The organism is uncultured Roseovarius sp. (assembly GCF_963972555.1).
In the GTDB taxonomy this organism is placed as follows: Bacteria; Pseudomonadota; Alphaproteobacteria; order Rhodobacterales; family Rhodobacteraceae; genus Roseovarius; species Roseovarius mucosus.
In genome coordinates, this window is the sequence record NZ_CAXAUM010000004.1 from 115,344 (window position 1) to 170,376 (window position 55,033).

Sequence of the window (55,033 nt, forward strand, 5' to 3'; positions counted from 1 at the left end):
AGCGCAAAATGGCTGAAGGCGCGGCGATGATCGGTCCAGCCCACGGCCTGTGCGATGCGCACCGCGTCTGCGGCGGCGGCGCGCCGCTCTAACGGGCGGGCACCCGGCCCGAGCGCGGTCTGAACGGCGTCGATCCAGGCCCGAGGGGTAGAGCCGGCAAAGCGGGGGGCAAGGCCATCCCCGGCGGGGTTGAGGCGCGAGAGGATGGCGGGCAGGCGCTCTTCCACCTCGCGGCGGGTCATGCCGGCGCGCAGTTCGGGGGCGTAGAAGACCCTGAGCACCAGCATGTCGAAGCCGGTCAGCACGGCATGCACATTGTCGTCGTTAAAGACGCTGTCGGAGAGGCGGTAGAGATCGTTGAGAGGCCCGAGCGCCTGCGCCAATTCCTCGTGCAGGCAATCGCGCACCTCTTGCGGACTGGTGTCATTGGGCACGAAAATGGCGATCTTCTCGCGTTGGCGAAGCTGGCTCCAATCCGTCGCGCGGGAATTGCGGGCGGCGCGGTATTGCGACAGGCGCGAGATATTGGGCACAACGAAACAGGCGGCCTTGGGCAGGCTGCGCTGGATGGCGTCGCGGCTGACGGCCTCGATGGTGATATTGGCGGGGCCGTCGGAGACGCGGGTGATATTGATCCCCGCCTCGGTTTGCAGACGGTGCAGCAGGCGGTTGAGGTCCGAAATGAGGGTGATCGGCGGCTCGCCGGTCACGCGCAGGGTAATCGGCCCCTCGAAGCGCGAGAAATGTTGTAACATGCGACCCGATTCAAGCTGAAAGCCAAGATCGAGGATGTCGCGCTGAATATCGCGGTTTGAGCGTTGCGGGGGCAGGGGACGGGGGACCGAAAACGCCTTCATCGGCGGCATGCCCGCCTCTTGCGGCATGGCGGCGCGGGTGGCCGGTTCGTGATAGCTATAATTGCCGGGCACACAGGCCCCCAGCATCAGGCAGATTGGAAGGATGACACGACGCATAAGACCCCCGTAACCTAAATCTAAACCAAGGAGCCCGCCGCCGCTGTGGCGCGGGTCCAGTCGCCGACGGGGGCGGGCCGGGGGCGCACAAGACCCATCGGCCCTGCGCAGCGTATCCCTGCCACGGCCTTTGCCGGGTCGGGGGTAGAATTCAATTTCATCCTGTCCCGCGTAAGGAGCATTTGCGGCAAAATTGTGGCAAATGCATCTTAGCACGGAACAGGGCGCATGCCATGGTTGAAATACGTTTTAAAACAATGACGTAAGCCTTGGTTAATTTATCTCTGACGGCGCGCCATGAAGGCGAGACGCTCAAAGAGGTGCACATCCTGCTCGTTCTTGAGCAAGGCACCATGCAGTTTCGGCAGGGCATCGGCCCCGTCGCGGCGCAGATCCTCGGGGGTCAGATCCTCGGCCAGGATCAATTTGAGCCAGTCCAGCACCTCTGAGGTGGAGGGCTTTTTCTTGAGGCCGGGTTGTTCGCGGATCTCGAAGAACTGGGTGAGAGCGGTCGAAAGGAGCGCGTCCTTGATGCCCGGATGGTGCACTTCGACGATGCGCCGCAGAGTTTCGGGATCGGGAAAGCGGATGTAGTGAAAGAAGCAGCGGCGCAGAAAGGCGTCGGGCAGCTCCTTTTCGTTATTCGAGGTGATGATGATGACGGGGCGGTGGCGCGCGCGAATGGTCTCGCCGGTTTCGTAGACATGGAATTCCATGCGGTCGAGTTCTTGCAGCAAATCGTTGGGAAACTCGATGTCGGCCTTGTCGATCTCGTCTATCAGCAGCACGACCTTTTCCTCGGACGCGAACGCCTCCCACAGCTTGCCGCGTTTGATGTAATTGGCCACGTCATGCACCCGCGCCTCGCCCAACTGGCTGTCGCGCAGACGGCTGACGGCATCGTATTCATAGAGGCCCTGTTGGGCCTTTGTTGTGGATTTGATGTTCCATTCAATGAGGCGCAGCCCGAGCGCGCCCGCCACCTGCCGGGCCAGTTCGGTTTTGCCGGTGCCCGGCTCGCCCTTGACCAGCAGGGGACGTTCCAGCGTGACGGCGGCATTGACGGCAACGGTCAGGTCTTCGGTGGCGACATAGGCCTCGGTGCCTTGGAATTTCATCGGTTTTTCAATCCTGTCAGGGGTCAGCGGCGCTGTGTTCGCGGGCAACCTAGACCGTTCGACAATTCACATCAATGCCGCGTGATTGGCTAGTGACAATCCCGGAAGTGCCGTGTAGATCACCGCGCATGGGGCGCCGAATGTCTGAGGAGTTCATTATGCCAGACACTGGCCTTGATGAGGGGATCGAGATGAAAGCGGAAGTGTTTCTGCCCGAAGACTACCAACCTGCCGAGGATGAGCCGTTCATGAACGAGCGGCAGCTGGAGTATTTCCGGCGCAAGCTGATTGCCTGGCGGTTGGAGTTGCTGGAGGGCAGCCGGGAGACGATTGAAGGGTTGCAGGATGGCACGCGGGCCATTCCCGACGTGGCCGATCGGGCCAGCGAAGAGACCGACCGCGCGCTGGAGCTGCGCACGCGTGACCGTCAGCGCAAGCTGGTGGGCAAGATTGATGCCGCGTTGCGGCGGATCGAAGATGGCGAATTCGGTTATTGCGAGATGACCGGCGAGCCGATCAGCCTCAAGCGGTTGGACGCGCGGCCCATTGCGACCATGACGCTGGAGGCGCAGGAGCGCCACGAGCGGCGCGAAAAGGTGCATCGCGACGATTGAGGTCGCGGCCCAAGACTGAAATTTACACGACAGCGCGCGCCGGGACTTTCCTCCCGGCGCGTTTCGTATCAAGAGGGGTGCCATGACACTGGATGGGCTGAACATCGCGGTCATCGGGGCCGGAATTGGCGGGCTGGCTGTGGCGCGCGCGCTCTGCCTGCGCGGTGCGGATGTGACGCTGTTGGAGCAGGCCCCCGAGATTTCCGAAGTGGGCGCGGGGTTGCAGATCAGCCCCAATGGCTTTGCCGTGTTGCGCGCGCTTGGGCTGGGGGACGCGCTGGCGGCGCGGTCGGTGCAGGCCCAGGCCGTCAGCCTGCGCGATTACCGGCGCGGCGAGGTGCTGCGGCTGGACCTGACCGGATTGGCCGACCGGGACTATCATTTCATCCACCGGGCGGACCTGATCGAGGTGCTGGCCGAGGGCGCGCGCGATGCGGGCGTCAAGCTGCGCCTGATGCAGAAGGTGAGCGCGGTCGAGAGCGGCGCGCGCCCTTGTGTGCGGATGGCCAATGACTCGCGGTTTGATGCGGATCTCGTGATCGGGGCGGATGGGCTGCATTCGGTGGTGCGGCGCGCGCTCAACGGCACGCTGGCACCGTTCTTTACCCGGCAGGTGGCGTGGCGGGCGGTGGTGCCCAATCTCTGGGCGCGTGGCCCCGAGGCGCAGGTGCATATGGGGCCGATGCGCCATGTGGTCAGCTATCCGTTGCGCGGCGGGGCGCTGCTCAATCTGGTGGCGGTGCAGGAGCGCGCCGCCTGGACCGAGGAAAGCTGGAGCCAGAGGGATGATCCGCTGGCACTGCGTGCGGCCTTTGGCGATTTCGGGCCGGAGGTGCAGGCGATGCTGGCGGCGGTCGAGGAGGTGCATCTCTGGGGGCTCTTCCGGCATCCGGTGGCGCGCGTCTGGCAGCGCGATGGGCTGGCGCTCTTGGGGGATGCGGCGCATCCCACCTTGCCCTTCATGGCGCAGGGGGCGTCGATGGCGCTGGAGGATGCCTGGGTGCTGGTCGATGCGCTGAGTGCTTCAGGCGGGTTCGCCGAGGGGCTGGCGGCCTATCAGGGGCGGCGCGAGGCTCGGGTGCGGCGGGTGGTCGAGGCGGCCAATCGCAATGCGTGGAAATACCACCTGAGTTTTCCGCCGCTTCGCTGGGCTGCGCATGGTGTGCTGCGGGCTGGGGGGGCGTTGGCCCCGGACCGGATGCTGCGGCAGTTTGATTGGCTCTATGGCCATGACGTGACGCGACAGGCGGGGTGAGGGCGGCTGCCCCCGCTTTGGCACGCTTATTTGAAGTTGCGGCTTTCCTTGATCTGCTCCCAAGCCCAGACGACCTGTTGCAGTTGCTCTTCCTGGCTGCGGTCGCCGCCGTTGATGTCGGGGTGCAGCACCTTGATCAGCGATTTATACGCCTTGCGCAATTCGGCCTTGGTCCAGGTATCCTCGGCCTCGAGAATTTCGATGGCGCGGCGTTCGGTGGGGGGCAGTTTGCGGGTGCCGCCCTTTTTCTTGCCGGGGTTCTGGGTGGCGTTGACGCCCAGCACCTGATGCGGGTCCTCGATGCCCAGACGTGCCCAGGCGCGTGCCTCGGGGTCGGTGATGCGGCGGGTTTCACGCTCCCACACCTTGTCCTTGGACATTTGCGCGTTCAATTCGGCCTCGGTGGTGCCGTCAAAGAAATTCCATTTCAGGTTATAGTCGCGCACATGCTGCTGGCAGAACCAGAAGTAATCGTCGAGCACATCGGGGGCCTTGGGCGCGCGGAATTTGCCAGCCTCTTCGCAGCCTTCGTGATCGCAGACGCGGGTCGATGTTTCGGAGGCGCCCGACATGCCCCTCCGACCGCGCGGATTCTTCTTCTTGGCCGAGGAGACGGACATATCGAAACCGAAGGGATCTGATTTGGACATGGGGCTAACCTTTGCGAGTCGGAGACGAGAGTGTATGCCAAAACGCGGGAAATTGAAGGGGCGGGGGGTAAAATATTCCCGGTCGAGACGCGCATTCGGGGCTTGACAGAGGGGCTCTGCGCGCGGCGGCGGTGGTTAGTCGATCTCGATCATATCGGATGATCGCGGCGGTTGGGGTGCCGCATCGGGGGTTGTATCGGCGGCGGCGGTCTGTTCCGTGCCGGGGACCATGACTTCGCGGCGAAAGACCGCGACAGAACGATAGACGGTATGAGTGGAGGTCAGACCCTGCCGCTCTTCGCTGGGTAAGATATCGGTGCGCAGATATTCCCAACCGGCGCGCGCCATGTCGTTGAGCAAATCCTCGACACCGAGGGCAAAGCGCGCCTCGGGGGTCTTGACGCCGGGGGCCTTGCGGCCACGGGTGGGGGCGGGCAGAACCTTGTATTCGTAAAGGGGCATGGTGGCTCCGGTCTGATGCAGGCGCCATACCTTACGCGACTGGTCCGGGGGCGCAAGCGAAACACGAAACCCCGGACCGATGGTCCGGGGTTGAGTATCGGGGCAGAACGGGAGCCGTTACTTGGGGCCCGGTCCGATCACCATGATCATCTGGCGGCCTTCCATCTTGGGCATGTTCTCGACCCGGCCCACATCCTTGATGTCTTCGGCAATCCGTTCGAGAAGCTGGCGACCCAGATCCTGATGCGCCATTTCGCGGCCACGAAAGCGCAGGGTGATCTTGACCTTGTCACCGCCTTGCAGGAATTTCACCACGCTGCGCATCTTGACGTCGTAGTCATGGGTGTCGGTGCCGGGCCGGAACTTGATTTCCTTGACCTCGATCACCTTCTGCTTTTTGCGGGCCTCTGCCTCGCGCTTTTGTTGTTCGTACTTGTACTTGCCGAAATCCATGATCTTGCAGACCGGCGGCGTGGCGCTTGGCGAGATTTCGACCAGATCAAGCCCTGCCTCTTCGGCCATTTCGAGCGCGCGTTGCGGGCTGATGAGCCCCACGTTTTCGCCGTCTGCGCCAATCAGGCGAATTTCATCACAGCGAATGCGGTCATTGATACGGGGGCCGGTTTCGCGCGTAGGGGGCGCGTTGTGGGGTCTGCGGGCTATGGCTTTGTTCCTTCGATCGTTGTTAGGGTAGGTTTAATTCGACGCTGCAAGGTAAACGCGGCGCGGCGCGCTTTCAAGCTGCAAATCGGCTGATCTGAGCCGAAAGCTGGTCAATTCCCCCTTGCGCCTTTCCTTTTATGCCCACATCTGGAAGGGAGATGGCAAGGGGCCGTGTGGCAATCGCGCGGTCCAGACAGTTTTGAGGAGATGAGTATGAAAAACCTGATTTGGATTCTCGTGGCGGCGGTTGTGCTGGGGGGTGGGTATCTGCTCTTTTCCGGCAAATCGGTGGATGAGGTGGTCGAGAGCATAAGCCCTGGTGCGACCGAGGTCGAGGCACCGGCGGCACTGGAAGATGCGGCTGCAGCGGTGGGTGATGCAGCAGAGGCGGCGGCAGATACCGCAGCCGAGGCGGTGGAAGCTGCGACCGAAGCGGCAAGCGATGCGGCCGAGGCCGTGAGCGAAACGGCGTCAGAGGCGGTCGAGGCGGCGACCGAGGTCGCAACCGGCGCGGCTGACACCGCGACCGAGGCGGCAAGCGATGCGGCCGAGGCTGTAAGCGACACGGCGTCAGAGGCGGTTGAGGCCGCAACCGAGACTGCAACCGGGGCCGCGGATACGGCGACTGAGGCGGCCCAAGCCACGCAAGAGAGCGCGGCAGAGACGGTTGAGGCTGCGCAAGAGGCTGTGAACGAGGCTGCGAGCGAGGCCACGGAGACCGGCACAGCGGCGGTCGAGGCTGCATCGGATGCTGCCGAGGGTGTCAGCGAGACGGTGAGCGACGCAGCAACTGCCGCAGAGGAAAGCGCTGCAGAAGCGGTTGAGAACGCGCAGGATACCGCCACAGAGGCCGCGGCGGATGCGGTTTCGGCCGCGGTCGATCAGCCCGCCACGGCGGCGGAAGTGGCCCCCGAGGCGCTGACGGTCGAAGGTTTTGATCTGACGCAGGTTCAGACGCTGATTGAGGGGTCCGATGTGAGCCCCCTGCAAAAGACGATGTTGGTGGAAGGCGTCAAGGCGGCGCAGGACAATCCCGAGTTGCTGAAGGCGGCGCTGGAAGCGGCGCGTGCGGCGCTTGGATACTGATCCATAGAGTGACATTAAGAAGCCCGCGCAAGGTATTGTCCTTGCGCGGGTTTTTCATGTTTGATGTGTCGTGACCTCAGTCGAGGAACGCTTTTTCCACGACATATTCCTTGGGGTCGGAATTGGCCCCTTCACGCAGCCCGTAACCTTCGAGCATGTCCTTGATTTCAAGGTTGAAGGCGAGATTGCCGCAGACCATGGCACGATCGGTTTCGGGGCTGAGGGGGGCCACGCCCAAATCGGCAAAGACCTCACCCGAGCGCATGAGGTCGGTGATGCGGCCCATCTTGGGGCTCGCCTCGCGTGTGGTGGTCGGGTAATATCGCAGCTTGTCGGCAAAGCCTTCGCCGATGAGTTCGGCCAGCATCTCGTCTTTGCGGATGTTCTCGATCAGATCCGCGCCATATTGCAATTCGCCCACTTCGCGGCAGGTATGGGTGATGATCACCTCGTCATAATCGCTATAGGTCTGCGGATCGCGCAGCAGCGAGGCAAAGGGCGCAAAGCCGGTGCCGGTTGCAAAGAACCAGATCCGCTTGCCGGGCAGGAGCGCGTCATGCACCAGCGTGCCCACGGGTTTGGGGCGCAGGATGATTTCATCCCCCACTTCGATATGTTGCAGGCGGCTGGTGAGCGGGCCGTCCTGCACCTTGATCGAGTAGAATTCCAGTTCGTCATCCCAAGAGGGCGAGGCGATGGAATAGGCGCGCAGGAGCGGCTTTTCCTTGCCGGTTTTCTCATCGGTCTGCATGAGGCCGATCATCACGAACTCGCCGGAGCGAAAGCGCAAAGAGGCGGGGCGCGTCACGCGGAAGGAAAACAGCCGGTCGGTCCAGTGTTTCACCTCTGTGACGGTCTGCGCATCGGGAATCGCAAGGGTTTTTGGCGCTTTGGCGCTCGCTTGGGTCACGGCGGTCATCTCGTTCATAGTGTGCTCTGCCGGTCGTTTAAACCGACATCCTCTTCTAATCTTTGATTCAGGTCAGGTGAAGGCGATAATCAGCCGCGCAGCCGCGCCTGATAGTCATGCGCCTGCCAATCGGCCCGGAAAAGCCAATCCGCCTCGGGCTGACGGGTGGCGAGGGCGTCAGAGATTTCCACCTCGTCAAAGCCCGAACGCCGGGCCATCGCGTATTGATCGGCAATGACATGGCCGCGGGCGCGCAGCCGTCCGGTATAGCCCATCAGCCGCAATTGCCGCGCGATGGAATAGCCGCGCCCATCGGCGGCAGAGGGGAAATCCACGCGAATGAAGGTGACAGCATCCAGCCGCCCAGCCAGAGTGGCGGGGTTGGTATCATTGGGCAGATCGAGGGCGGTCGCCTCGGGGCCCGCCTCGGCCAAGGGGGTGATGGGGGCGGTCCAGTCGTCGGGGCCAAAGCCCCGGTCGGTGACGAGTACGGTCATGCGGAAACTCCTCTTCGCACCATTTTGCCGTTCACAAAATGGATGCCACATTCGGTTTTGTCCTGATCGCGCCAGCGGCCCGATCGGGGGTCTTCGCCCGGTTTGACGGGCGTGGTGCAGGGCATGCAGCCTATGGAGGGATAGCCGCGCGCCACCAGCGGATGCCGGGGCAGGCGGTTTTCGTCCATATAGGTGCGGATATCCTCGGGCGCCCAATGCGCCAGCGGATTGACCTTGATCCGGCTTGTTTCCTCCTCGACCTCGAAGAAATCGAGCGTGGCGCGGGTGCCGGACTGATAGCGTTTGCGTCCGGTGATCCAGCCGTCAAAGCCCGCGAGCGCCTCTTGCAGGGGCACGGTCTTGCGCAGGGCGCAGCAGGCATCGGTATCGCGTTGATGCAGGGTTGCGTCAGGGTCCTGGGCCCTCAGGTCGGCCTGATCCGCACGGATGATGCGCAGATCGCTCAGATTGAGCCGCTCGGCCAGCTCCTGTTGATAGACCAGCGTTTCGGCAAAGAGCATCGCCGTGTCGATGAAGATCACCGGCGTATCGCGACGGGTGACAGAGACCATGTGCAAGAGCACGACGGATTCCGCGCCAAAGCTCGAGACAAGCGCAAGCTTGCCCGCCTGTGGATCGCGCAGCGCGTGTTCAAGCACCGACACCGCCGAGTGATGGCGGTACCGGTCGTTGAGCGCGTGAACCCGTGTGATCAGGTCACTCTGCGGCATGGGCGCGGGCCTCTTGATCGTAGAGCGCGGATTTGAAGGGGGCCATCCCGAGGCGGTTGTAGGCTTCGAGGAAGGTCTCTTCCGGTCCTTCGCGCAGGTCGAGATAGGCGAAGATCACACGCTCGATGGCGGGCACAATCTCGTCATAGGCAAAGCCCGGCCCGGTGCGGGTGCCGATGGCGGTGGTTTCGGACGGATCGCCGCCGAGGGTGATCTGATAGTTCTCCACCCCGGCACGGTCGAGGCCAAGGATGCCGATATGACCCACGTGGTGATGACCGCAGGCGTTGATGCAGCCTGAAATCTTGATCTGGAGATGGCCCACCTCATGCTCGATCTTGAGCTCTTCGAGCCGGGTGGCGATGCCTTGGGCCACGGGGATCGAGCGGGCAGTGGCGAGCGCGCAGTAATCCATGCCGGGGCAGGCGATGATATCCGAGGCGAGGCCGATGTTGCCGGTCGCCAGCCCAAGGGTTTTCAGGGCGGCATGCACGGTGGGAATGTCGGCCAAGGCCACATGCGGCAGCACGAGATTTTGCGCATGGGTGGCGCGGATGTCGTTGTGGCCATACCGCTCGGCCAGATCGGCGACGAGGCGCATTTGATCGGCAGAGGCGTCGCCCGGTGTTTCGCCATGCGCCTTGAGGCTGATGGTGACGATGCCGTGATCGGCGTGTTTGTGCGCTGTCACGTTGGTATCGGCCCAGGCGCGGAACACCGGATCGGCGTCGCGGGCGGCGTAATAGGGGGCTGCGTCGCGCTCGGACAAGGTGGGTGTGACAAAGGCCGCGTTGATGCGCGCGAGCCACTCCTGATCGACGCCCGAGAAGGCCGCGCGGCGGCGGGGGAATTCCTCCTCGACCAGCGCGCGGATTTCATCGAGGCCGTTCTCATGCACGGTGATCTTGATGCGCGCCTTGTACTTGTTGTCGCGCCGTCCGATGCGGTTGTAGGTGGCGAGCACCGCCTCGAGGTAGGGCAGAAGATCGGCACGGGGCAGGAAATCGCGCAAGAGTTTGGCCACCATCGGCGTGCGGCCCATGCCGCCGCCGACCCAGACCTCGAAGCCGCGCGCGCCGTCGCGCTCGACGATCTTGAGGCCGATGTCATGGCTCTTCATCACCGCGCGGTCGGAGTCAGAAGCGATCACGGCGATCTTGAACTTGCGCGGCAGGAACTGGAATTCGGGGTGGTCGGTGGACCATTGCCGCACCAGTTCGGCCACCTGGCGGGGGTCCTCGATTTCATCCGCGGCGGCGCCGGCGAAATGATCGGAGGTGACGTTGCGGATGGTGTTGCCGGAGGTCTGGATGGCGTGCATCCCCACCTCTGCCAGCGCGTCGAGCATATCCGGCACATCGCGCAGTTGCGGCCAGTTGTACTGGATATTGGTGCGCGTGGTGAAATGGCCATAGCCCTTGTCCCACCGCTCGGCCAGATAGGCCAGTTGGCGCAGCTTGGCGGGATCGAGCGAGCCATAGGGAATGGCCACGCGCAGCATGTAGGCGTGCAGTTGCAGGTAAAGCCCGTTCATCAGGCGCAGGGGGCGAAACTCATCCTCGGTCAGGTTGCCGGCGATGCGGCGCTCGACCTGCGCGCGGAACTGGCGGTTGCGTTCCGCGATGAACGCGGTGTCGAAATCGTTGTATTGATACATTGGTGTCTCCTGCGCGTGTCGCGTGGGTCAGGCGTGGTTCAGGCTGTCGGCCTGTTTGCCGTGAAAGAGGTTCGAGGGGCCCTTGCGGCGGAAATCCTCGCGGAAATGGGTGGGCTCGGGGCCGTTCACGCCAGGGCGCACATCGGCGAGATAGGCCCCGACGATTTCGCCCACACGGGCCTGGGCCTGAAGCAGGCGATAATCGGCATCCGCCTCGTCGGTCAGCACCTCGGCCTCGGCCAGATCGCGCGACCATGCGTCGGCGGCGGTAAGATAGACGACATCGCCCTCGATCAGGGCGTTGGCGGTGACGACCTTGGGGGTGAATTCTTGGGCCATGTCAGGCAAGCTCCTGTTTCGAATGGGTCAACTGGGCCTCGGCGGCGCGGGGCGCCAGACCGAGAAAGGTGAGCGCGGGACCGGTGATCGCGGCCTCGGCCAGATCGGCGGGCAAACGGTCGAGCGTGGTGGCCAGGATGCGTTGATCGGGGCGGCTGGCGTTTTCGATCACGGTGACGGGGGTGGCGCGGTCGGCCCCGTGCATGATCAACCGGCCCTGGATGAAGCGCGCAGATTTCTTGCCCATGTAGATCGCGGCCACCTCTCCGGGACGGGCAAGCGTGGACCAGTCGTGATCGGCAAAGCCCTTCATGTCATGGCCGGTCAGGAACCGCACCGAGGCGTTGCGGCCGCGTTGCGTGAGGCTCTGACCGATGCTGGCGACCGAGGCCGAGGCTGCGGTGATGCCCGGCACCACATGCCACGAAATCCCGGCGGCGGTCACAGCCTCGATTTCCTCGTCCAGGCGGCCAAAGACCGTGGGATCGCCCCCCTTGAGGCGCACGACCTGCGCGCCACTGGCGGCATGTTCGACGATCAGGGCGTTGATCGCCTCTTGTGACATGGATTTTCCAAAGCCTTCTTTGCCGGCGTCGATAAGGATCGCCTCGCGGCGAGCGAGTTCGAGGATTTCGGGCGTTACAAGCCGGTCGTGGATCACCACATCGGCGGTATCGAGCGCCTTGCGGGCCTTGAGGGTCAAAAGCTCGGGATCGCCTGGACCGGCGCCGACAAAGGCCACGTGACCCTCGCGCGCGTCCGCGTTCCTGTGTTTTTCAAGAATGGCGTGCAAGGCGGCCTTGACGTGCTCCTCACCGCCCTGATCCATCGCGCGGGGGCCGGCGTTGAAATAGTAATCGGCCCAGAAATCACGACGGCGGCGGCCCATGGGCAGCACATCGGCCGCCTTGCGAAAGGCCTTGCCAAGACGTGCGAGGGGGCCAAGCGTGGCGGGCAGGCGCGCCTCGAGATCGGCCTTGATGGCGCGGGCCAGAACCGGGGCCGCGCCTTCGGTCCCGATGGCCACGGTCACCGGATCACGGTCGACGATGGCGGGGGTGATGAATTGGCTGTCCTCGAGATTGTCCACGATGTTCACAAGCGCCCCGTCCGCCCGTGCGATGGCCGATGTGCGGGCATCCTCGGCGGCATCCTCGTCGGCGGCGTAGAAGAGCACGGCGCAGAGGGCGTCGCCGGGCTGCATGGCGCGACGAATGAGGTGCAGCCGACCCTCGGAAGCCCAATGCGCGATCTCGGGGGCAGGTTCGGGGGCGAAAACGGTCAGATGTGCCTCGGTCTTGAGCAACAGACGCAGTTTGGCCAAGGCAGCCTCACCGCCGCCCGAAAGAACGATGCGGCGTCCCTCGACGGCGAGAAAGATCGGGAAATGTTTCATCGGGCGGGCCTCGGGGAACGGTTTGACTCTGCCCCTAATATAGGAAATATTCCCGGTTAAGCGCCATACGTCGGCGGGAATAAGGAAGTTTGTTCCAAACTGCGTCGTGTCTGGTTGGAATGTTTCGACAAAAGGAAGAAATTGGAATGGCTGTTCGCCTCGACGATCTGGATCGGAAAATCCTTGTGCAGTTGCAGGAGGATGGGGGGCAATCTCTGGACGATATTGCCAAGAACGTGGGCAGTTCCAAGACGCCGGTGTGGAACCGGATTCGCAAGATGCGCGAGGCGGGGGTGATCCGGCAGCAGACCTATCTGCTGGACCCGGAGTCGTTGGGCTTCGAGGCGTGTTTTTTCGTGCTGATCCGCACGTCAGAGCATGACGCAGGCTGGCAGGCGGCGTTTCTGAAGGCGCTCAAGGCGCGCCCCGAAGTGCAGGAGGCGCACCGTCTGGCGGGGGATATCGACTATATCCTCAAGGTGCGGGTGGCCAATGCGCGGGCCTATGACGTGTTCTACCAAGCCCTGATTTCAGAGGTGAAGGTGCATAACGTGACGGCGCTCTTGTCGATGGAAGAGATCAAGTCGACCACGATGTTGCCGCTCTGAGATGTTTGGGGGCGCTGCCCCCGTCCCGGACCCTGTCCGGGACTCCCCCGGAGTATTTTTACTAAAAATAAGCGGGATCAGGCGTTCTCAAGCGCGGTGATGATCGGCGAAAATTCGGCGGCGGTCAGGCTTGCGCCGCCAACGAGCGCGCCATCGACATCGTCCAGCGCGAAAATCTCGGGGGCGTTGGCGGGTTTGACGGAGCCGCCGTAAAGCAGGCGAAAGCCCGTCGCAGCCTCTGAGCCGAAGCGCGCGCGCAGCTCGCTGCGCAAGAAACGATGCACCTCGGAGATTTGCGCGGGGCTGGGGGTGAGGCCGGTGCCGATGGCCCAGATGGGTTCGTAGGCGATCACGGTATTTGCGCCGGTCGCGGTATCGGGCAGGGAATGGCGCAGTTGGTCCGCGATGACATCGAGGGTTTGGGCCGCCTCGCGCTCGGCCAGGGATTCGCCCAGGCAGAGGATAGCGGTAAGATGAGCGGCATGGGCGGCGCTGATCTTGGCCGCAACAAGCGCGCTCTCTTCGCCGTGGTCCTGACGCCGTTCGGAATGGCCCAGAATGACCGCCACAGCCCCGGCATCGGCCAGCATCGGGGCGGAAATGTCGCCGGTATGCGCCCCGGACGCGGCGGAATGGCAATCCTGCGCGCCGATCATCACGGGGCTGTCGGCGCTAAGGCCAGCGGCCTGAACAAGGAGCGTTGCAGGTGGGCAGATCAGAATATCAACACCCGGCGCGGGGTGGGTGGCGATGAGGGATTGCAGCTCTGTCAGGCTGGCATTGGTGCCGTTCATTTTCCAATTGCCAGCGGCAAGCTTGCGTCTCATGCGTATAATGTCCATTTATTAGAAATACTTGCGAGGCAAAGCTCACATATTGGCGAATTTAATCGACTCGCCGCAGCCGCAGGCCTCGGTCACGTTGGGATTGTTGAAGACAAAGCCGGACTCAAGGAGCGATGTCTTGTAATCAATCTCGGTGCCAAAGAGGAACATCTGGGCCATCGGGGCAATGAGAACGCGCGCCCCGTCCTGTTCGATCACCTCGTCATGGGGGTCGATCTCGGTCACGTAGTCCATGGTGTATTCCATACCCGCGCAGCCGCCTTTCTTGACGCCGATCCTGAGGCCTTGATGACCGTCGCGCTGCATCAGCCGGGTGATCTGGGCCACGGCGGCCGGGGTCATCGAAACGGGCGGTTTGCCGGGTATGCCAAACATAAGGTCAGCCTCTCAATCCGTTGATTTCGTTACATGAACCCAAGTTCAAGGCGGGCTTCGTCGCTCATCATGTCCATCCCCCAGGGCGGTTCCCAGACGAGGTTGACATCGACCTGCTTGATGCCGGCCAGAGGCTCGATCGCGTCGGCGACCCAGCCGGGCATTTCACCTGCCACGGGGCAGCCGGGAGCGGTCAGCGTCATGGTGATCGAGACCACGTTTTCGGCGCTGATATCAATGGTGTAGATCAGGCCGAGATCGTAGATGTTGACCGGAATTTCCGGGTCATAGACGGTGCGGCAGGCCTCGACCACCTGATCGAAGAGCGGATGGTCGGTGCTCGAGGGGGCAATCAGCGGTGCCCCTTCGAGCGGCTCGGAGCTGTTCATCATGATCGTGTCCTGCGTTTATCCTGAGCAAACATATAGGGTTTATCGACGCCCGCGTCCAGAGGTTGACGATGGGCGACGTCACGCGCCTTAGTCGGCGCCGGATTTGCGGCGCCGCACGGGAACGGGGCGCACGCGGGTTTCGATCATCTCGTAGAGCGCGCCGGTGATGTTCTTGCCGCTGGCCCCTTCGATCCCCTCGAAACCGGGGGAGGAGTTGACCTCGAGCACTTTGGGGCCGGTGTCGGAGCGCAGAAGGTCCACACCCGCCATGTTGAGGTCAAAGACGCGGGCAGCGCGGATTGCGGTGTCGCGCTCGGCCTTGGTGATGCGGATCGTCTTGGCGGTCCCCCCGCGATGCAGGTTGGAGCGGAAATCGCCTTCGGCCCCGGTGCGTTTCATCGAGGCTACCACCTTGCCGCCGACCACGAGACAGCGGATGTCTTCGCCCGCCGCTTCCTTGACGAAATCCTGCACGAGGAAATTGGCCTTGAGCCCGCGAAAGGCGTCGATCACAGATTCGGCGGCCTTCTTGGTTTCGGCCAGAACGACGCCCTTGCCTTGGGTCGATTCGAGCAGTTTGACGATCAGGGGGGCTGTGCCGACAAGGCCCATGAGGTTGCCGGTGTCCTTGGGCGAAGCGGCAAAGGCGGTGTTGGGCATGCCCACCTGCGCGCGCGCCATCAGTTGATGGGCATAAAGCTTGTCCCGGCTGGAAATGATGCCAGCTGACGGGTTGACGCAAAAGGTGCCGATGGTTTCGAACTGGCGGATCACGGCGGCACCGTAGGCGGTGATCGAGGCCCCGATGCGGGGGATCACCGCGTCATAGCGGGGCAGGCGCTTGCCGTCGTAATGTACCTCGGGGGCGAGCGCGTTGATCGCCATGTAACAGCGGGTGGTGTCGATCACCTCGACGGTGTGACCGCGCGCCTCGCCTTCCTCGACGATGCGGCGGGGGGAATAGTTATCCTCGCGGCTGAGCACGGCAATGCGCAGGGCGCGCTTTGGCTGGGCGGTGCGGACGCGGGCGGTGTGATAGACGTCATAGCTGAGTTCGGGTTGCAAAAACCGGTCTGTGGCGACAATCGAGATATGATCCTTGAGCGCCTGACGGCCCAAGAGCATGCGGCTGGTCATGCTGGAGCGGTTGGTGAGGGTGATCTCGATGGGCCATGTATCGCCGCCCACCGAGAGTTTAGAGGCGATGACATAGCGCAATTCCCGCTCGCCATTCGACGAGGTCACATCGCGCCGGTCGATGATCGGGGCGGAGCAGGGGATGATCAGGTCATCGCGGCCAGGAATAGGATGTACGGTAAAGCGAACCTTGGGGCGAGAAGCGGGACCAAAGGTTTCGATATCGAAGGCATGCAGCGCCGAAGTGCGCGCGCCGGTGTCGACCTTGGCCTTTATTGCGGGCACGCCGAGATCGGGCAAGCTGACCCATTCCTCCCAGCCGAATTGCAGGGGCTGGGGGCTGTCGGGGGTATCGGTCATCGGGCGTATCCTGTTGCGTTTTGCGTGGCAAGGGTGGCGCGTGGCGCCTCTCTACTTGGGATGGCCGTGAGGATGCAAGGAAAGCGCGGTGCGTTCCTTTGCGTTACTTGTTGATATCTTCGCGGATCACGCGGCTCTGATCGTCGGGGGCGCGAAAGAGCCGCCGCAAGATCACCCAAGCCGCCAGAGAGAAGAGCGCGAAGAGGGCGAGCAGCGCCGTCAGGCCAAGGTTGAGCGGCAGGAGCACCAAGAGCGCCACGAGCGCAGCGCCGACCGCGAAACCGAGGAAAATGAAGCCCGGCACGAGAATTTCCAAGATTGCCAGCCCAAGGGCCGCCGCGAGCCAGACCCACCAGAGATGCCAGAGGACCGTTTCCATCAGCCGCGCCCCCTGAGCATGTTGAAGGCGTTGCCAAAGGCCTCGAGCGCGTTGGCGGGAACCAGGATGGTGTTGGAGGAGGGGCTGTTGCCAAGGGCATTGAGCGCCTCGACCTGTTTCAGCGCGACCTGATATTGCGCGGCCTCGAGCCCGTTGGCGGCGATGGCGGCTGCGACGACGCCGGTGGCATAGGCCTCGGCGTCGGCCTCGATGCGGCGGGCCTTGGCGGCCTGTTCGGCGGCGTAAAGCTCGGCGTCGGCCTGAAGTTCCACGGCGCGTTTATGCCCCTCGGCCTCTGTCACCTGCGCGCGGCGGGCGCGCTCGGCGTTGAGCTGTTGCAGCATCGCGGCGCGGGTGGCCTGATCGAGATTGACGTCGAGAATCTCGGCGCGGGTCACTTCGATGCCCCAGTCATCCACGGCATCCTCGACCAGCGATTTGATCGTGGTGATCAGCTGCGAGCGGTTGGATTGCACCTCGTCGAGGTCCATCTTGCCGATTTCTGCGCGCACGATGCCGGCCACGGTGGTGGCAATCGCGCCATCGACCTCGCGGATGCGGTAGACGGTCTTTTCCGGATATAGAATGCGGTAGAAGACCGAGGTTTCCACCTGCAACAGCACGTTGTCGCGGGTGATGGCATCCTGGCTTGCGTTGGGCAACTGGCGTTCGAGGATCGAAATCTTGTGCCGCACCACATCGAGAAAAGGCACGATCAGGTTGATGCCGGGGCCAAGCACCTTGTGCAGCTTGCCAAAGCGCTCGACCACATATTGCTCTGATTGGGGCACGATCTTGACCCCGCGAAAGATCACGATGATCACGAGGAGCGTGATCAGAAGCCAGACGATATTTGCAGAAATCAGTTGCAGGATGATGTCTTCGGTCATGGGAACTCTCGCAAAGGGGCGGCCAAGACGGCGTTTTACAAGGCAGGGTAAACCGCTTTAAAGGGGGGCAAAAGGGCTAATGCGATGGGACATGAAGGCATGCGGTTCGGCTTTGAGAAACTGGCACAGGATGGCGCGGCGCGGGCAGGGGTGATCCACACGCCGCGCGGTGACATCCGCACGCCTGCCTTCATGCCGGTGGGCACGGCGGCGACGGTCAAGGCGATGATGCCCGAAAGCGTGCGCGCCACCGGGGCGGATATTCTTCTGGGCAATACCTATCACCTGATGCTGCGACCCGGAGCCGAACGCATCGACCGTTTAGGCGGTTTGCACCGCTTCATGAACTGGGAGCGGCCGATCCTGACGGATTCGGGCGGTTTTCAGGTGATGAGCCTTGCCGGGTTGCGCAAGCTGACCGAGCAGGGTGTGACCTTCAAAAGCCATATCGACGGCTCCAAGCACGAGCTGACACCGGAGCGGTCGATGGAGATTCAGCGGCTGCTCGGGTCGGACATCGTGATGTGTTTCGACGAATGCCCCGCCTTGCCCGCGAGTGACAAGGCGGTGGCCGAGAGTATGCGGCTGAGCATGCGGTGGGCCGCGCGCTCGAAGGAGGCGTTTGGCGACCGGCCGGGTCATGCGCTCTTTGGCATCATGCAGGGCGGGGTGACGCCCGAATTGCGCGAAGAGAGTGCCGAGGCGCTCAAGGCGATCGGGTTTGATGGCTATGCCGTGGGCGGCCTCGCGGTGGGCGAGGGGCAGGAGGCGATGTTCGGCGTGCTGGATTATGCCACCGGATTCCTGCCCGAGGATCGTCCGCGATACCTGATGGGGGTGGGCAAGCCGGATGACATCGTGGGTGCCGTGAAGCGTGGCATCGACATGATGGATTGCGTGCTACCCAGCCGGTCGGGGCGCACGGGGCAGGTGTTTACGCGGCATGGCGTGGTCAACATCAAGAACGCGCGCCATCAGGATGATCCGCGCCCGCTGGATGAGGCCTGTACCTGTCCGGCCTGTCGGAGCTACAGCCGGGCCTATCTGCATCATGTGTTCCGGTCGCAGGAAATCATCAGCTCCATGCTGCTGACATGGCACAACCTGCATTATTTTCAGCAGATCATGGGCGAGATGCGCGCGGCGATTGCCGAGGCGCGATTTGACGCCTGGGAGGCGGCGTTTCATGCAGGCCGCGCCGAGGGCGATATCGAACCGCTCTGAGCGTGGATATGTCAATGGCCTGCGACTGTGCGGTGGTGCGGGGGCGGCTGTGGGATAGGGCGCAGGCGGCGGGCTTGTGCGGCGTCAGCGGCTGCATAGCTTATGTTCAAGCGCAATCCCCATGCACAAGGAGCATTCCCCATGAGCCACAAGTTGTTTTCCCCCACCAAGGCCGGTGATCTCGAACTCGCCAATCGGGTCGTCATGGCCCCGTTGACGCGCAACCGCGCCGATAATGAAACGGGCGAAGTCGGGGCGCTGCATGTTGATTACTATGCGCAGCGTGCCGGGGCCGGATTGATCATCACAGAGGCCGCGCAGATCAGCCCCGAGGGCAAAGGCTATGTCGGCACGCCGGGCATTTACAGCCCCGAACAGGTGGCTGCGTGGAAGAAGGTCACGGATGCGGTGCACGCCAAGGGCGGCAAGATCGTGATCCAACTCTGGCATGTGGGGCGGATCAGCCATACGTCGTTGCAGCCCGATGGGCAGGCCCCGGTCGCCCCGGTGGCGGTGGCGGCCAAGGCGCAGACCTTTACGCCCGCCGGGTTCGAGGACACGTCCACCCCGCGCGCCCTGCGCGAGGATGAGATGCCGCGCGTGGTTTCGGATTATGTCCATGCCGCCAAAGCGGCCAAGGAGGCCGGGTTTGACGGGATCGAACTGCACGCCGCCAATGGTTATCTGCTGGACCAGTTCCTGAAGGATGGGCCGAACACCCGCGAGGATGCCTATGGCGGCTCGGTGGGCAATCGGGCGCGGTTGCTCTTTGAGGTGTTGGATGGGCTGGAAACGGTCTGGGCACCGGGGCAGATTGGTATTCGCCTCTCGCCGTGGTCTGGATTCAACGATGCGACCGACAGTGATCCCGATGCCAGCTTTGGTTGGGTGGTGGAGCAACTGAACCGGCGCGGTCTTGCCTATCTGCACCTGATCGAGGGCAGCACCGGCGGCGCGCGCGAGGGCGCGTTTGATGTGCTGCGGGCCAAGTGGACGGGCGTTTATATGGCCAACAATGGCTATGATCGCGAATTGGCGCTGACGCGGGTGGCGACGGGCAAGGTCGATCTGGTGGCCTTTGGTCGACCCTATATCGCAAATCCCGATCTTGCCGAGCGGTTGGAGCAGAATGCACCTCTGAATGAGGGTGATCAGGCCACCTATTATGGCGGCGGGGCTGAAGGGTATACCGATTACCCGAAGCTTGAGACCGTCTGACATGCGTCCTGCGCGCGGTCGCTTGGATCGCGCGCGGGGTTGGCCTGATAAATGCACTCGAGTGGCATGTCGCTTGGGACAAGGGGCGTGGGGGCGCGTCAGATTATACGCCCGCTAAGCCCTAAAGTTGTAAGACGCATGACCGTTGATACGAAAGCGCAGGCCGTGATGTCTGAGCTTTCAGACCATGAAACGATGCTGCTCGAGGTGGATATGCACGCAAGCGTCCCCAAATCCGGTCTGCGGACCGATGCGATTTTGGTAGATCAAGAAGTTCCCTTTGGAATTGGTGAGTTGTTCTTTTCGCGCACCGACACGCGCGGGGTGATCCGGGCGTTCAACCCCGTGTTTCTGCGCGTTGCGGGCTATGGGGCCGAGGATATGGCCGGGGCACCACATAAGATGGTGCGCCATCCCGACATGCCCAAGGGTGTGTTCTGGTTGATGTGGGACGGGTTGAAGCGGGGTCACTCGGTCGGGGCCTATGTCAAGAATAGGGCCAGGGACGGGCGCTTTTACTGGGTCTTTGCCGTGGTTTCGCCGGTTGACGGCGGGTATCTGTCGGTGCGGCTGAAACCGTCGAGCCCGCTTTTTGCCACGGTGAAAGAGGTTTACGCCCGCGCGCTCGAGCGTGAGCGGGGGCAGGCGATGACACCTGAGCAGAGCGCCCATGCCATCGAGGGCGATCTGGTCGCCGCCGGCTTTGCCAATTACGGCGCGTTTCAGATCGAGGCATTGCGCCGGGAACATGCATCGCGGGATGCGGCGCGCAATCGGGCTGTGACGCCTGCGCTGGTCGCGTCGGGGCATCTTCTTGATGTAAAGTCCGAGATCGAGCAGGAATTGCGCGTGCTCTGCGACAATCTCAAAGAGGCCGAGCTGATCACCACGAACATGAAGATCCAGGCCTGCAAGCTGCGATCCGACCGTGGGCCGATCAACGAGATTGCCAAGAATTACGAACTGATGATGCGCGATATCCGCAATCATCCCCGCGTGGTCCAGACCCTGCGCAGTGATCAGGGAACCTGGGACGTGAACGACGAGGCCAGATCGGTGTTCATGATCGCGGTGGCCGATCTTATGCAGGAGATGGTTGCGTTCTTTCGCGAGGAAGTGGCGCGCGGCGACCATGAAGGCGCCAGCGCTGAAATGGAGGTGGTAGCCGCATTGCGGGATCGCTATCGGGAGGAGGCGGATCGTGCCATGGAGGATGGCTATCGCGCCGTGCGGCAGTTGTCTGCGGATGCCGAGATGATCCGACGCATGGTCACGGGCCTGGCGATGGTGCGGGTCGTGCTGCGTGTCGAGGCGGGCATCCTGCGCGAGCGTCTTTCGGGGCTGCAATCTATCCTTGGTCAGCTCGACCGTTTCCATGACGAGGTGAGTGCCGCGCTCGAGCGTGTGCAGGACGCGGTGACGTCGCTTTTGCGCGATCGCGGTCTGGCCGGCTGAAGGGGGCTGGAAAGGGAGCATGGGGATGCAGTGTCCTCTTGTGCCCGGTCGGATCTGCGGGCAATGTTCGCCGAATCTGTTGAAACCTGACCGGGTGCGCCCCAAGTTAGGGCTAACGTAACGGAGAGGGCCGTGGTTGCCGCCGCGCGGGACCGGTGCCCTTTTGCCAAGAACAGGAAAACGAGCATGCAAGACACCCTCAACGCCTCTTATCCGGTCCTGCCGCTGCGGGATATCGTGGTGTTCCCGCACATGATCGTGCCGCTCTTTGTGGGGCGCGAGAAATCGGTGCGCGCGCTGGAAGAGGTCATGGCCGATGACAAGCAGATCCTGCTGTCGAGCCAGATTGATCCTGCCGATGACGATCCCGCCGAATCCGGCATTTACCGTGTGGGCGTGCTGGCGAATGTGCTGCAACTGCTGAAACTGCCCGATGGCACCGTAAAGGTGCTGGTCGAGGGTGTGGCGCGGGTGCGGATTACCGACTACTTGCCCAACTCCGAGTTTTTCGAGGCCAAGGCCGAATATCTGAGCGAAATCCCCGGCGATGCCACCACCATTGCGGCGCTGTTGCGCACTGTGGGGGATGAATTTGCGCGCTATGCCAAGGTCAAGAAGAACATCCCCGATGAGGCGATGGCCGCTGTGACCGAGTCCGAGGAACCGGCCAAGCTGGCCGATCTGGTGGCGGGTCATCTGGGGCTTGATGTCGGTCGCAAGCAGGAACTGCTTGAGACACTCAGCGTAAGCGAACGTCTGGAGAAGGTTTATGGCCTGATGCAGGGTGAAATGAGCGTTCTTCAGGTCGAGAAAAAGATCAAGACGCGCGTCAAATCCCAGATGGAGCGTACGCAACGCGAATATTATCTGAATGAGCAGATGAAGGCCATTCAGAAGGAATTGGGCGATGGTGAGGATGGCGCGGGCGAGATTGCCGAGCTGGAAGAGCGCATCGCCAAGACCAAGCTGAGCAAGGAAGCCGCAGAAAAGGCCGAAGCCGAGCTGAAAAAGCTCAAGAACATGAGCCCGATGAGTGCTGAGGCAACGGTGGTGCGCAACTATCTCGACTGGATGCTGAGCATTCCGTGGGGTGTGAAAAGCCGGACCAAGAAGGACCTGCACAAGGCGCAAGAGGTGCTGGATGCCGATCACTATGGTCTGGACAAGGTCAAGGAGCGGATCGTCGAGTATCTCGCGGTACAGCAGCGCAGCCAAAAGCTGAAAGGCCCGATCATGTGCCTTGTCGGCCCTCCGGGCGTGGGTAAGACGTCGTTGGGTAAATCCGTGGCACGGGCGACGGGGCGAGAGTTCATCCGAATTTCGCTGGGCGGTGTGCGCGATGAGAGCGAAATTCGCGGCCATCGCCGGACCTATATCGGGTCGATGCCCGGCAAGATCATTCAGGCGTTGAAGAAGGCCAAGACGACCAATCCGCTGATCCTGCTGGATGAGATCGACAAGATGGGTCAGGATTTCCGGGGTGATCCGGCGTCGGCGATGCTTGAGGTGCTCGATCCCGAGCAGAACTCGACCTTTGTCGATCACTATCTTGAGGTGGAATATGACCTCTCGAACGTGATGTTCCTGACCACGGCCAACAGCTATAACATGCCGGGGCCGCTATTGGACCGGATGGAGATCATTCCGCTTGCGGGCTACACCGAGGATGAAAAGCGCGAGATCGCGAAACAGCATCTGGTGGACAAGCAGGTCAAGAACAATGGTCTCAAGAAGGGCGAGTTTGCCCTGACCGATGCGGCGCTGACCGATGTGATCCGGTATTACACCCGCGAGGCGGGGGTGCGGAACCTTGAGCGCGAGATTGCCAAGCTGGCCCGCAAGGCGGTGACGCGGATCATCAAGGGAGCGGACAAGGCGATCACGGTCACGCCGGAGAACCTCGACGATTTCCTTGGGGTACGCAAATACAAGTTCGGCCTGGCGGAAGAGAGCGATCAGGTCGGCGTTGTTACCGGGCTGGCCTATACATCCGTGGGCGGTGAATTGCTCAACATCGAAGCCCTCCGCCTGCCGGGCAAGGGCCGGATGAAGACCACCGGCAAGCTGGGCGATGTGATGAAGGAGTCGATTGATGCGGCGTCAAGCTACGTCCGCTCGGTCGCGCCGGAATTGGGGATCAAGCCGCCCAAGTTCGAGAAATGGGACATTCACGTCCACGTTCCCGAAGGGGCAACGCCCAAGGACGGCCCGTCGGCCGGCCTTGCGATGGTGACCTCCATCGTGTCGGTGCTGACCGGCATCCCCATTCGCAAGGATATCGCCATGACCGGCGAGGTGACGCTGCGCGGCAATGCGCTGCCCATCGGTGGCCTCAAGGAAAAGCTGCTGGCGGCGCTGCGGGGCGGGATCAAGACCGTGCTCATTCCGCGTGAGAACGAAAAGGATCTGGCCGAGATTCCGTACAATGTGAAAGAGGGGTTGGATATTATCCCCGTCGATCACGTGCGTGACGTCCTGAAACTGGCGCTGGTGCGGGCCCCGGAGCCTGTGGAATGGGACGAAGAGGCGGAAGAGGCCGCCGCTGCCGAGGCCGCGTTGAAATCCGGCGAAGAGGGCCGGGGGGCCGTGGCGCACTGAGAAAGCTGTAAAAAAATGCCCCGGAGATGATCCGGGGCATTTTCTTGATGGGGTATCGGTATGAGTGAAGAGCGAGTTTTTCCGGTACGGCGTCGGTTGTTGCTGTGGTTTGGTTGATTCTGGCTGATACTGATTCCGGTCTACGTTGCGGTCTCGCTTGCCGAAGGGCCGCCCTATGAACGCAAAATCCTGATCGTTGCCATTTTGGGGCTGGCCATTGGACTATTCAGTCTCAAGTCCGCTTGGAACGTGCGCGAAATCCGCATCGACGCACAGCGCCTGCTGTTTCTGCCGGTCGGGGCGGAGCTGCGCTTTGCCGATATCGACGGGATGGAGGTGCCAAGCTGGATGGACCGGCATGACACGCCGCCCCGGTCTCTTGGCGGACTGCGGCTAAAGATGGTGAAGAAAGAGCGACGTATCGTTACGGGGGCGTTCTGGTGTTGGGACGAGGTCGGTAGTCTTTATTTATATGGGTGTGACAGCGATGCCATTCTTGAAATATTGAAAGACCGAATTCCGCGTGTCTGAGGTGAGCGTGCGTATCCGGAAAAGGCGGCCGAGAGGAAACCGGCCCCGCTGTTGAACGGGGCCGGTGAAATTTTTGCATAGACCAGTATTTACCCGAAGAGGAAGTTATCTGCGGTGAGGTCTGCCGCCAGAACTGCCTCGAAGGTGATGGTCTGGCCGTCCACCGAGACAACCGCGCCAGCGACCGTGTCGGTGATGTCGAGCGCGTCGAAATTGGCCACGCTGCGCAGGATCACGGTTTCGGTGGCTGCATCAAAATCGGTGATGATGTCGGCCTCGCCGCTGGTGAGCCTGTTGAAGACGAAGGTATCCACGCCCTCGCCGCCGGTCATCAGGTCATTGCCCTCACCGCCGTTGAGCGTGTCGTTGCCCCTGCCGCCATCCAGCAGGTCATCGCGACCGCCGCCTGCGAGGAAGTCATCGCCGTCGCCGCCAAACACATCGTCGTCGCCCAAGCCGCCGCCGATGGTATCATTCCCTGCGCCGCCTTCGATGAGGTCGGTCCCGAAACCGCCGCCGATGAAGTCATTGCCTTCGCCGCCGTCGATCGCGTCGGCACCTTGACCGCCGCCAAGGCGGTCGTCGCCATCTTCGCCGAGCACCCGGTCGTTCCCAGCACCGCCGTTCGCCACATCGTTGCCAGCACCGCCGTTGACGATGTCGTCACCCAAGCCAGCCCCGATGGTGTCGTTGCCAAGTCCGCCGTTCACGGTATCGTTGCCAAAGCCGCCGCCGAGGTTGTCATTGCCTGCGCCGCCGCTCACGAGGTCGTCGCCTGCGCCCGCGCCGAACCTATCGTCACCGTCGGTCCCAGCAAGCGTGTCATCGCCATCGCTGCGCCCGGTTGGGGAGCTGTCCACGCCGAGGTTGTCGAGGTTGTAGATGACCGTGTTGCCGTCGCCCTCGTAAGCGATGGCGATCTGGGCAAAGCCCGTCGCACTCTGGTCAGCCGGGATGAAAGCGATGGTTTCGGGGCTGATATTGCCGTTGGCCTCGCTGTCGATATAGCGGTCGAACACCGGGTTTGCGGGGTCGGAGATGTCGAACACCATGATGCCGCTGTCGCGCTCGAGGCCGATAAAGACATAGGGTTTGCCTTCGACAACGCCCACGGCGATGGCCTCGGGCTCGACGCCTTTGTCGTCTGAACGGTTGTCAAACTCGCCCTCGTCCTGATTGAACAGCTCGGGCCGGATTTCGGCGATGAGCTGCGAGAACTGCGACCCGCTGTCAAAGACGATCTCGCCGGCGGTGTTGTAGATGGTGAAGGAGCGCGAGCCGTAGTGGAACAGCTGGTCGTAATCGCCATCCCCATCGGTGTCGCCCAGATCGGTGCGCACGTTGAGGCGGCCAAGGTTTTCGTTCAGTTGCAGGATATCGGCATTCGGGAAGGCGGTCGGATCGAGATCGAGGCTGCCAATCCGCGCCTCTGTCGCATCGCGCGCGTCGCCCTCGTTGGCGGTGAAGATATAGGTCTCGCCGCCGATTTCGATCGAGGTGATCCCGTCGGGCTGGCGCATGCCGAAGAGGTTGTCATAGGTTTGCAGGTTGATCGCATTGTCGCGGTTCGACGCGTCGATCTCGTTGCCCGGAAGCGAGCGGTCCACGAGGCCGAAGCTGCGAATGTCGGTCACGGTGTTGGTGGTGAGGTCGATGACCGCGTAGGCATTGGCCTCTTGCAGGGAAACCCATGCAGTGACGCCATCCGGCAGGACCGTGATATATTCCGGCTCAAGGTCCTGAGAGGCGGAGTTGCCCGGCTGGATCAGAACGCCCGCCTCGCGCAAGCTGTCCTCTTGACCGTCGAAGGCCGAGAAATCGAGCGTGACGGCGGTGGCATTGGCCGCGCCACCGCTCACGTCGATGATGGACACGCCGCCCAAAGGATCGGTTCCGTCCAGTGGCTCGCCCTCATTGGCCACGAGGATGCGCGTGCCATCGGGGGTGAAGGTCAGCATGTCGGGCAGGTTGCCCACCTCGACGGTGTTGAGCAGGTTGCCGTCCAGATCGAAGATCGCGACGACGCCATTGGCCTCGGCGGGTGTGAGTGAGAGTGCTGCGGCCACAAGGCCGTTCTTGGCCGCGACCGACTGCACGCTGGCAAAGCCCGTGACCTGACCGAGGTCGAATTCGCCCAGTTTCTCGCCGGTGGCCGCGTCGAACGCGTCGATGCGGTTCTGCGCGCCGTTGGTGACATAGGCGCGGCCTGCGTCCACCGAGACCACTTCAGACCCGCCGGTGAACAGCTCGGTTTCGCCGCTCAGAAGCTCTGCCGCGATGGAGGTGCCGAGGGTCGGCGTGTTTTCGTCGAGCAGGATACGGTCGACACCGCCATTGCGCGCCAGTTGCACGATGCGCAGGTCGTTGGTGACATCCGTCTCGGCATTGGCAAAGGCGTTGTCCGCGTCCGGGAAGTTCTCGGTCATGAAATCGCCCAGGGCTTGCTGTTCGCCAAGGCGGTTCGCCTCTGCGTCACTGGTGATGGACCCCTCGGGCGTCAGGAACTGCACATCCGAGATCAGTTCCTGGAACGGATAGCCGTCGCCATTGGTGAGCATCAGGAAGTCGAGCGTGACCATGCGGATCGTCTCGGGGGCTTCGGCAGTGAAGGCACCATCGCGGAAGATCACGATGTCATCGCCGGTTTCCGGGTCGATCAGGGCTACGGTCTTGATCCGGTCGCCAGCCACGGCCACCTGCGGGCGGTCGGTGGCCGGATCGACCACATAATCGCCATTCTCATCGGTGACGAGTTCCTGAGCGGTGCCGCTTTCATCAAAGCTGACGCGGAAGCCGCCGATCTGGAAGAACCGGCCGGGGGTGTTCCCCGCCTCGGTGTCGGTATCGGCCACGCCATGCTCGAGCAGCATGAGAAAGCCTTCCTTGGTCACGGTGGCAACGGCAAGACCATTGTTGAAGCGCAGCGAATTTTGCAGGTCAAGTTGCGAGAGCACGCCGTCGCCCGCATCGGTGCCGGTGTTGGTGGAAGAGCCGATTTCGGCACGGATGCCGCCGCCGTTCTTGAACGAGACATTGACCGTGGTATCAGCATCGCGGGCAGCTGAGAGATTGGCATCGGCGGTCAGATTGCCGAGATTGCTCTCTTCTGTGCGTACGGTTTCGCGGCGACCGTCAAGGAAGACATCATGGTTACCGAATGCAATGGCATCGGCCTCGTCCACGATGACTTGGACCGCGTCGGTCAGGTCTTGCACGATGCTGGCCTTGGCCGAGCTGTCGAGCGCCTCTTGCAGGTTGGCGGCGCCTGTCACGTCCAGCACGCCCTGATCGTCGGTGGCAAAGGTGCCCGAGACATCGGCGTCGATGGACGAGGCGACGAGCACGCCATTGTCATCGAATTCCACGACCAGGCGACCCAGGTAGCTGTATTCGCCATCGGTCGAGACGATGGCCACCGGATTGCCATTCGCATCCACGGTCAAGAAGGGATAGCCTTCGGCGGCCTCGTCACCGTCGCGCAGGCGGTCATTAGCATCGGCCTGAAGCGTGTTGGAGCCGCCGGCGATGATGATGTCGACCCCGTCGAGCAGGCCCGCCAGTTCCTTTTCCAGCGAAATCTGCTGGAGATGCGAGGTGAGGATGATCTTGTTTGCACCCGCCGCGATCAGAGCGTCGATTTGCGGCTGGATGACAGCGGCGAGGGCCGCCATGTCGGTGGCCCCGCCGGTGATCTCGTTGGTGCCGCCCGTGGACGAAATGCTCTCGATGATCTGGGTGGTGGCACCGACCACGCCGATCAGCTCACCACCTTCTTCAATCAGGGTGGCGGGCGCGATGGCTGGGCCGAAATTGCCGGCGGCCTGGTCGGCCAAGGATTCCGCGAAGGCATCAGAGGTGAGAAGCTGGGTCGTGAAAAGATCGCCGAGATTGGCGTCTTCGGAAAAGTCGATGTTGGAGGTCAGGTACGGAAAGAGCGCCCCGACCCAGTTGATCGTGCCATTGCCGCCGGCCCCGTCGATCACCGCTGCAAAGGCGCTGGTCCCGGGATCGAATTCATGGTTGCCCACCGCAGAGGCATCAAAGCCCAGCACGTTCATGATCGTGATGTCGACACGACCGGGTGCCTCGCGCAGATCCAGGGTCACATCGGTCAGGTCCTGCCCGAGCACCTCGGTGTAGAACCGTTCATAAGCGTTGGTCAGGGTGGCGCGAAACGAGCGGTCCGCTGCGGTCGAGAAGAACGGGCCGGGAATGTAGTTGTCACCGGCAGAGAGCAGGATCGTGTTCTCGAACGTATCTTCGAGCGTGTCGACGATCGCGGCAAAATTCGGTGCGTTGTCCAGAGCGGCGACACCGCCCTCGAGGTCGTTGGCATGCAGAAGTTGAAGCGTATAGGCCATCCGTTGGTCCACCCAGATTGAGAAATGTTACCGGGCACGGATAGGGTCAGTTTGTGACGTGGGTTTGAGAGATTTGTAACGTCTGCGTAACGCGGTATGGCCGCATCGCGGACGTGAGCGATGATCCGTCTGATAGCTGAGGCGCATGGGTTTCGCGCTTAGTCGGCCTCTGACGCATCCGGTCTAATGCGGCTGCGCAGGCGTTGCGCCCGCGCGATTCTGTCCATCTGGTTCATTGCCCCGAGGATGTTTCCCGTCGCCGCCGTAAAAAGCGCCTCGCGCTGCGCAAAATAGGGATCTGCAAATGTCTCGAAGGCGCGGCGCGCGATGGCGGCACCTGTTTCAAGATGATGATGCCGTGCCAATGCTTGCAGCATTTCCTTGTGATATTTGGGCAATGTTCTGCGGGCGCGCATAGCGGCGTAGAACCAGGCGCTCTCCAACGTTCCGGTGCTGGCTTTGCGAAAGATATCCTTCAAGAGACCCATCGCGTCAAAGGCTTCGGGTAGGCCGTGCCCAAGCAGGGGGCTGCGTAGGTGCCGCACATTTTCCCCGGTGAAGCGCGCCGCATGACGGCGATCCTCGCTATGGAAGGGATCGTAGAACAGATAGACCTCGGAGGCCTGTCGCGATTCCGCAGCGGCATCGGTGAACAGGCCATCCCAGCTCTGCTGACGCCCTTTGCGGTGGTTGGTTTCCCACGGCACAAGATCGTCGCGCAGGGTGCTTTGCGGCGTGTAGCTGATCACACGACAACCGGGGGCCAGCGATGCGAAGGCTGCCGCGCCAAAACCGCCCATCGAAGTGCCGGTCATGACGACCAGCGCGAATTGTTGGAAAAAGCCGCGGTCACGCAGCGCCAACAACTCTTTGTGCAAGGCAGGGCACCTGAACCAGTCGGAATCACCGGCGATCACCCCCAGAAGCGAATGTCCCTCATCCGCAAAAAAACCGTGCCCCCACGCGCGCCGATCAGGCGCCTTGCGCTGCGCGGCGACGGCATTGTCAAAGGAGACGACCAACGTTGGACCTGCTGCCGTAAAGGACAGGCGGTTCTTTGGTAGCACAGTCTCGAAATCCGCGAGAAAAGCCATGGTGTTTTTATCTCTGCTCTTGGCCCATCTGTCAGGTCCGCGTCTCGGTATCACCGATCATTGCGGGCGCGTAACCTCTTTGCTCAAGTCTGCTCAAGAGTTTCGCGCTTTCCCAGCGGCACCGCAACAGGGAGTGCAGCCGTTAGCAGGCCCATCTGCGCTTTAATTTTGCAGTTAAATCACCTTGGGGGATAATGGCGGAGAGACAGGGATTCGAACCCTGGGTGGAGTTGCCCCCACAACGGTTTTCGAGACCGCCCCGTTCGACCACTCCGGCACCTCTCCGCGGGGGTCTGGTGGAGCAAGCGTTTATTTGCCTTTGGCGGGGGGGGCAAGGGGGATTTGCATTGTTTCGCGGGATAATTTGCCTAGGTTGGAACAGGTCTGGCTGAAACAATGTGGAAAGGATGGCGTGTGATGGGCGGGGTTCGCTTGCGGTCACAGTCGCGCGGTATCGCGTTGGCGGTGCTGGCGCTTTTGATGGTCGTGCTGGTCGCCGCGCCCCTCCGTGCGGCGGACCGGGCGCGGCTGGAAGCATTTCTGGAGGTGACGGGCTTTGGCGTGGCGCTGGATAGCATCGCGCTCTCGGCCTCTGGCGCGCCAGAGATGCTGGGGCTGTCGGCCAGCGATTTCGGCCAGGGCTGGACCACGCTGGCCGAAGAGGTGTTTGACACCGACCGGATGCGTGAGATGGGGCTGAGCATTCTGGAGCAGGCGCTGGACGACGAGATGTTGGGCCATGCCGCAGAATTCTATGCGTCGGACCTTGGGCAGCGTCTGGTTGCGGTCGAAAACGCGGCGCATCTGCATGAGGATGCCGCCGCCAAGCGGGCCGAGGGGGAGACGCTCTTGGCGCAGATGCCACAAGATCGGGTCGAGGTGTTGCGGGCCATGAACGCAGCGGTGGACAGTGCGGGCACCGGGGTGCAAGCGGTGCAGGAAATTCAGGTGCGGTTTCTGCTGGCGGCCTCTTATGCCGGGGTGCTGGAGAGTGAGATTGACGAAGGCATGCTGCGTGCCCTTCTGGCGGAGGGCGAAGACGAATTGCGCGAGAGCCTGCGCGCCTCGGCGCTGGCCAGTGCCGCCTATACCTATCAGAGCCTGCCCATCGAGGATTTGCGCGCCTATGTGGCCGCTCTTGAGCATCCGACCATGGCGCGGGTCTACGAATTAATGAATGCCGTGCAATACGAGATCATGGCCAACCGGTTCGAGGTTCTGGCCGCAAGGATGCGGGGGCTGACCCCGGCGCAGGAGTTGTGAGGATGCGGGCGGTTCTCTTTGCCTGCGCAGCGCTGCTTCTGGCGGCGCTGCCGTTGCGCGCGGGCGAGATCGACCGGCTTATGACCGCGCTGCACTTTGAAGAGACCGTCGAGATCATGCGCGCGGAGGGGCTGCGCTATGGTGGCGATGTGGGCGACGAGATGCTGAGCACGGTCGAGCGCGCCCGTTGGGATCGAGTGGTCGGTCGGGTCTATGACGTTGAGCGGATGTTGGCACAGGTGCAAAGCCGTTTCGCGCGGGCGATGGAGGGGGCCGACACCGACACTTTGCTCGGGTTCTTCGAGGGGCAGGGGGCCGAGGTGGTGGCCCTGGAAATCGCCGGGCGCCGGGCGCTCTTGGACGATGGCACCGAGGCTGCGGCAGAGGCGCGCTATGCCGAGTTGGCGGCGGCCGATGCGCCGATTGTGCGCCATGTGGCAACCCTCATTGACGATAGCGATCTGATCGAGCGCAATGTCGCGGGGGCGCTCAATGCCAACCTTGGATTCTATCGCGGCCTGGCCGATGGTGGCGGTCTGGACCTGAGCGAAGAGGAAATGCTGGCGGAAATCTGGGCGCAGGAACCCGAGATGCGCGAAGAAACGCGCGATTGGATGCAGGCCTATCTGACCATGGCTTATCAACCGCTGGCGCAAGAGGTGCTTGAGGCTTATATCGCGCTCTACAGAAGCCCGGAGGGCCAACAGTTGAACCGCGCGTTGTTCGCGGCCTTTGATGCGATGTATGAAGAGTTGTCGTATCAATTGGGTCTGGCCACCGCCTTGACGATGGAAGGCGAGGATTTATGAGGGTTTTGGCGCGGTTTTGGCGGGCTGGCCCTTGACTCGGGGGGCAGAGTTTGGCAATAGCGCGCAACCCGGCGGGATGATCTTGCCGGGTTTGTCTTTGATATACACCCCTAAAAGGGGGCGCAGTTCGAGGTGGCCCAAGGGCCGAGAACGCCCGGAGTATCCGGGGACCACAGAGCGCGGAGAGAAAAGGAAGAGCCCATGTTTGCGGTCCTCAAGACCGGTGGCAAGCAATACAAGGTGTCGTCGGGCGACATGCTTCGTGTTGAGAAAATTGCAGCCGATGCCGGTGAAAAAGTTCAGTTCAACGATATCCTGATGCTGGGTGGCGATGCCCCCGTCATCGGTGCGCCCTTTGTGGCGGGCGCGGCCGTGCAGGCCGAGGTCGTTGATCAAATCAAGGGTGACAAGGTTATCAACTTTGTCAAACGCCGCCGTAAGCACGGCTCGCAGCGCACCCGTGGTCATCGTCAGAAGCTGACGCTGGTACGTGTCACCGAGATTCTGGCCAGCGGTGCAGAAGCAACAGGCGTCAAGGCGGCTGTCGGCTCTGGTTCGGTGGCGACCGTGGTCGAGGCGAAACCCGCCAAGAAATCCAGCGCCAAGCCCGCAGCGGGTGGCGATGACCTTAAGCGGCTGTCGGGGGTTGGTCCCGCGCTTGAGAGAAAGCTTCTTGAGGCGGGTGTGACCACCTTTGCTCAAGTGGCAGCATGGACCGAGGCCGATGTGGCCGCCATGGACGAGAAACTGTCGTTCAAAGGCCGGATCGAGCGTGAAGGCTGGATCGAACAGGCCAAAGAGCTGGCTAAAGGCTAAGGAGAGACCAAATGGCACATAAAAAAGCAGGCGGTTCATCCCGTAACGGGCGCGACTCTGATGGTCGTCGCCTTGGCGTCAAGAAATACGGTGGCGAAGCCGTGATTTCCGGCAACATCCTCGTGCGTCAGCGCGGCAACAAGTTTTGGCCGGGTCTGAACGTGGGTGAAGGCAAGGATCACACCCTCTTTGCCGTGGCCGAAGGTGCTGTGAAATTCCACAAGGGCCTCAAGGGCCGCACCTTTGTTTCGGTTCTGCCAGTGGCGGAGGCCGCTGAATAAGCCGTCCTTAGGGTTTTGACACTAGAGGGGATCGGCGAGACCGCCGGTCCCCTTTTCGCTTTTGCGAGCCGGAGGAGGTCCGTGAGGTGACGAGGCTGCACAATCGCGCGACCGTGCCGTTGTGCTTTGGCAGAGAGTGGCCATCTCTTGCCATGAGTTTGGCGCTGATCGGAGGAGCAGGCGCATGAAATACGAGACGATTGTGAACCAGCCGGTGATTGTGGCGGAACGGTTTGATTTGCGACCCTTGCGGGTGTCGGATGCGGGGTTGATCGGGATGAATGCGGGGGACGTGCGCGTCGCGCGTTTTACCCGCAGCATTCCGCACCCGTTGCCGCCGGGCGCCACCGAGGCGTTGATCGCCCGGGCGCAGGCCGAAGGCCGGTCCGAGGATATCTGGGCCATCGACGGCACCAAGGCGGGCGGGTCCGAGGTGATGGGCCTCATCAGCCTTGAGCGGGTAGATGACGGCCAATCCGAGATCGCCTATTGGGTGGCCCCGGCCTATTGGAATACAGGCGTTGCGTCGGCGGCGGTCGAGGCACTGTTGGCGGCCAATCCGCACAGGGCACGGACGATCTTTGCCTCGGTGTTTCAGGACAATGCCGCTTCGGCGCGGGTCTTGACGAATTGCGGGTTTCAGTATCTTGGGGATGCCGAGGCATTCAGCGTTGCACGCGGTGCCAAGGTTCCGACTTGGACCTATAGCAAAAAGATGATCTGAGGCTCAGATAGGGGCCTTTGCGATAAGGACGGCATATGAAATTTCTTGATCTCGCAAAGGTTTATATCCGCTCTGGCGGCGGCGGCGCGGGCAGCGTCAGCTTTCGCCGTGAGAAATTCATCGAATTCGGCGGCCCCGATGGCGGGGATGGCGGTAATGGCGGCTCGGTCTGGGCTGAGGCGGTGGATGGGCTGAATACGCTGATTGATTTCCGCTATCAGCAGCATTTCTTTGCGAAGAGCGGCACGCCCGGCATGGGGCGTCAACGCACTGGGGCAAGCGGCGAGGACATCGTGTTGCGCGTGCCGGTGGGTACGGAAATCCTCGATGAGGATATGGAAACCGTGATTGCCGATATGACCGTGTTGGGGCAACGTGTGCTCTTGGCGCAGGGCGGCAATGGTGGCTGGGGCAACCTGCATTTCAAGACCTCGACCAATCAGGCGCCGCGCCGGGCCAATCCGGGGCAAGAAGGGGTGGAGCGCACGATCTGGTTGCGGCTCAAGCTGATTGCCGATGTGGGCCTCTTGGGGCTGCCAAACGCCGGCAAATCGACTTTTCTTGCCGCAACATCAAACGCGCGGCCCAAGATCGCGGATTATCCGTTTACCACCCTGCATCCCAACCTGGGGGTCGTGGGCGTGGATAATGTCGAATTCGTGGTGGCGGATATTCCCGGCCTGATCGAAGGCGCGTCCGAGGGGCGTGGCCTTGGCGATTTGTTTCTTGGGCATGTGGAACGCTGCGCGGTGCTGTTGCATCTGGTCGATGGCAGTTCGGGCGATATCGAGGGCGATTATCAGACCATCATCACCGAGCTTGAGGCTTATGGCGGCGGTCTGGCAGAGAAGCCGCGCGTGACTGTGCTCAACAAGATCGACACCTTGGATGATGAAGAGCGCGACTTCCTGCGCGAAGAGTTGGAGGCGGTCTGCGGCACGCCCGTGATGCTCATGTCTGCCGTGTCGGGCGAGGGGGTGACAGAGGTGCTGCGCGCATTGCGTGAACGCATCGACGCGGACCGCCTGCGCCACAAGGTGCGCGACGAGGACGAAGAAGACGCACCGTGGCAACCGTAACCGACGCGAAACGACTGGTAATCAAGATCGGCTCGGCCCTGCTGGTGGACCGGGTCACGGGCAGCTTGCGGGCCGAATGGCTGAGCGCGCTGATCGAAGATGTCGTGTGGTTGCGGGAGAATGGCACCGACGTAATTCTTGTGTCTTCGGGGTCCATCGCCCTGGGGCGGCGGGTGCTGAACCTCCCGCAGAGCGTGCTCACGCTTGAACAATCTCAGGCGGCGGCGGCAGTGGGGCAAATTCGCCTCGCAGGGGCCTATGACGCGGCCCTGGCCGCGCATGGGCTGACGGCGGCGCAGGTCCTGGTGACGCTCGAGGACAGCACAGACCGGCGGCGCTATCTCAATTCCCGCGCCACGTTGGAGCAGCTTTTGCGCTTGGGCGCGGTGCCCATCGTCAATGAGAATGACACCGTCGCCACCGATGAAATCCGCTATGGCGACAATGACCGGCTGGCGGCGCAGGTGGCGGTGACGGCGGGGGCGGATCAACTGATCCTGCTCAGCGATGTGGACGGGTTTTACTCTGCAAATCCGGCGCAAGACCCCACCGCGCGACGCTTTGACGTGGTCGCGGCCATCACGCCCGAGATCGAGGCGATGGCGGGCGATGCCGTTTCTGGCCTGAGCAAGGGCGGTATGAAGACCAAGCTGATGGCCGCCAAGACCGCCACGGCGGGGGGCTGTGTGATGGCGATCACGCAAGGCGACGTGTTGCACCCGGTGCGCGCGCTGGATGAGGGGGCCGCGGCAACGTGGTTTCTGGCCCAAGGCGACCCGCAGCAAAAGCGCAAGGCCTGGATTGCGGCGATGAAGCCCAAGGGGCGTGTCACGGTCGATGCGGGGGCAGCACGCGCGCTGTCGACGGGCAGCAGCCTGCTTGCGGCGGGGGTGACAGAGGTGGAGGGCCGCTTTGGCCGGGGTGATCCGGTCGAGGTGGCCGATGAGGCGGGCCGCGTCTTGGGGCAGGGGCTGACCCGCTATGACGCGGCGGATGCGGAGCGGATCAAGCGGCTGCGCTCGGATCAGATCGAGGCGGTGCTGGGCTATCCGGCGCGCGGACCTTTGATGCATCGCGACGATATGGCATTCTGACACGCGGGAGGGCAGCGGATGAAGGATCAGGCAGAGATTACGGCGCTGATGGCCGAAATTGGCGCGCGCGCCCGTGCGGCGGCGGCCGATCTGGCGGTTGCAGATGCCGCGACCAAGCGCGCGGCGCTGGAGGCGGCGGCCGATGCGGTCTGGGACGGCCGGGCCGAGATCATGGCGGCCAACGCGCGCGATCTGGAGTATGGGCGCGACAAGGGGCTGTCCGAGGCGATGATGGACCGTCTGGCGCTCGACGAGGCGCGGATCAAGGGGATCGTGGACGGATTGCGCGCCGTGGCGGCGCAGGATGATCCGGTAGGCGAGGTTCTGGCGGAATGGGACCAGCCCACGGGCCTGCATATCCGCCGGGTTCGCACGCCTTTGGGCGTGGTCGGCGTGATTTATGAAAGCCGTCCCAATGTGACGGCGGATGCCGGGGCGCTCTGCGTGAAATCAGGAAATGCGGTGATCCTGCGCGGCGGGTCGGAGAGCTTTCATTCCTCGGGCGCGATCCATGCGTGCCTCGTGGCGGGGCTGCGCGCGGCAGGGCTGCCGGAGGATGCGATTCAGCTTGTGCCGACGCGGGACCGGGCCGCGGTGCAAGAGATGCTGACCATGACCGACACGATTGACGTGATCATCCCGCGTGGCGGCAAGGGCCTTGTGGGTCTTGTGCAGCGCGAGGCGCGGGTGCCCGTCTTTGCCCATCTTGAAGGCATCGTGCATATTTTCCTGGATGCGGCGGCGGACCCGGCCAAGGCGCTGCGCGTGGTGCTGAATGCCAAGACCCGGCGCACGGGGATTTGCGGCGCTGCGGAATGTCTGCTCATTCATCGCGATATTGTCGAGACCATTGGTCAGGGTGTGATCCGCGCGCTGATCGACGCCGGGGTCGAAGTGCGCGCCGACGCGGCCCTGCAGGGGATCGCGGGCACGGTTGCGGCCTCCGAAGACGATTGGGGGCGCGAATATCTCGACAGTATCATCGCCGTCAGGGTTGTGGACAGCCTGGATGACGCCATCGCGCATATTCGGCGCTATGGGTCCAAGCACACCGATTGCATCGTGACCGAGGATGATGCGGCGGCGGCGCGGTTTTTTGCCCGGCTCGACAGTGCCATCCTGATGCGCAACGCCTCAACCCAGTTCGCCGATGGCGGCGAATTCGGTATGGGGGCGGAAATCGGGATTGCCACCGGCAAGATGCACGCGCGCGGCCCTGTAGGGGCGGCGCAACTGACCAGTTTCAAATATCTGGTTGAGGCAGATGGCGCCGTGAGAGCGTGACGCAGAACTCTGTCTCGCTGAGCCTGCGTTGAATGGTCAGGCCCTGTGCCGCGAGACAGTGATGCAGGAGCAGGAAATGCACCTGTGCGGGGCTGACCTTTGGCCATGGCCCGCCTGCGTCGAGCGCTTGCCAGAGGTCAGGGTTCGGGGCAAGGCGCGGGGCGGTGGCCGTGACCTGCCACCCGCCGGAGGTTTCGCCAAGCACGATATGACCGCCCTGGGGCAGCGCCTGCTCGACGCAAAGCAGACCAAGCAGCAGAATCTGCGCCGTGGGGCGCGGCAAGTTGCCGGTGATCTGAAGCGCAAGGGCGATGCGCCCCCCCTCGTGCAAGATGCCAAGGATATCGCGCAACTCGTCGGCCCGCGTGGCCTGATCCGCCTCGGCCTGACCAAAAGCCAGCCGAAAAAATCGCACGCGGGCCAATGCCTGGCTTGCCGAAGCCGTGACAAGTGCCATTTCCGGCCCCGTCGAAGCCCCGGCAAGGCCCATCAATTCGAGGCCATTGTCGATCGCGCCCAAGGGGCTGACGAGGTCATGGCAGATGCGAGAGGCTATCAAAGCGCCAATAGCATGGGTATGTTGGGGCATTGGACACTCCGGGGTGAGATGCGGCATGACGGATATGAATTCGATACTTGAGCCGGGAATGCTGGTGCGGCATCCGCAGAGGCCGGATTGGGGAACGGGGCAGGTACAATCCAACATCGGCGGGCGTATCACCGTCAATTTTCGTGAAGAGGGTAAAGTGGTGATTGATGGCACGCGCGTCGAACTGATACCTCTTCTTGATCCCTGATCCGGGTTAGCAAAAGGTTAACAACCGTCGGGCAGTGCGACCAGCGGTATCGTTGCACTTGGCCGTGCTCTTGCCTAAAAGGCGGCGCAGACCCGAGAGGCAAGGCCGATGACCGCAAGCGCCCCCAAGTTCCGTGTGAAGCTGGCCGAAACGCCCGAGGAATTGCGCGCGGCGCAACGTCTGCGCTACGAGGTTTTCGTCGAGGAATTGGGCGGCGACGGGCGGTTGGTGGATCACGCCGCGCGGCTGGAATGTGATCGGTTCGATCCGTTCTTTGATCATCTGCTGTTGCTGGACGATGCGAATAATGGCGCAGTTGTCGGGGTTTACCGCCTGCTTCGCGATGATCAGGCGGCGCGCGCGGGGCAATTCTATTCCGAGGATGAATATGACCTGAGCGCGCTCAAGGCCAGTAGGCGGCGGTTGATGGAGTTGGGGCGTTCTTGCCTCGCGAAATCCTATCGCGGGGGGCCGGGCATGTATCATCTGTGGAACGGTCTGGGCCGTTATGTGACGGATCATGGCATCGAGATCCTGTTCGGCGTGGCTAGTTTTCATGGCACCGACATCGCGGAACTTGCCCCTTCTCTCAGTCTGTTGCATGAGCGGCATCTGGCGCCAGAGGGCTTGCGTGTGCGGGCGCGGGAGGGGCATTTTCAACGCATGGACCTGATCGCCGCCGGGGATCTGGATCGGCCCGCGGCAATGCGCCAGGTGCCTGCGCTGATCAAGGCCTATCTGCGATTGGGGGGATTTGTTGGCGATGGGGCCTTTGTGGATCATCAGTTCAACACCACCGATGTCTGCCTGATTCTGGATACCGATCGGTTGAGTGAAAAGCAAAAATCAACGTATCAGCAAGGCATTACACCTTGAAGTTCAGGTGGGACTCCGACGTACCACCCGCTGATTTCACGCTGACACCCGGCGGTTGGTTGCGTGCGGGAATGCGTGGGCTGTGCATGGCGCTGGTGATTCTCCTGGGCGTGGTTGTCTCGGTCGCCTTGCGGCTGATCGAGCGACCCTTGCATGGGCTACACCGGCCCTGGACACCCTATGTGACGCAATGGGTCTGTTGGGCGGTGTTTCGCGTCTTGGGTATGGGCCATGAGGTCAAGGGCACGCCGATGCGAACGCCGGGTGCGGTAGTGGCCAATCATGCCTCGTGGCTGGATATTATCGCGCTAAATGCGCGCAAGCGCGTGTATTTTGTGTCGAAATCCGAGGTTGCGGGCTGGCCTGGCATTGGTCATCTGGCACGGCTGGTGGGCACGGTGTTCATCACCCGCAATCCCAAAGAGGCCAAGGCGCAGACCGAGGTTTTCGAGTCGCGCCTTCTGGCGGGTCACAAGCTCTTGTTCTTTCCCGAAGGCAGTTCGACCGATGGGATGCGCGTTATCCCATTTAAATCAACGCTTTTTCAGGCATTCTTCAGTCAGAAACTGGCGCATGCGATCCATGTTCAGCCGGTTTCGGTGATCTATGAATCCCCCAAGGGACAAGATCCGAGATTCTATGGCTGGTGGGGCGATATGGATTTTGGCACGCATTTGCTGCGTGTTCTTGCGGTGCGGCGTCAGGGCCGGGTGCGGGTGGTCTACCACGCCCCGGCGCCGGTGGATGCCTTTGCGGACCGCAAGGCGCTGGCCGCTTGGGCCGAGACGCAGGTGCGCGCGGGCATGCCCGAGACGCGGCGCGGGTGGTAACGTCGCGGTTCAGCCAATCGCGGCAATAAAGCGGCCAAGGGCCTGAACCGGATCCTCTTCTCGCCAGATTTCCTCGCCAAAGGCCAGAAAGTCCGTCATCGGGGCCAGCTTTGCCACAAGTGCCAGATCAAGCGCACCTTCGGCCACCACCGGCAATTCGATCACCTTGGACCACCAGTCGAACACATCCATATCGACATGCGCGCCGTCGTCGAGCGGGCTATCCCCAACAGGACCAAAGCTGATGTAATCGGCACCTGCCTCGCCTGCGTTCATGCCGTCATGGCGCGACGTGCCGCAAAAGCAGCCGACGATGGCATCCTCACCCAGTTCCTTGCGCGCTGCGCGCACCGAACGACCAGCGTCGGGCAGGTGCACGCCGTCGAGGCCATGCCGCTCGACCAGCATCAGATGGCTCTCGATCACGAGCGCCACGTCGCGGGCGTGTGTCACCTCGCGGCAGGCATCGGCCGCGCGTGAGATGCGATCCTCGTCACGGCTGGCCAGGGCAAGCCGCACACAGGCGACCGGATGATGATCGAGCACGCGGGCTAATGTGTCGGGAAAGACGCTCAGCTCGAACTCGGGCGGGGTGATGAGGTAAATCTGCGGCTGCTCGGTCTCGGCCATTGGGGCGCTCCTGATGGATTTTTGCCCCTATAACGCGGAAATGCGGCTTTGACCATTGGGCAGACCCGGCTTCTTCTTGGGTTGCATGCGCCGACTGTCTGGGGAACAGCGGGGCGCAATTGCCCCTAGCAACCCCTAAGGTGGGTCTCTATCTTGAGGGCAAAGGGAAAAGGGGCGGTTCTTGGCAGTAGCAGGCATGGCAGAGGGCGTGGTGCGCGGCATCGAGGGCTTGGGTGACCGCGTGAGCCAAGCGTTCTTCGAACCGGTCATCCGCGTCGGGGTGACGGGCCTCGCGCGGGCGGGCAAGACGGTGTTCATCACCTCACTCATCGCCAATCTGATGGACCGGGGGCGGATGCCGGGGCTCTTGGCCCAGGGCGACGGGCGGATTCTTGCGGCCTATCTGCAACCACAGCCCGATGTGACGCTGCCGCGCTTTGACTACGAGGCGCATCTGGCGGCCTTGATCGGGCCTGAGCCGCACTGGCCCGAGAGTACGCGGACGGTGTCGGAATTGCGGCTGTCGTTACGGGTACGGCCAGCAGGGCTTTTGGCGGGGGTCACAGGGCCACGGGTGGTCCATCTCGATATCGTGGATTACCCGGGCGAATGGCTGCTTGATCTGGCGTTGCTGGACAAGAGCTATGATCAATGGGCGTCCGAAGTTTTGACACGGATTGCCCCGCGCGCCGAAGCGGCTGGCTATCTGGCCGAGGTGGCCAATGTGGATGCGGCGGCGCGGTTGGACGAGCCGGTCACACAGGCGCTGGCCGCAGGGTTTACCGCCTATTTGCAGGCGGCGCGGGCCGCCGGATTCTATGATTGCACGCCGGGGCGTTTCATTCTGCCCGGTGATCTGGCAGGCTCGCCCGTTGTGACATTCGCGCCGCTACCCGAAGGCAAGGCGGGGCGCGGCAGCCTGCGCGCCGAGATGGCACGGCGCTATGACGCTTACAAGCGCGAGGTGGTCAAACCCTTCTTTCGCGACCATTTTGCCAAGATCGACCGACAGGTGGTTCTGGTTGATGCGCTCGATGCAATTCACAAGGGGCCGCAGGCGGTCGAGGATATGCGCCGGGCCATGGCGGAAATTCTGGGCGCGTTCCGGCCCGGCCGCAACGCGTTCCTGACGCAATTGCTGCTTGGACGGCGGGTGGAACGTATCCTCTTTGCCGCGACCAAGGCGGACCATCTGCATCATGCGCAGCACGGGCGGTTGACGGGGATCATGGCCGCGCTCTTGCGCGAGGCGCGCGACCGGGCGGAGTTTGCCGGGGCTAAGACAGAGGCAATGGCCTTGGCCGCGTTGCGCGCCACGGTCGAGGAACGGGTGAGCCACAACGGCGAGATGCTCGATTGTGTGCGCGGGCGGTTGCTCGATACCGGGCGACAGGCGGCGTTCTATCCCGGCGATCTGCCCGAGGACCCCGGTCAATTGCTATCCCCGGCGCGGGCGGGGGCGACCGAGTGGCTGGGGCAGGATTACCGTGTCATGCGCTTTGCGCCAGCGCCGCTCAACCTGAGGCCCGGTGAGGGGCCGCCACATATCCGGCTGGATCGCGCCGCGCAATTCCTGATCGGGGACAAGCTATGAGAACGGCGCGCGGGCAGCTTTGGCATCTGCCGCAACTGGCTATGATCCTGTGGGGGTTTACCCGTGCGACGCCGTGGTTGCCGCAGGTGCGCAGCCATTGGGACGACCTTCGCGCGCTCTTCAAGGTAATCCGCTGGGGTTGGGTGAGGGTGATCCGCAAGCAGGGTCGCGTGGCCGGATTCGTGGTCCGCGACGGCGATATTCTGCATGCGCTCTACGTGCATCCGCTGCGGCAGGGACAGGGATTGGGCCGGGCGCTCTTGGCCGAGGCCAAGGCCGAAGCAGGTGTATTGCGCCTCTGGGTGCTCGAGGCGAATGCAGCCGCGCGCGCGTTTTATGCCCGGCAAGGCTTTGTCGAGGCCGCGCGCAGCATGGGTATGGGCAATGACGAGGGGCTGCCGGATGTCCTGATGGTCTGGCACGGCAAAGGAGAGAGCGCGTGAGCGGCAACAAGGCAAAGGGGCCGGTTCTGATCGAGATGGACGCGCAGGCCGCCGAGGGGCCAGACCGCGCGCCGCCGGTGCCCGATCTGATGGATCGGCCCGACGGACGGGCCATGCGGACGGTGATCTCGCGCGGGGCGACGGGGCCGTCATGGCTGGGGCGGCTTTTCTGGGGCTTGGCGCTTGGCTTGATGGGGGCGGCGCTTTCGGTTGCGGCGTGGGATTTTGCGGCAGGCTTGATCGCGCGTGTTCCGGTGCTGGGCTACGGCGTGGCGGCGATGGGCGCGGGTCTCTTGATTGTGGCGGCGATCATCGGGTTGCGCGAACTGGCCGGATTTGCCCGATTGGGTCGGCTCGATACCCTGCGGCGCGAGGCCGGGGCCGCGCGTGCCACCGAAGATCTGGAGGCGGCACGTCGGGTGGTGGCGCGGCTGCGCACGCTTTACGCCAAGCGTCCCGAAACGGCCTGGGGGCTGGAACGGCTTGCAGAGCGGCAGGAGGAGCAATTCGACGTCGAGGCGCTGCTCGGATTGGCGGAAGTCGAGATTCTGGCCCCTCTCGATGCGCAGGCCTTGCGCGAAGTGGAGGTCGCGGCGCGGCAGGTGGCGATGGTCACGGCGCTGGTGCCGCTTGCCTTGGCCGATGTCGTGGGGGCGTTTGTCGCAAATCTGCGCATGATCCGGGCGGTGGCTGAGATCTATGGAGGGCGCGCGGGTGTCCTGGGCAGTTGGCGTCTGGCGCGGGCGGTGATGGCCCATCTTTTGGCCACGGGGGCCGTGGCGGTGGGTGATGACCTGATCAGCAGCGTGGCTGGCGGCGGCGTGCTCTCCAAGGTGTCGCGTCGGTTCGGCGAAGGCGTGGTGAACGGCGCGTTGACGGCGCGGGTGGGGGTGGCCGCGATCGAGGTGTGCCGCCCGCTGCCGTTTCAGCGCGGTCGGAGACCCTCGGTGACAGGGGTGGTACGCCGGGCGCTGACCGGGCTCTTTGGGCAGGGGTGATCCATGGACGCAATCGCCGTTTTGTTCGGGCTTGGACTACTGGTGCTCTTGGTGATCGGAGTGCCTTATCTCTTGGTTTCGCATGGGCGTCTCAAGGCGCGGGTTGCGCGACTTGAGGCAGGGCTAGGACAGGCGAGACCAGAGGCAGAGGCAGAGGCAGAGGCAGAGGCAGAGGCAGAGGCAGAGGCAGAGGTTGCGCCTGTGGTCGTTGAACGGGATGGGCCCTGGGCCGTTTCCCCGGTGGTTGCGCCTGAGGCAAGTCAAGACCTCGCACCGCCGCGCGCCTTTGTGCTGCGCGCCGACCGGATGTCGGCGCTGATGGCTTGGGTTCGCGGCAATTGGGCGTTGGCGGTGGCGGGCGTGTCGCTGGCCTTGGCTGGCGTTTTCATGGTGCAATACGGCGTCGAGCAAGGTCTGCTCACGCCGTTTTGGCGGGTAATCGGTGCGCTGGTGCTTGGGGCCACTTTGATCGCAGCGGGTGAGCGGCTGCGGCGGCGCTATGGCGATGAGGCGGCGGGCGCGGTCACCGGGTTGCCTTCGGTTTTGTCCGGTGCGGGGGTGATCGCGCTCTTTGCGGGTGTTCTGGCTGCGCGGGGACTCTATGATCTGATCGGGCCGGGTGTGGCATTGGCAGGCCTGGTGGGCGTTGGTGCGGCGGCTGTGATCCTTGGCTGGTTCCACGGGCCGGTTCTGACGGCGCTCGGTCTTATTGGCGCGGGGGTAGCCCCGTTCATGGTGGGCGGGCAGTCGGACACGCCCGGCGTCTTTTACGGGTATTTCGCGGTCTTGGCAGCGGTCGGGCTGGCGGTGGATGCCGCGCGGCGATGGGCCTGGATTTCGGTTCTGGCCTTGGCAATCACTATCAGTGGCGCGACGCTGCTCTATTTGGCGCAGGCGGGCGCGCTGCTTTATTTTGCGTTTTGGGCGATGTTGGTGGTGTTGACGGTGCTGGTTCCCGAGGCGCGGCTGGTGCCGCAGCACGCGGGCAATACGCTGTTGCGCCGGGTGCTGGCAGGAGGGAGCTATCCTGATTTTCCGGTGCGTCTTGTGTGGGGGGTGGTGGCTCTGGCGAGCCTTGCCGCTCTCTGGTTGGCACAGGAGGCGCGCGAGGCACTGGTGGTTTGGGGCGCGCTGAGCCTGCTGGCGGGGATGCTGGCGGCGCTGGTTCTTGGCACGCGACGGGCCGCGGCGCTGGAAGATGTGCCGGTGGTTCCGGCCGTGGCGACGCTTCTGCTGGCGGCGCTCGAAGGATTTGGACAGGGGCCGGTTTGGTCGGCGTTCATGGCCGGGGCCGAGCGATTGCCAGAAGCCAAGATGCCGCTTGATGCGAGCGTGATCCTGACGGGCGGGGCGGTGGTCTCGATCCTTTGTGCGTTTCGAGCGAGATATGCGGCGGGCGCGGTGCCGGTGATCCTCTGGAGCCTCGGCGCGGCGGTTATGGCACCGGGGCTTGCGCTGATCCTTGAGCTGTTCTGGACCCCCGCAGCTGTTCTGGGGGCCTATGCGTGGGCCTTGCAGGTGATGGCCTTGGCGGCGCTGATGGTTGTGTTCGCGGTGCGGGCGCGCAGGCCGGAGGGGGCAGTCGCCGTGGCGCTGTTTGCGGCGGCGGCCTTGGTGCTGATCACGCTGGCCCTCTTTGTGATGCTGAGCAAGGCGGCGCTGACGCTGGCGCTTGGGCTGATGATTCTGAGCACGGCGGTGATTGACCGACGGTTCAATCTGCCACTGCTTGGGGGGCTGGCGCAGGTGGGCGTCGCGGTGATCGGCTACCGGCTGGTGATTGATCCGGGTCTGGACTGGGCGGTGCGCGAGGCGGGATGGGGCGATGTGCTCCTGTCGCATCTGGGGCCGCTGGCCCTGCTGGCGGCGGCATGGGGCGTGATGGCGGCGCGCGCCGGGGGTGCCACGCGGGCGGTAATCGAAAGCGCAGTCTGGAGCATTACGGCGATCTTCCTCAGCGCTGTCTTGCAGCGATGGCTGGGCGGACCGGGGGCGATGGGACATGCGGGGCTTGGTCTGACGGCGGTGGTGTGGCTTGCGTCCAGCATGGTGCAGCTCTGGCGGTTGCGCGCGGGTGGGCGCGTGGTGCGGTGGCTGCGGCTGGCGCTTGGCTCTGTCATGGGGGCGGTGGCGCTGGTGACGCTGGTGGCGCAGGCGGTGCTGACCAATCCGCTGGTGCCGCTGCTCTGGCGCAAGGAGTTTGTGAGCGGGCCTCTGATCCTCGACACATTGGCTGCGGCCTATCTGCCATTGGCGCTGGTCTTTGCACTGGCGGCATGGAAACTGGATCACCTGCGGCGTTTGCCACGGCAGGCCTTTGGTCTTGCGGGCGCGGGCTATGGCGCGTGGTATCTCGGGCTTGAGATTCGGCGGCTTTGGCAGGGGGATGACCTGAGCGTGCCGGGGGTGAGCGACGGCGAGCTATACAGCTATACGGTTGCGCTTATTCTGGTCTCGGTCCTGTTGTTGGGCTTGGCATTGGTGCGACGGTCCGAGACCTTGCGCCGGGTGGCAATGGCCGGGGTGGCGCTGACCGTGGCCAAGGTGTTTCTGGTTGATATGGCCGGGCTGTCGGGGCTGGTGCGGGTGGCGTCTTTCCTCGGCTTGGGGCTGTCGCTGGCGGGGCTTGCCTGGCTCAACCGGCGCATTGCCGAGCATATGGGGCGCGATCCGGGCTAGTGTTGCGCGGCGCGCCACGCCGCCCAAGCCTCGGGCGTGTCGAGGTCGGTTGTTGCATGTCGATCTGGAAGCGTCACGGGCGTCACGGGGTGTTTGCGCAAGAGGTCGCGCGCACCGGTGTCGCCGGTGATGCGGGTTAACTCAGGTAACAGGCGGGCCGGCAGGATGACCGGGTGGCCGGGCGTGCCATGCGCGTCGCAGGCGCGAAAGATGGTTTCACAATCGTTGGCTTGCAGCATGAGGCTCATGTCGCTCGCGGTCAGGTCCGGCAGGTCGGGAAGGAGTATTATAAGGGCAGCCACCTCTTGCGCTATGGCCCACTCGGCCCCCGCACGCAGCGAGGCGGACATGCCGGTCGCGGCGTCGGGCACGGCTAAAAGGGTGACACGCAGCCCGTCCAGAGCGGCGCGGCGGGTGCCGGACTCAGGCGGCAGGGTCACCGCTATGGGGCAGCCGGTGGCAAGGGCAAGGGTCACGCGGTCGCGCAAGAGCGGCTGACCGCGCACCGTTTCCAAGAGTTTGTCTCTGCCCCGCATTCGCGACGAGGCCCCGGCTGCGGGAATAAGAATCGCCACGCTGCCCATCAGCGGATCAGGTTCATCCGCAAGTTGAGCTTGCGTCGGTATTCCTGCGGCAGATGGCGGTTGAGGTGGCGGTTGATCAGGCCAAAGGCGCTGATCACCACCAGTGTGAGCAGGATGAAATAGCCCGCAAGGATCGGGTAGGGCACGAACGGGTTAAAGGTCTTGTCCGCGAAATACTTGGCATAATACAGCGCATCGCCGCGCTGTTGCCAGACCGGAAAGCCCGAGAAAAAGACGAGCGTCGTGGCGTGAAAGAGAAAGATCGCCTCATTCGTGTAAGCAGGCCATGCGAGCCGCAGCATGGTGGGCCAGATGATCCGGCGAAAGCGTGGCCATCCAGAAAAGCCATAGGCATCCGCCGCCTCAACATCCCCCTTGGGTATAGAGCGGAGCGCGCCATAGAAAATCTCGCCGGAATAGGCGGCGGTGTTGAGGAAAAGCACGATCAGGGCACCGAGCCAAGCCGAGGTCAGGATATCAAAGAAGGGGGAGACCGATTTGAGCGATAGAAAGAAGAAATAGGCAAAGAAGAACTGGATGAAGAGCGGCGAGCCGCGAAAGACAAAGATGAACCATTCCGAAAGTTTACGGATCACGCGGTTACGAGAGCCTTTGCCAAGTGCCACGGCGGTCGCGAGGATGAAGCCGCTGACGAGGGCGAACAAGCCGAAATAGATATTCCAGATCAGGCCGGAGCCGATCAGAGTGACCTGCTGGCAGAGGGTGAAGTCGCTCTGCGGCAAGAGGCGCTCACCGATGCCGATGGCGCGCAGCCCATAGGCCTGAATGGTCTCAAGACAGCTCATGCCGCTTTCCTTTGCGCTTCGCCGCCGGTCGTGGCCTGCCCTAGTGTAAGACGCTGCATGAGGCGTTCCAGCACCACCTCTGATACGCGCGTGAATCCGAGATAGAACACCATGAGCCCCAGAAAGTACCACATCCGCCAGTCGCCATGCGGATAGTCGGTAAATCGGGGATTGGCGGTGGCGCCAAGCTCGCGTGCCCAATAGACGATATCTTCGACCCCGAGCAGAAAGAGCAACGGCGTCGCCTTGATCAGCACCATCCAGAGATTGCCAAGACCGGGCAGGGCGTAGACCCACATCTGCGGCACCATGATCCGCCAGAAGGCCTGACGACGGGTCATGCCATAGGCCTCGGCGGTTTCCATCTGGGCACGGGGCACCGCGCGCATGGCCCCAAAGAGCACATTCGCGGCAAAGGCCCCGAAGACAATGGCAAAGGTCAGCACTGCAAGGGTGAAGCCGTAGGTTTCATGCACCCATTGTGGGGCAGAACCGAGCGGCAGTTTCGCGGCCTGACAGACCACGAAATCGTTGCCTTGCCGGATCGGTTGATCCCAATCAGGGCAGAGAATTTGATGCCGTGTCCATTCAAATGCCTGATCGAGTGCGATGACGAAAAAGAGGAAGAACGCGATGTCGGGCACGCCGCGCACGACGGCAATATAGGCCTTGCCGAACCAGCGCAGGGGGGCCAAGTGCGCCCGTGCTGCCATTGCCCCGCCAAAGCCAAAGGCAAGCGCCGCCGGCGCGGTGATCGCCAGCAGCAACAGCACCGTGCCAACTGCATAGTAGAGTTGCAGGTGCTTGGCCGTGGTGAGATAGCATGTGATCCATGCTAGCCCGTCAAGGCTGGCTGGATCGGAGCAAAAGGCAAACATCGCATTCAGCCTTGTTGGAGGGGGCGGGGCCGCATCGGACCCCGCCTGTCGGTCAACCTCAGAAGGTCAGGCCGATTTCCCATTTCTCGATCAGGGCGTTCAGGCTGCCATCGTCCTTCATCGACTGGATTGCGGCATCAAACTTGGCCTTGAGTTCGGTGTCGCTCTCGCGCAGGCCAAGGCCGATACCGCCGCCGATCATCACCAACTCTTCCAGAAGTTCCAGCCCTGCGTCCTCTTCCGCTACGGGCAGAAGGAAGGCACGGTCCGCCAGCACGGCGTCAGCTTCGCCATTGCGGACGGCGGCGATGGATTCCTCGGGTGTTGCATACTCGACCAGCGTCGCCCCGCTGCTGGCCACGTAGGAGGCTTGGATCGTGCCCGACTGCGCGGCAATCACGCCGGATTTCACATCGACATCCGCCGAGGGGGCAAGATAGGCCGAGGGGTCGGGCAGGGTATAGTTCTGTGTGAAATCAATCACTTGATCGCGCTCGTCGGTGATCGACATGCCTGCAATGATCACGTCATAGTTCCCGGATACGAGGTTCGGGATGATGCTGTCCCAGTCATTCGTGACCCATTCGCAGGTCAGTTCGGCGCGTTTGCAAAGCTCATCGCCCAACTCGCGCTCGAACCCGTCAACCTCGCCTTTGTCGTTGATGAAGTTGTACGGAGGATAGGCACCTTCGGTGCCAAGCCGCACGGTGTCGGCCATGGCAAAGCCTGTGGTGAGGGCCAGAGCAGCGGTGGTGAGTAGCAGTTTCTTCATGATTTTCTCCCTTTTGAGTGGTGGTCTTGCCTCAGCCGCCGCTGGTGGAGCTGAGGAATTGTTGCAGGCGTGTCGATTTCGGCGCGCCAAAGAGTGTATCGGGCGGGCCCTGTTCCTCGATCAGCCCTTGGTGCAGGAACACGACATGGTCGCTGACATCGGCGGCCATTTTCATGTCATGGGTGACGATCATCATGGTGCGGCCTTCGTTGGCAAGGTCCTTGATGACGCGGATCACCTCTTGTTCCAGTTCCGGGTCAAGCGCCGAGGTGGGTTCGTCGAAGAGAAGTGCTTCGGGCTCCATACAGAGGGCGCGGGCGATGGCCGCGCGTTGTTGCTGGCCACCGGACAACTGGGCGGGGTAGACATCGCATTTGTCGCCTATGCCCACCTTATCAAGATATTTGCGTGCGGCACCCTCGACCTCGTGCCGGTCGCGGCCAAGCACGGTCACGGGGGCCTCCATCACGTTTTGCAGGATCGTGAGATGCGCCCAGAGATTGAATTGCTGAAACACCATGCTGAGGTTGGTTCGAATGCGCAGCACCTGTTTGGGATCAGCCGGATGGCGCGCCAAGCCAGTGCCTTTCCACTGAACCGGCTCGCCCTTGAAGAGGATGTCGCCCTGCTGGCTGTCCTCAAGCAGATTGGCACAGCGCAGGATGGTCGATTTTCCCGAGCCCGAAGAGCCGATCAGCGAGACCACATCGCCACGATGGGCGGCAATATCGACCCCCTTGATCACCTCAAGCGCGCCATACGCCTTGTGCAGGTTGCGGATCTCGATAACCGGGGGCGTGTCGGACAAGGGCAGCTTCCGTTTCGGTGAGTTTTGACGGCTTTGTGACAATAGGGCCGAAAAATTGGCACGATGCAACTTGCAAAACGGGCGATTGAGGGGCTGTTTGTGCGAATTGACGTGCCGTCAGCTCAATTCGGAGGCGCAGGCAAAGGCGGCGGCGCGGGATTGGGCAGCGCCAGATAATCTGTCGCGGTGATATAGGTCACTCCCTTTAGCCCAAGGGTTGCGCGCGTGTCTGAGGGGAGCGCGTGGATTGCATGCGCCACCGCGGCGCGCATCGTGTCTGCATCGCGCCCAAGGGCGGTGATATAGGGCAGGGCTGGCTTGGGATCTGTACGGGCCAGTACGCGCAGCCCTGCCGTGAACGGGTCATGCGTCTGCATCAGATGCCAACTGAGCACGTCGATCGCCGCAATATCGGCGCCCCCCTCGGCCACGGTCAAGGCAGAAGTGCGGTGCGCGCCGGTGTGGATGGGGTTGGTGAAGGCAAAGCCACGCGCGGCGGCCCAGTTCTGCGGCGCAGCCCAACCCGATTGCGACAGGGCATCGTTATAGGCCAGGCGCGCGGTGGCAAACTCTTGCGGGTCAGTGCGGGGATCATCGGCGCGGGCGACAAAGACGCTATAGTAAAACCCCGGTGGACAGCCGGGTAAGTCCAGCACTGGGCTGCCCACTAGCGTCACGCGGCCGTGCAGTCGCGCGCGGTATGGATAGCCGCAGGTTTGCGAGAGCAGGAGATCGGGGCTGAGCCAATGATCCCAGAGATCGCCATCGCGGGTCAGGCGCTCCGGACCTGTGCCCAAGGCGTCGCGAATTCCCTGCCAGAGGGCATCATTGGCCACCGCGGTCTCGGGGCGGTCATACATCGGCAGGCTGGCGATCATCCCTGACCCATAATGCGTTGACGGGCGCGGGCACTGTCCTGATCGGTGATGCCTAAAAGGCTGGCCACCAAACGCAACAGAGCGTCTTCATCCGCCTCTCGCACCCCGTCGGCCAAGGCCACCTGCCAGAGCGCCTCGATCACGCCCAAACGATCCTCATGCGGCACGGCGTCCTTGATGGCGCGGGTAAAGCGGACGGTGTCGGGGGCCTCACTCTCGAGCGTTTCGGCCTGTTGGCGCAGGGCCTCTGCCTCGGGTTGGGGCAGGTTGTAACGCGCTGAGATGATGCGCGTGATGCGAATGATCTCGGCCGCAGCGTAATCTCCATCGGTGCGCGCGACGCGAACGAGGAGGGCACAGAGCGCCAGACGGGCATCACCGCCGGTCAGGGGCTCGGGGGCTGGTTGGATCAGCCGTTTCAGGAAATCTGCAAACATGGCTCTGGTATAGGATGCCCTGCGCGGCGCGCCAATGGGGAATCACTGGGCCTCGGCCAAGGCGCGCGCGGCATCGCTATCGGCATGGCTCAGTCCCATCGCCTCGCGCGCGGCGTCAATCACGTGCAATTCCTCTGGTTGGCTCGTGCCGTCAGACAACACCACCTCCCACAGAGCCTCGAGCGCAGCGAGGCGAGCCTCAAGGCTGACGGTCTCGCGGATGATGTGGCCAAAGCGGTCGGTATCAGGGGCGGCATGCTCGATCCGCTCTGAGAGGGCGCGCATCTTGGCCGCCTCAACTGGGCCAAGCCCGTAGATCCGCGCCAAAAGACGGTCAATTCGCTTGATCTCGGCAAGGTCGTAATGATGGTCGGATTTCGCTACGCGTACCATCAAGGCGGCCAAGGCCAGCTTGTCATCCGGCTCTGGCAGGGGACCGGGCTTTGATGCGGAAAAGACATTCAGAATACGGTTGAGCATAGGTTCAGCGTAGTCGCCAACGCTTCGTGCCCCAAGCAAAACTTTCGTGTTTGCCCAATTGGCGTCACAGTTGTTCCGCACAAAACGCACTTTCGACGCTCAAATACAGGGCATTGTTTTTTCGCTATTGTCACGGAGCCGATGATGCCGCATGCCAGTCCGTTTGATTGGTCCGCAAGCCCTGTTGCCCAGCAGATCGAGCATTTGCGCGGCCTTTCACCCGAGGCGTTTCATCGTGCGCTTGTCGCGTACGACTGGGCGCTGGCGCCCGAGCCGGTTTTAGGCTGGGCCATGGCGCAGCGGGGTATTGATTTGTGCACGGCGCTTGGTGTGTTTTTCAACGGCGATCCCGGGCGGTTCAACTATATGCCCAAGGCGCATGTTCCAGAGGCTTATCGCGGTGTGGCGCGGGTTCTGGACAATATCTGTTTGCGGGTCAACAGCGGCTTTTACCTGATCTATCCCGGCAAGACCCCGTGCTGTCAGGCGCGTCTGTCGGCGTGGCTCGGTTTTCAGCAGGCGGATCGCGCCGAAGGGCGGCGGGGCCGCTGGATGCTTGACGAGCGTATTTTGGCGCCGATGTTGGAGGATGATCTGCGCCTGCCGCGCGACCAGTCCCCCAAGGACAAGCCGCGTCAGAGCCTGTGGCGCGATTTGTTGAGCCCCATCATCGGTCTGGGGGTGGATCGCGACGTTCTCAAGTACAAGGACCCGCGTTGACCCGAGACCTCAGAGCTTGCGCACCTTGAGCCGCGTGATGCGATTGTCTTTGCGGGCCATGACCTGAAACCGGAAGCCGTGAAAGATGAAAACCTGATCGACCTTGGGGATCATCTGCGCCTCATGGATCACCAAGCCTGCTACGGTATTTGCGGCCTCGTCGGGCAGGTTCCAGTCATTGGCACGGTTGAGGTCGCGGATGGTCATCGCGCCATCGACGAGAAACTGATTGTCCTCAGTCCGGCGCACGGGATGTTCGGCATCGGGGTCGAATTCATCGGTGATCTCGCCGACGATCTCTTCTAGGATATCCTCCAGCGTTATCAGGCCCTGAAGCGTGCCATATTCGTCAACCACCATGGCGAAATGGCTGCGCATACGCAGGAACTGCCGCATCTGGTCATCCAGCGTGGTGGTTTCGGGCACGAAATAGGGTTTGCGCGCGATGCTGCAAACATCGAAATTCTTGAGCGCCGCCGCGCCATCCTGCGATTCCGTCACCAGTTTGTGCATGGCGCGCAAGAGGTCCTTGGCGTGGACGACGCCAATGATGTTGTCGGGATCGTCGCGATAGAGTGGCAGGCGTGTGTGATTGCTCTTGAGGCATTGATCAAGGATTGCATCGGGGTCTGCCTCGGCGTCGATCATCTCGATCCGCGAGCGATGCAGCATGATTTCCTCGACTGCGCGTTCGCCCAGGTCAAGCGCGCCCAGGATCCGGTCGCGATCTTCTTTTTCCACCACGCCTTCGGATTGCCCCAGATAGAGCGCGCCCGCGATTTCTTCGCGCACCGCAAGAATGTGGCTGTCGGGATCGGTCTGCACGCCAAAAAGCGCCAGAACCCGGCGCACAAACCAGCGCACGGCGGTGACGATGGGGGAAAAGACCTTGATCACCCAGACGATCAGCGGCGCCGTGCGGGCTGCGGCGGCCTCGGCATTGGTGATTGCATAGGTTTTGGGCAGAACCTCGGCAAAGACCAGCACCAGAAGGGTCATCACCAAGGTAGCAAGCGCCACACCGCTTTCGCCAAAGAGGCGGGTGAAGAGCGCGGTGGCCAGCGAGGCGGCGAGAATATTCACCATGTTGTTGCCGAGCAGGACCGATCCGATCAGACGCTCGTTGTCTTCGGTGATCTTGAGAGCTGTTTCCGCTCCGCGAGAGCCCTTTTCAGCCTGCGCGCGCAGTTTTCCGCGTGAGGCGGCGGTGAGGGCGGTTTCGCTGCCCGAGAAATAGGCGGACATCACCAGAAGCAGCACGATCGCGCCACTTGTGATCCAGAATGTAAGGTCGGTTGCGCTTGACGCGGCTTCCATCTCTGTGCGGTCCCTTTTAGTTTAAAGGGTTATGGGGCGTGCGCCCCCTGCATTCAAGGGAGCATGGCCGATGCAAGTCACAGATTTGGGCGCGTTGTCTGGGCCTGTGCTGATTTTTGGCGGGCCATATTCCAATTTGCAGGCGACGCAGGCGGTTCTGGCTTGGGCATATGCCCATGAGGTCCCTCCGGAACGCATGATCTGCACGGGCGATGTCGTGGCCTATTGCGCCGAGCCCGCTGAGACAGTGGCCTTGATCCGCGCGGCGGGCTGTGTAGTGCTGGCGGGAAATTGCGAGCGGCAGTTGGCACGCAACGCGATGGACTGTGGCTGTGGGTTTGATACGGGCACGACCTGCGATCTCTTGTCTGCCGGGTGGTATCGACACGCAGACCGTGCGATTGGGGATGAGGCGCGCCGCTGGATGGAGACGCTGCCGGATCTCATCCTCTTCACCCACGCCGGTCGACGCGCGGCGGTGATACATGGTGGCCTGACGGAGATCAGCCGATTTCTCTGGTCCGTATCCAGTGATGAGGCATTTTCGGATGAAATCGAACGGATTCAAGAAGTTGCAGGCCATATTGATCTGGTTTTCGCGGGCCACTCCGGATTGCTGTTTCAGCGGCGCATCGGTGCGGTGGAGTGGATCAATGCCGGGGCAATCGGCATGCCGCCGCATGATGGTCGGGTCGAAACCGGCTTTGCTGTATTGGACGAGCACGTCACCTTTCATCGCCTCACCTATGATCATAGGGGCGCGGTGGCTGCGATGCGGGCGGCGGGGTTGGTGCAGGGCTATGATGTGGCGTTAATGACCGGCTATTGGCCATCCGAGGATGTTTTGCCTCCGGTCTTGCGCCGGGCGGCTTGTGCCAACGGGTGATGCTCCTGCACCAGTGCTTGGAGGCGGGCCTCAAGCACATGGGTATAGATCTCGGTTGTGGCGACATCGGCATGGCCAAGCAGAGTCTGGATCACGCGCAGATCGGCACCATTTGCCAAAAGATGCGTGGCAAAGGCATGGCGCAGGGTATGCGGCGTCACCTTGTCTGGATCAACATGAGCTTTGACGGATATTTCTTTGATAAGGTTGTAAAACCTGTGGCGCGTGAGATGCCCGGATGCCCCTCCTGAGGCGAAAAGATAGGGCGAGGGTTGCAAGCCTTTGGCGCGGCGCGTGCTCTCTTCGGCTTCGCGAATCACAAGCCAGTCTCCCAGGGCCGCGCGCGCGGGCGGCGAGAGGGGCACCATACGTTCCTTGCCCCCCTTGCCGCGGACCAAGATCATGCGCGGATCACCCCGCGCAGCGGCAAGGGGCAACGACACAAGTTCGC

The 55,033-nt window shown here is 62.7% G+C and carries 57 protein-coding genes and 1 tRNA gene (2 of these 58 only partly in view); 26 read left to right on the forward strand and 32 right to left on the reverse strand.

From position 1 onward, the window contains the following. Positions 1–974: the 5' portion of a DUF2927 domain-containing protein gene (locus AACZ65_RS05380; RefSeq protein WP_339668682.1), read on the reverse strand. Its footprint begins 400 nt before the window's first position; the window shows 974 of its 1,374 coding nt (coding positions 1–974); its start codon is at positions 972–974; its stop codon lies off the left edge, out of view. A gap of 278 nt (positions 975–1,252) precedes the next feature. Further along, a complete protein-coding gene (locus AACZ65_RS05385) occupies positions 1,253–2,092 on the reverse strand; it encodes a MoxR family ATPase (protein ID WP_297539310.1) in 840 nt (279 codons plus the stop codon). A 158-nt stretch (positions 2,093–2,250) separates the two neighbouring features. Here AACZ65_RS05385 and dksA point away from each other — a divergent pair, with 158 nt between their 5' ends. Both dksA and AACZ65_RS05395 read left to right on the forward strand, forming a co-directional pair. Then, positions 2,251–2,706: an RNA polymerase-binding protein DksA gene (dksA, locus tag AACZ65_RS05390; protein ID WP_245875140.1), complete on the forward strand. Its 456-nt coding sequence runs from the start codon at positions 2,251–2,253 to the stop codon at positions 2,704–2,706. A gap of 82 nt (positions 2,707–2,788) precedes the next feature. Then, positions 2,789–3,961, forward strand: a complete 1,173-nt coding sequence (locus tag AACZ65_RS05395) for an FAD-dependent monooxygenase (protein WP_339668687.1) — start codon at positions 2,789–2,791, stop codon at positions 3,959–3,961. Positions 3,962–3,987: 26 nt separating this feature from the next. Here AACZ65_RS05395 and AACZ65_RS05400 read toward each other — a convergent pair whose 3' ends face one another. From AACZ65_RS05400 to infC, 3 genes are all read right to left on the reverse strand, one after another. Then, a complete protein-coding gene (locus AACZ65_RS05400; protein ID WP_037271297.1) occupies positions 3,988–4,611 on the reverse strand; it encodes a J domain-containing protein in 624 nt (207 codons plus the stop codon). Between the two features lie 135 nt (positions 4,612–4,746). Beyond that, positions 4,747–5,073 (reverse strand): hypothetical protein, encoded by a 327-nt coding sequence (locus tag AACZ65_RS05405; protein WP_339668689.1) that lies wholly within the window; start codon positions 5,071–5,073, stop codon positions 4,747–4,749. 117 nt (positions 5,074–5,190) lie between these two features. Then, positions 5,191–5,736 (reverse strand): translation initiation factor IF-3, encoded by a 546-nt coding sequence (infC, locus tag AACZ65_RS05410; protein ID WP_075571719.1) that lies wholly within the window; start codon positions 5,734–5,736, stop codon positions 5,191–5,193. 213 nt (positions 5,737–5,949) lie between these two features. On the opposite strand from infC, the gene AACZ65_RS05415 reads away from it, so the two are divergent. After that, the gene (locus AACZ65_RS05415; RefSeq protein ID WP_339668691.1) at positions 5,950–6,822 is read left to right on the forward strand and encodes a translation initiation factor 3; all 873 of its coding nucleotides are present in this window, start codon (positions 5,950–5,952) and stop codon (positions 6,820–6,822) included. Positions 6,823–6,898: 76 nt separating this feature from the next. Here AACZ65_RS05415 and AACZ65_RS05420 read toward each other — a convergent pair whose 3' ends face one another. The 6 genes from AACZ65_RS05420 to cysG form a co-directional block, all read right to left on the reverse strand. Then, positions 6,899–7,750, reverse strand: a complete 852-nt coding sequence (locus tag AACZ65_RS05420) for a ferredoxin--NADP reductase (protein ID WP_339668693.1) — start codon at positions 7,748–7,750, stop codon at positions 6,899–6,901. A 71-nt stretch (positions 7,751–7,821) separates the two neighbouring features. Next, the gene (locus tag AACZ65_RS05425) at positions 7,822–8,229 is read right to left on the reverse strand and encodes a DUF934 domain-containing protein (protein WP_037271302.1); all 408 of its coding nucleotides are present in this window, start codon (positions 8,227–8,229) and stop codon (positions 7,822–7,824) included. Beyond that, positions 8,226–8,960 (reverse strand): phosphoadenylyl-sulfate reductase, encoded by a 735-nt coding sequence (locus tag AACZ65_RS05430; protein WP_339668696.1) that lies wholly within the window; start codon positions 8,958–8,960, stop codon positions 8,226–8,228. The genes AACZ65_RS05425 and AACZ65_RS05430 overlap by 4 nt, the downstream gene beginning before the upstream one ends. After that, entirely contained in the window at positions 8,947–10,617 is a 1,671-nt protein-coding gene (locus AACZ65_RS05435; protein WP_339668698.1) for a nitrite/sulfite reductase, read from the reverse strand. Before AACZ65_RS05435 ends, AACZ65_RS05430 begins: the two co-directional genes overlap by 14 nt. A 27-nt stretch (positions 10,618–10,644) precedes the next feature. Beyond that, a complete protein-coding gene (locus AACZ65_RS05440; RefSeq protein ID WP_297539323.1) occupies positions 10,645–10,956 on the reverse strand; it encodes a DUF2849 domain-containing protein in 312 nt (103 codons plus the stop codon). 1 nt (position 10,957) lies between these two features. Then, complete coding sequence (gene cysG / locus AACZ65_RS05445; RefSeq protein WP_339668700.1) at positions 10,958–12,352, reverse strand: siroheme synthase CysG; 1,395 nt, start codon at positions 12,350–12,352, stop codon at positions 10,958–10,960. A gap of 146 nt (positions 12,353–12,498) precedes the next feature. Here cysG and AACZ65_RS05450 point away from each other — a divergent pair, with 146 nt between their 5' ends. Next, a complete protein-coding gene (locus tag AACZ65_RS05450; RefSeq protein ID WP_037271969.1) occupies positions 12,499–12,960 on the forward strand; it encodes an Lrp/AsnC family transcriptional regulator in 462 nt (153 codons plus the stop codon). A 77-nt stretch (positions 12,961–13,037) separates the two neighbouring features. On the opposite strand, the gene tpiA is transcribed toward AACZ65_RS05450, so the two are convergent. The 6 genes from tpiA to AACZ65_RS05480 form a co-directional block, all read right to left on the reverse strand. Next, on the reverse strand, positions 13,038–13,787 hold the full coding sequence (gene tpiA / locus AACZ65_RS05455; protein ID WP_339668703.1) for a triose-phosphate isomerase: 750 nt from the start codon (positions 13,785–13,787) through the stop codon (positions 13,038–13,040). 42 nt (positions 13,788–13,829) lie between these two features. Then, on the reverse strand, positions 13,830–14,180 hold the full coding sequence (locus AACZ65_RS05460; protein ID WP_339668705.1) for an iron-sulfur cluster assembly accessory protein: 351 nt from the start codon (positions 14,178–14,180) through the stop codon (positions 13,830–13,832). Between the two features lie 29 nt (positions 14,181–14,209). Further along, positions 14,210–14,572 (reverse strand): SUF system Fe-S cluster assembly protein, encoded by a 363-nt coding sequence (locus tag AACZ65_RS05465; RefSeq protein WP_081506274.1) that lies wholly within the window; start codon positions 14,570–14,572, stop codon positions 14,210–14,212. A gap of 87 nt (positions 14,573–14,659) precedes the next feature. Continuing rightward, entirely contained in the window at positions 14,660–16,069 is a 1,410-nt protein-coding gene (rimK, locus tag AACZ65_RS05470; RefSeq protein WP_339668708.1) for a 30S ribosomal protein S6--L-glutamate ligase, read from the reverse strand. Positions 16,070–16,172: 103 nt separating this feature from the next. Continuing rightward, positions 16,173–16,448: a hypothetical protein gene (locus AACZ65_RS05475; protein WP_037271321.1), complete on the reverse strand. Its 276-nt coding sequence runs from the start codon at positions 16,446–16,448 to the stop codon at positions 16,173–16,175. Then, on the reverse strand, positions 16,448–17,338 hold the full coding sequence (locus tag AACZ65_RS05480) for an SPFH domain-containing protein (RefSeq protein WP_339668710.1): 891 nt from the start codon (positions 17,336–17,338) through the stop codon (positions 16,448–16,450). The genes AACZ65_RS05475 and AACZ65_RS05480 overlap by 1 nt, the downstream gene beginning before the upstream one ends. Before the next feature lie 99 nt (positions 17,339–17,437). On the opposite strand from AACZ65_RS05480, the gene tgt reads away from it, so the two are divergent. The 5 genes from tgt to AACZ65_RS05505 all read left to right on the forward strand — a co-directional run bounded on the left by tgt (position 17,438) and on the right by AACZ65_RS05505 (position 24,364). Next, a complete protein-coding gene (gene tgt / locus AACZ65_RS05485; RefSeq protein ID WP_339668986.1) occupies positions 17,438–18,562 on the forward strand; it encodes a tRNA guanosine(34) transglycosylase Tgt in 1,125 nt (374 codons plus the stop codon). Positions 18,563–18,703: 141 nt separating this feature from the next. Further along, the gene (locus tag AACZ65_RS05490; protein ID WP_339668712.1) at positions 18,704–19,780 is read left to right on the forward strand and encodes an alkene reductase; all 1,077 of its coding nucleotides are present in this window, start codon (positions 18,704–18,706) and stop codon (positions 19,778–19,780) included. 138 nt (positions 19,781–19,918) lie between these two features. Further along, entirely contained in the window at positions 19,919–21,235 is a 1,317-nt protein-coding gene (locus AACZ65_RS05495; protein ID WP_339668714.1) for a PAS domain-containing protein, read from the forward strand. Positions 21,236–21,421: 186 nt separating this feature from the next. Beyond that, complete coding sequence (gene lon / locus AACZ65_RS05500; protein WP_339668716.1) at positions 21,422–23,833, forward strand: endopeptidase La; 2,412 nt, start codon at positions 21,422–21,424, stop codon at positions 23,831–23,833. 249 nt (positions 23,834–24,082) lie between these two features. After that, positions 24,083–24,364, forward strand: a complete 282-nt coding sequence (locus AACZ65_RS05505; RefSeq protein WP_339668718.1) for a hypothetical protein — start codon at positions 24,083–24,085, stop codon at positions 24,362–24,364. Positions 24,365–24,453: 89 nt separating this feature from the next. Here the strand turns inward: AACZ65_RS05505 and AACZ65_RS05510 are convergent, their stop codons facing one another. The 3 genes from AACZ65_RS05510 to AACZ65_RS05520 form a co-directional block, all read right to left on the reverse strand. Continuing rightward, positions 24,454–28,725, reverse strand: a complete 4,272-nt coding sequence (locus tag AACZ65_RS05510) for a choice-of-anchor I family protein (protein WP_339668719.1) — start codon at positions 28,723–28,725, stop codon at positions 24,454–24,456. A 158-nt stretch (positions 28,726–28,883) separates the two neighbouring features. Next, a complete protein-coding gene (locus AACZ65_RS05515; RefSeq protein ID WP_339668721.1) occupies positions 28,884–29,819 on the reverse strand; it encodes a hypothetical protein in 936 nt (311 codons plus the stop codon). Between the two features lie 195 nt (positions 29,820–30,014). Next, positions 30,015–30,104, reverse strand: a tRNA-Ser gene (locus AACZ65_RS05520). 132 nt (positions 30,105–30,236) lie between these two features. Here AACZ65_RS05520 and AACZ65_RS05525 point away from each other — a divergent pair. The 8 genes from AACZ65_RS05525 (at position 30,237) to AACZ65_RS05560 (ending at position 37,169) form a co-directional block, all read left to right on the forward strand. Further along, positions 30,237–31,082 carry a DUF2059 domain-containing protein gene (locus AACZ65_RS05525; RefSeq protein WP_339668723.1) on the forward strand — a complete coding sequence of 282 codons (846 nt, stop codon included), beginning with the start codon at positions 30,237–30,239 and terminating at the stop codon, positions 31,080–31,082. Positions 31,083–31,084: 2 nt separating this feature from the next. Further along, a complete protein-coding gene (locus tag AACZ65_RS05530; RefSeq protein WP_339668724.1) occupies positions 31,085–31,891 on the forward strand; it encodes a DUF2059 domain-containing protein in 807 nt (268 codons plus the stop codon). Between the two features lie 201 nt (positions 31,892–32,092). Then, complete coding sequence (locus tag AACZ65_RS05535; RefSeq protein ID WP_339668726.1) at positions 32,093–32,707, forward strand: 50S ribosomal protein L21; 615 nt, start codon at positions 32,093–32,095, stop codon at positions 32,705–32,707. Positions 32,708–32,718: 11 nt separating this feature from the next. Then, a complete protein-coding gene (rpmA, locus tag AACZ65_RS05540; protein WP_008281135.1) occupies positions 32,719–32,988 on the forward strand; it encodes a 50S ribosomal protein L27 in 270 nt (89 codons plus the stop codon). A gap of 184 nt (positions 32,989–33,172) precedes the next feature. Continuing rightward, positions 33,173–33,712, forward strand: coding sequence for a GNAT family protein (locus AACZ65_RS05545; RefSeq protein ID WP_339668731.1), 540 nt, complete (start codon positions 33,173–33,175; stop codon positions 33,710–33,712). A gap of 35 nt (positions 33,713–33,747) precedes the next feature. Then, a complete protein-coding gene (gene obgE / locus AACZ65_RS05550) occupies positions 33,748–34,791 on the forward strand; it encodes a GTPase ObgE (RefSeq protein ID WP_339668732.1) in 1,044 nt (347 codons plus the stop codon). Further along, entirely contained in the window at positions 34,779–35,885 is a 1,107-nt protein-coding gene (proB, locus tag AACZ65_RS05555) for a glutamate 5-kinase (RefSeq protein ID WP_339668734.1), read from the forward strand. Before obgE ends, proB begins: the two co-directional genes overlap by 13 nt. A gap of 18 nt (positions 35,886–35,903) precedes the next feature. Next, on the forward strand, positions 35,904–37,169 hold the full coding sequence (locus AACZ65_RS05560; protein WP_339668736.1) for a glutamate-5-semialdehyde dehydrogenase: 1,266 nt from the start codon (positions 35,904–35,906) through the stop codon (positions 37,167–37,169). Here AACZ65_RS05560 and AACZ65_RS05565 read toward each other — a convergent pair. Further along, the gene (locus AACZ65_RS05565) at positions 37,129–37,758 is read right to left on the reverse strand and encodes a histidine phosphotransferase family protein (protein ID WP_339668738.1); all 630 of its coding nucleotides are present in this window, start codon (positions 37,756–37,758) and stop codon (positions 37,129–37,131) included. The two genes, AACZ65_RS05560 and AACZ65_RS05565, sit on opposite strands and share 41 nt — an antisense overlap. A 25-nt stretch (positions 37,759–37,783) precedes the next feature. Here AACZ65_RS05565 and AACZ65_RS05570 point away from each other — a divergent pair, with 25 nt between their 5' ends. The 3 genes from AACZ65_RS05570 (at position 37,784) to AACZ65_RS05580 (ending at position 39,672) form a co-directional block, all read left to right on the forward strand. Next, complete coding sequence (locus tag AACZ65_RS05570; RefSeq protein WP_297538287.1) at positions 37,784–37,966, forward strand: DUF3553 domain-containing protein; 183 nt, start codon at positions 37,784–37,786, stop codon at positions 37,964–37,966. 108 nt (positions 37,967–38,074) lie between these two features. Beyond that, entirely contained in the window at positions 38,075–38,842 is a 768-nt protein-coding gene (locus AACZ65_RS05575) for a GNAT family N-acyltransferase (protein ID WP_339668742.1), read from the forward strand. Positions 38,843–38,928: 86 nt separating this feature from the next. After that, entirely contained in the window at positions 38,929–39,672 is a 744-nt protein-coding gene (locus AACZ65_RS05580) for a lysophospholipid acyltransferase family protein (RefSeq protein WP_339668744.1), read from the forward strand. Positions 39,673–39,681: 9 nt separating this feature from the next. On the opposite strand, the gene AACZ65_RS05585 is transcribed toward AACZ65_RS05580, so the two are convergent. After that, on the reverse strand, positions 39,682–40,302 hold the full coding sequence (locus AACZ65_RS05585; RefSeq protein WP_339668746.1) for a thiamine phosphate synthase: 621 nt from the start codon (positions 40,300–40,302) through the stop codon (positions 39,682–39,684). A gap of 181 nt (positions 40,303–40,483) precedes the next feature. Here AACZ65_RS05585 and AACZ65_RS05590 point away from each other — a divergent pair, with 181 nt between their 5' ends. From AACZ65_RS05590 to AACZ65_RS05605, 4 genes are read left to right on the forward strand one after another with little or no spacing between them, the layout of a single operon-like run. Continuing rightward, complete coding sequence (locus AACZ65_RS05590) at positions 40,484–41,896, forward strand: YcjX family protein (protein WP_339668748.1); 1,413 nt, start codon at positions 40,484–40,486, stop codon at positions 41,894–41,896. Beyond that, positions 41,893–42,339, forward strand: a complete 447-nt coding sequence (locus AACZ65_RS05595; protein WP_297538277.1) for a GNAT family N-acetyltransferase — start codon at positions 41,893–41,895, stop codon at positions 42,337–42,339. The genes AACZ65_RS05590 and AACZ65_RS05595 overlap by 4 nt, the downstream gene beginning before the upstream one ends. Then, positions 42,336–43,337 (forward strand): TIGR01620 family protein, encoded by a 1,002-nt coding sequence (locus AACZ65_RS05600; protein ID WP_339668751.1) that lies wholly within the window; start codon positions 42,336–42,338, stop codon positions 43,335–43,337. The genes AACZ65_RS05595 and AACZ65_RS05600 overlap by 4 nt, the downstream gene beginning before the upstream one ends. A gap of 3 nt (positions 43,338–43,340) precedes the next feature. After that, complete coding sequence (locus AACZ65_RS05605) at positions 43,341–46,016, forward strand: DUF2339 domain-containing protein (protein ID WP_339668753.1); 2,676 nt, start codon at positions 43,341–43,343, stop codon at positions 46,014–46,016. Here the strand turns inward: AACZ65_RS05605 and AACZ65_RS05610 are convergent. The 8 genes from AACZ65_RS05610 to AACZ65_RS05645 form a co-directional block, all read right to left on the reverse strand. Continuing rightward, positions 46,013–46,600, reverse strand: a complete 588-nt coding sequence (locus AACZ65_RS05610) for a nucleotidyltransferase family protein (protein ID WP_339668755.1) — start codon at positions 46,598–46,600, stop codon at positions 46,013–46,015. The two genes, AACZ65_RS05605 and AACZ65_RS05610, sit on opposite strands and share 4 nt — an antisense overlap. Then, positions 46,600–47,406, reverse strand: coding sequence for an ABC transporter permease subunit (locus AACZ65_RS05615; RefSeq protein WP_339668757.1), 807 nt, complete (start codon positions 47,404–47,406; stop codon positions 46,600–46,602). Before AACZ65_RS05615 ends, AACZ65_RS05610 begins: the two co-directional genes overlap by 1 nt. Continuing rightward, positions 47,403–48,284, reverse strand: coding sequence for an ABC transporter permease subunit (locus AACZ65_RS05620; RefSeq protein WP_037271378.1), 882 nt, complete (start codon positions 48,282–48,284; stop codon positions 47,403–47,405). The genes AACZ65_RS05615 and AACZ65_RS05620 overlap by 4 nt, the downstream gene beginning before the upstream one ends. A 58-nt stretch (positions 48,285–48,342) precedes the next feature. Further along, complete coding sequence (locus tag AACZ65_RS05625; protein ID WP_339668760.1) at positions 48,343–49,056, reverse strand: transporter substrate-binding domain-containing protein; 714 nt, start codon at positions 49,054–49,056, stop codon at positions 48,343–48,345. Between the two features lie 31 nt (positions 49,057–49,087). Beyond that, complete coding sequence (locus AACZ65_RS05630) at positions 49,088–49,864, reverse strand: ATP-binding cassette domain-containing protein (protein WP_339668762.1); 777 nt, start codon at positions 49,862–49,864, stop codon at positions 49,088–49,090. Positions 49,865–49,986: 122 nt separating this feature from the next. Further along, on the reverse strand, positions 49,987–50,742 hold the full coding sequence (locus tag AACZ65_RS05635) for a PhnD/SsuA/transferrin family substrate-binding protein (protein WP_339668764.1): 756 nt from the start codon (positions 50,740–50,742) through the stop codon (positions 49,987–49,989). Then, a complete protein-coding gene (locus AACZ65_RS05640; protein ID WP_339668766.1) occupies positions 50,739–51,179 on the reverse strand; it encodes a TerB family tellurite resistance protein in 441 nt (146 codons plus the stop codon). Before AACZ65_RS05640 ends, AACZ65_RS05635 begins: the two co-directional genes overlap by 4 nt. Before the next feature lie 42 nt (positions 51,180–51,221). Beyond that, positions 51,222–51,659: a TerB family tellurite resistance protein gene (locus tag AACZ65_RS05645; RefSeq protein ID WP_339668768.1), complete on the reverse strand. Its 438-nt coding sequence runs from the start codon at positions 51,657–51,659 to the stop codon at positions 51,222–51,224. A 144-nt stretch (positions 51,660–51,803) separates the two neighbouring features. Here AACZ65_RS05645 and AACZ65_RS05650 point away from each other — a divergent pair, with 144 nt between their 5' ends. Further along, a complete protein-coding gene (locus AACZ65_RS05650) occupies positions 51,804–52,379 on the forward strand; it encodes a hypothetical protein (protein WP_339668770.1) in 576 nt (191 codons plus the stop codon). 9 nt (positions 52,380–52,388) lie between these two features. Here the strand turns inward: AACZ65_RS05650 and AACZ65_RS05655 are convergent, their stop codons facing one another. Next, positions 52,389–53,696, reverse strand: coding sequence for an HlyC/CorC family transporter (locus AACZ65_RS05655; RefSeq protein WP_339668772.1), 1,308 nt, complete (start codon positions 53,694–53,696; stop codon positions 52,389–52,391). Positions 53,697–53,766: 70 nt separating this feature from the next. Here AACZ65_RS05655 and AACZ65_RS05660 point away from each other — a divergent pair, with 70 nt between their 5' ends. Further along, complete coding sequence (locus tag AACZ65_RS05660; RefSeq protein ID WP_339668775.1) at positions 53,767–54,582, forward strand: metallophosphoesterase family protein; 816 nt, start codon at positions 53,767–53,769, stop codon at positions 54,580–54,582. Here AACZ65_RS05660 and AACZ65_RS05665 read toward each other — a convergent pair. After that, positions 54,519–55,033 carry the 3' portion of a site-specific tyrosine recombinase XerD gene (locus tag AACZ65_RS05665; protein ID WP_339668777.1) on the reverse strand. It continues 457 nt past the right edge of the window, so the window shows 515 of its 972 coding nt (coding positions 458–972); its start codon lies off the right edge, out of view; its stop codon occupies positions 54,519–54,521. The two genes, AACZ65_RS05660 and AACZ65_RS05665, sit on opposite strands and share 64 nt — an antisense overlap.

Excerpts from the sequence above, each read along its gene's own strand:
- tgt (WP_339668986.1), top strand. The coding sequence starts at position 17,438 with ATGCGGTTCGGCTTTGAGAAACTGGCACAGGATGGCGCGGCGCGGGCA.
- AACZ65_RS05425 (WP_037271302.1), bottom strand. The coding sequence starts at position 8,229 with ATGACCGTACTCGTCACCGACCGGGGCTTTGGCCCCGACGACTGGACC.
- lon (WP_339668716.1), top strand. The coding sequence starts at position 21,422 with ATGCAAGACACCCTCAACGCCTCTTATCCGGTCCTGCCGCTGCGGGAT.
- AACZ65_RS05615 (WP_339668757.1), bottom strand. The coding sequence starts at position 47,406 with ATGAGCTGTCTTGAGACCATTCAGGCCTATGGGCTGCGCGCCATCGGC.
- rpmA (WP_008281135.1), top strand. The coding sequence starts at position 32,719 with ATGGCACATAAAAAAGCAGGCGGTTCATCCCGTAACGGGCGCGACTCT.
- AACZ65_RS05420 (WP_339668693.1), bottom strand. The coding sequence starts at position 7,750 with ATGAACGAGATGACCGCCGTGACCCAAGCGAGCGCCAAAGCGCCAAAA.
- AACZ65_RS05440 (WP_297539323.1), bottom strand. The coding sequence starts at position 10,956 with ATGGCCCAAGAATTCACCCCCAAGGTCGTCACCGCCAACGCCCTGATC.
- rimK (WP_339668708.1), bottom strand. The coding sequence starts at position 16,069 with ATGACCGATACCCCCGACAGCCCCCAGCCCCTGCAATTCGGCTGGGAG.
- tpiA (WP_339668703.1), bottom strand. The coding sequence starts at position 13,787 with ATGAGACGCAAGCTTGCCGCTGGCAATTGGAAAATGAACGGCACCAAT.
- cysG (WP_339668700.1), bottom strand. The coding sequence starts at position 12,352 with ATGAAACATTTCCCGATCTTTCTCGCCGTCGAGGGACGCCGCATCGTT.
- AACZ65_RS05515 (WP_339668721.1), bottom strand. The coding sequence starts at position 29,819 with ATGGCTTTTCTCGCGGATTTCGAGACTGTGCTACCAAAGAACCGCCTG.
- AACZ65_RS05395 (WP_339668687.1), top strand. The coding sequence starts at position 2,789 with ATGACACTGGATGGGCTGAACATCGCGGTCATCGGGGCCGGAATTGGC.
- AACZ65_RS05605 (WP_339668753.1), top strand. The coding sequence starts at position 43,341 with ATGGACGCAATCGCCGTTTTGTTCGGGCTTGGACTACTGGTGCTCTTG.
- AACZ65_RS05660 (WP_339668775.1), top strand. The coding sequence starts at position 53,767 with ATGCAAGTCACAGATTTGGGCGCGTTGTCTGGGCCTGTGCTGATTTTT.
- AACZ65_RS05530 (WP_339668724.1), top strand. The coding sequence starts at position 31,085 with ATGCGGGCGGTTCTCTTTGCCTGCGCAGCGCTGCTTCTGGCGGCGCTG.
- AACZ65_RS05625 (WP_339668760.1), bottom strand. The coding sequence starts at position 49,056 with ATGAAGAAACTGCTACTCACCACCGCTGCTCTGGCCCTCACCACAGGC.
- obgE (WP_339668732.1), top strand. The coding sequence starts at position 33,748 with ATGAAATTTCTTGATCTCGCAAAGGTTTATATCCGCTCTGGCGGCGGC.
- AACZ65_RS05435 (WP_339668698.1), bottom strand. The coding sequence starts at position 10,617 with ATGTATCAATACAACGATTTCGACACCGCGTTCATCGCGGAACGCAAC.
- AACZ65_RS05655 (WP_339668772.1), bottom strand. The coding sequence starts at position 53,696 with ATGGAAGCCGCGTCAAGCGCAACCGACCTTACATTCTGGATCACAAGT.
- AACZ65_RS05620 (WP_037271378.1), bottom strand. The coding sequence starts at position 48,284 with ATGTTTGCCTTTTGCTCCGATCCAGCCAGCCTTGACGGGCTAGCATGG.
- AACZ65_RS05490 (WP_339668712.1), top strand. The coding sequence starts at position 18,704 with ATGAGCCACAAGTTGTTTTCCCCCACCAAGGCCGGTGATCTCGAACTC.
- AACZ65_RS05575 (WP_339668742.1), top strand. The coding sequence starts at position 38,075 with ATGACCGCAAGCGCCCCCAAGTTCCGTGTGAAGCTGGCCGAAACGCCC.
- AACZ65_RS05645 (WP_339668768.1), bottom strand. The coding sequence starts at position 51,659 with ATGCTCAACCGTATTCTGAATGTCTTTTCCGCATCAAAGCCCGGTCCC.
- AACZ65_RS05545 (WP_339668731.1), top strand. The coding sequence starts at position 33,173 with ATGAAATACGAGACGATTGTGAACCAGCCGGTGATTGTGGCGGAACGG.
- AACZ65_RS05510 (WP_339668719.1), bottom strand. The coding sequence starts at position 28,725 with ATGGCCTATACGCTTCAACTTCTGCATGCCAACGACCTCGAGGGCGGT.
- AACZ65_RS05595 (WP_297538277.1), top strand. The coding sequence starts at position 41,893 with ATGAGAACGGCGCGCGGGCAGCTTTGGCATCTGCCGCAACTGGCTATG.
- AACZ65_RS05560 (WP_339668736.1), top strand. The coding sequence starts at position 35,904 with ATGAAGGATCAGGCAGAGATTACGGCGCTGATGGCCGAAATTGGCGCG.
- AACZ65_RS05400 (WP_037271297.1), bottom strand. The coding sequence starts at position 4,611 with ATGTCCAAATCAGATCCCTTCGGTTTCGATATGTCCGTCTCCTCGGCC.
- AACZ65_RS05475 (WP_037271321.1), bottom strand. The coding sequence starts at position 16,448 with ATGGAAACGGTCCTCTGGCATCTCTGGTGGGTCTGGCTCGCGGCGGCC.
- AACZ65_RS05640 (WP_339668766.1), bottom strand. The coding sequence starts at position 51,179 with ATGTTTGCAGATTTCCTGAAACGGCTGATCCAACCAGCCCCCGAGCCC.
- AACZ65_RS05430 (WP_339668696.1), bottom strand. The coding sequence starts at position 8,960 with ATGCCGCAGAGTGACCTGATCACACGGGTTCACGCGCTCAACGACCGG.
- dksA (WP_245875140.1), top strand. The coding sequence starts at position 2,251 with ATGCCAGACACTGGCCTTGATGAGGGGATCGAGATGAAAGCGGAAGTG.
- AACZ65_RS05460 (WP_339668705.1), bottom strand. The coding sequence starts at position 14,180 with ATGTTTGGCATACCCGGCAAACCGCCCGTTTCGATGACCCCGGCCGCC.
- AACZ65_RS05405 (WP_339668689.1), bottom strand. The coding sequence starts at position 5,073 with ATGCCCCTTTACGAATACAAGGTTCTGCCCGCCCCCACCCGTGGCCGC.
- AACZ65_RS05650 (WP_339668770.1), top strand. The coding sequence starts at position 51,804 with ATGCCGCATGCCAGTCCGTTTGATTGGTCCGCAAGCCCTGTTGCCCAG.
- AACZ65_RS05535 (WP_339668726.1), top strand. The coding sequence starts at position 32,093 with ATGTTTGCGGTCCTCAAGACCGGTGGCAAGCAATACAAGGTGTCGTCG.
- AACZ65_RS05385 (WP_297539310.1), bottom strand. The coding sequence starts at position 2,092 with ATGAAATTCCAAGGCACCGAGGCCTATGTCGCCACCGAAGACCTGACC.
- AACZ65_RS05450 (WP_037271969.1), top strand. The coding sequence starts at position 12,499 with ATGGCTGTTCGCCTCGACGATCTGGATCGGAAAATCCTTGTGCAGTTG.
- AACZ65_RS05610 (WP_339668755.1), bottom strand. The coding sequence starts at position 46,600 with ATGGGCAGCGTGGCGATTCTTATTCCCGCAGCCGGGGCCTCGTCGCGA.
- AACZ65_RS05585 (WP_339668746.1), bottom strand. The coding sequence starts at position 40,302 with ATGGCCGAGACCGAGCAGCCGCAGATTTACCTCATCACCCCGCCCGAG.
- AACZ65_RS05495 (WP_339668714.1), top strand. The coding sequence starts at position 19,919 with ATGACCGTTGATACGAAAGCGCAGGCCGTGATGTCTGAGCTTTCAGAC.
- AACZ65_RS05565 (WP_339668738.1), bottom strand. The coding sequence starts at position 37,758 with ATGCCCCAACATACCCATGCTATTGGCGCTTTGATAGCCTCTCGCATC.
- AACZ65_RS05570 (WP_297538287.1), top strand. The coding sequence starts at position 37,784 with ATGACGGATATGAATTCGATACTTGAGCCGGGAATGCTGGTGCGGCAT.
- AACZ65_RS05480 (WP_339668710.1), bottom strand. The coding sequence starts at position 17,338 with ATGACCGAAGACATCATCCTGCAACTGATTTCTGCAAATATCGTCTGG.
- AACZ65_RS05635 (WP_339668764.1), bottom strand. The coding sequence starts at position 50,742 with ATGATCGCCAGCCTGCCGATGTATGACCGCCCCGAGACCGCGGTGGCC.
- AACZ65_RS05465 (WP_081506274.1), bottom strand. The coding sequence starts at position 14,572 with ATGATGAACAGCTCCGAGCCGCTCGAAGGGGCACCGCTGATTGCCCCC.
- AACZ65_RS05525 (WP_339668723.1), top strand. The coding sequence starts at position 30,237 with ATGGGCGGGGTTCGCTTGCGGTCACAGTCGCGCGGTATCGCGTTGGCG.
- AACZ65_RS05415 (WP_339668691.1), top strand. The coding sequence starts at position 5,950 with ATGAAAAACCTGATTTGGATTCTCGTGGCGGCGGTTGTGCTGGGGGGT.
- AACZ65_RS05580 (WP_339668744.1), top strand. The coding sequence starts at position 38,929 with ATGGCGCTGGTGATTCTCCTGGGCGTGGTTGTCTCGGTCGCCTTGCGG.